Source organism: Thermoanaerobaculia bacterium (assembly GCA_018057705.1).
Lineage (GTDB): Bacteria > Acidobacteriota > Thermoanaerobaculia > Multivoradales > JAGPDF01 > JAGPDF01.
Map to the genome: position 1 here is coordinate 1 of JAGPDF010000034.1, position 45,666 is coordinate 45,666.

Annotated in this window: 41 protein-coding genes; 32 read left to right on the forward strand and 9 right to left on the reverse strand. The window is 67.6% G+C overall.

What is annotated here, in order from left to right; translation table 11 throughout:
- Positions 1-107: 107 nt before the first annotated feature.
- Positions 108-1,043, reverse strand: a complete 936-nt coding sequence (locus KBI44_12050) for a nucleotidyl transferase AbiEii/AbiGii toxin family protein (protein MBP9145208.1) — start codon at positions 1,041-1,043, stop codon at positions 108-110.
- Complete coding sequence (locus tag KBI44_12055; GenBank protein ID MBP9145209.1) at positions 1,040-1,645, reverse strand: type IV toxin-antitoxin system AbiEi family antitoxin domain-containing protein; 606 nt, start codon at positions 1,643-1,645, stop codon at positions 1,040-1,042. Before KBI44_12055 ends, KBI44_12050 begins: the two co-directional genes overlap by 4 nt.
- 199 nt (positions 1,646-1,844) lie before the next feature.
- Here KBI44_12055 and KBI44_12060 point away from each other — a divergent pair, with 199 nt between their 5' ends.
- Together KBI44_12060 and KBI44_12065 are read left to right on the forward strand one after the other, a co-directional pair.
- Complete coding sequence (locus KBI44_12060) at positions 1,845-2,792, forward strand: TIGR01777 family oxidoreductase (GenBank protein ID MBP9145210.1); 948 nt, start codon at positions 1,845-1,847, stop codon at positions 2,790-2,792.
- Positions 2,789-3,607 (forward strand): DUF1295 domain-containing protein, encoded by an 819-nt coding sequence (locus tag KBI44_12065; GenBank protein MBP9145211.1) that lies wholly within the window; start codon positions 2,789-2,791, stop codon positions 3,605-3,607. The genes KBI44_12060 and KBI44_12065 overlap by 4 nt, the downstream gene beginning before the upstream one ends.
- 30 nt (positions 3,608-3,637) lie before the next feature.
- Here KBI44_12065 and KBI44_12070 read toward each other — a convergent pair whose 3' ends face one another.
- From KBI44_12070 to KBI44_12085, 4 genes are all read right to left on the reverse strand, one after another.
- Positions 3,638-4,831, reverse strand: coding sequence for an HD domain-containing protein (locus tag KBI44_12070; GenBank protein MBP9145212.1), 1,194 nt, complete (start codon positions 4,829-4,831; stop codon positions 3,638-3,640).
- Positions 4,832-4,950: 119 nt separating this feature from the next.
- Positions 4,951-5,745: a hypothetical protein gene (locus KBI44_12075; protein MBP9145213.1), complete on the reverse strand. Its 795-nt coding sequence runs from the start codon at positions 5,743-5,745 to the stop codon at positions 4,951-4,953.
- A complete protein-coding gene (gene folK, locus KBI44_12080; GenBank protein MBP9145214.1) occupies positions 5,742-6,281 on the reverse strand; it encodes a 2-amino-4-hydroxy-6-hydroxymethyldihydropteridine diphosphokinase in 540 nt (179 codons plus the stop codon). Before folK ends, KBI44_12075 begins: the two co-directional genes overlap by 4 nt.
- Before the next feature lie 49 nt (positions 6,282-6,330).
- On the reverse strand, positions 6,331-6,630 hold the full coding sequence (locus KBI44_12085) for an FYDLN acid domain-containing protein (GenBank protein MBP9145215.1): 300 nt from the start codon (positions 6,628-6,630) through the stop codon (positions 6,331-6,333).
- A gap of 100 nt (positions 6,631-6,730) precedes the next feature.
- Here KBI44_12085 and KBI44_12090 point away from each other — a divergent pair, with 100 nt between their 5' ends.
- The 6 genes from KBI44_12090 to KBI44_12115 all read left to right on the forward strand — a co-directional run bounded on the left by KBI44_12090 (position 6,731) and on the right by KBI44_12115 (position 14,238).
- Positions 6,731-7,519: an outer membrane lipoprotein carrier protein LolA gene (locus KBI44_12090; GenBank protein MBP9145216.1), complete on the forward strand. Its 789-nt coding sequence runs from the start codon at positions 6,731-6,733 to the stop codon at positions 7,517-7,519.
- Between the two features lie 14 nt (positions 7,520-7,533).
- Positions 7,534-8,688: a tRNA guanosine(34) transglycosylase Tgt gene (gene tgt / locus KBI44_12095; protein MBP9145217.1), complete on the forward strand. Its 1,155-nt coding sequence runs from the start codon at positions 7,534-7,536 to the stop codon at positions 8,686-8,688.
- 70 nt (positions 8,689-8,758) lie between these two features.
- Positions 8,759-9,097, forward strand: a complete 339-nt coding sequence (yajC, locus tag KBI44_12100) for a preprotein translocase subunit YajC (protein ID MBP9145218.1) — start codon at positions 8,759-8,761, stop codon at positions 9,095-9,097.
- The gene (gene secD, locus KBI44_12105; protein MBP9145219.1) at positions 9,094-10,677 is read left to right on the forward strand and encodes a protein translocase subunit SecD; all 1,584 of its coding nucleotides are present in this window, start codon (positions 9,094-9,096) and stop codon (positions 10,675-10,677) included. The genes yajC and secD overlap by 4 nt, the downstream gene beginning before the upstream one ends.
- A 36-nt stretch (positions 10,678-10,713) precedes the next feature.
- Positions 10,714-11,913 (forward strand): protein translocase subunit SecF, encoded by a 1,200-nt coding sequence (gene secF, locus KBI44_12110; protein MBP9145220.1) that lies wholly within the window; start codon positions 10,714-10,716, stop codon positions 11,911-11,913.
- Positions 11,914-12,000: 87 nt separating this feature from the next.
- Entirely contained in the window at positions 12,001-14,238 is a 2,238-nt protein-coding gene (locus KBI44_12115; protein ID MBP9145221.1) for a bifunctional (p)ppGpp synthetase/guanosine-3',5'-bis(diphosphate) 3'-pyrophosphohydrolase, read from the forward strand.
- 118 nt (positions 14,239-14,356) lie between these two features.
- Here the strand turns inward: KBI44_12115 and KBI44_12120 are convergent, their stop codons facing one another.
- On the reverse strand, positions 14,357-14,608 hold the full coding sequence (locus KBI44_12120) for a 50S ribosomal protein L28 (GenBank protein MBP9145222.1): 252 nt from the start codon (positions 14,606-14,608) through the stop codon (positions 14,357-14,359).
- A gap of 312 nt (positions 14,609-14,920) precedes the next feature.
- Between KBI44_12120 and pilM the strand changes: the two genes are divergently transcribed.
- The 22 genes from pilM (at position 14,921) to KBI44_12230 (ending at position 38,827) form a co-directional block, all read left to right on the forward strand.
- Entirely contained in the window at positions 14,921-15,922 is a 1,002-nt protein-coding gene (gene pilM, locus KBI44_12125) for a type IV pilus assembly protein PilM (GenBank protein MBP9145223.1), read from the forward strand.
- A 5-nt stretch (positions 15,923-15,927) separates the two neighbouring features.
- On the forward strand, positions 15,928-16,617 hold the full coding sequence (locus tag KBI44_12130; protein MBP9145224.1) for a PilN domain-containing protein: 690 nt from the start codon (positions 15,928-15,930) through the stop codon (positions 16,615-16,617).
- Positions 16,618-16,623: 6 nt separating this feature from the next.
- The gene (gene pilO / locus KBI44_12135) at positions 16,624-17,256 is read left to right on the forward strand and encodes a type 4a pilus biogenesis protein PilO (GenBank protein ID MBP9145225.1); all 633 of its coding nucleotides are present in this window, start codon (positions 16,624-16,626) and stop codon (positions 17,254-17,256) included.
- Positions 17,257-17,384: 128 nt separating this feature from the next.
- Positions 17,385-17,861 (forward strand): hypothetical protein, encoded by a 477-nt coding sequence (locus KBI44_12140; GenBank protein MBP9145226.1) that lies wholly within the window; start codon positions 17,385-17,387, stop codon positions 17,859-17,861.
- A gap of 103 nt (positions 17,862-17,964) precedes the next feature.
- The gene (gene pilQ, locus KBI44_12145; GenBank protein ID MBP9145227.1) at positions 17,965-20,652 is read left to right on the forward strand and encodes a type IV pilus secretin PilQ; all 2,688 of its coding nucleotides are present in this window, start codon (positions 17,965-17,967) and stop codon (positions 20,650-20,652) included.
- 23 nt (positions 20,653-20,675) lie between these two features.
- Entirely contained in the window at positions 20,676-21,224 is a 549-nt protein-coding gene (locus KBI44_12150) for a hypothetical protein (protein ID MBP9145228.1), read from the forward strand.
- A 20-nt stretch (positions 21,225-21,244) separates the two neighbouring features.
- Entirely contained in the window at positions 21,245-22,957 is a 1,713-nt protein-coding gene (locus tag KBI44_12155) for an IPT/TIG domain-containing protein (protein MBP9145229.1), read from the forward strand.
- A gap of 212 nt (positions 22,958-23,169) precedes the next feature.
- Positions 23,170-24,225 carry a PKD domain-containing protein gene (locus KBI44_12160; protein MBP9145230.1) on the forward strand — a complete coding sequence of 352 codons (1,056 nt, stop codon included), beginning with the start codon at positions 23,170-23,172 and terminating at the stop codon, positions 24,223-24,225.
- Between the two features lie 200 nt (positions 24,226-24,425).
- Positions 24,426-25,679 carry a tetratricopeptide repeat protein gene (locus tag KBI44_12165; protein MBP9145231.1) on the forward strand — a complete coding sequence of 418 codons (1,254 nt, stop codon included), beginning with the start codon at positions 24,426-24,428 and terminating at the stop codon, positions 25,677-25,679.
- Entirely contained in the window at positions 25,669-26,025 is a 357-nt protein-coding gene (locus KBI44_12170) for a hypothetical protein (GenBank protein MBP9145232.1), read from the forward strand. The genes KBI44_12165 and KBI44_12170 overlap by 11 nt, the downstream gene beginning before the upstream one ends.
- 10 nt (positions 26,026-26,035) lie before the next feature.
- The gene (gene accB / locus KBI44_12175) at positions 26,036-26,524 is read left to right on the forward strand and encodes an acetyl-CoA carboxylase biotin carboxyl carrier protein (protein MBP9145233.1); all 489 of its coding nucleotides are present in this window, start codon (positions 26,036-26,038) and stop codon (positions 26,522-26,524) included.
- A 9-nt stretch (positions 26,525-26,533) separates the two neighbouring features.
- Complete coding sequence (gene accC, locus KBI44_12180; GenBank protein ID MBP9145234.1) at positions 26,534-27,898, forward strand: acetyl-CoA carboxylase biotin carboxylase subunit; 1,365 nt, start codon at positions 26,534-26,536, stop codon at positions 27,896-27,898.
- Positions 27,895-28,530: a thiamine phosphate synthase gene (gene thiE, locus KBI44_12185; protein MBP9145235.1), complete on the forward strand. Its 636-nt coding sequence runs from the start codon at positions 27,895-27,897 to the stop codon at positions 28,528-28,530. The genes accC and thiE overlap by 4 nt, the downstream gene beginning before the upstream one ends.
- Positions 28,527-29,042 (forward strand): shikimate kinase, encoded by a 516-nt coding sequence (locus KBI44_12190; protein MBP9145236.1) that lies wholly within the window; start codon positions 28,527-28,529, stop codon positions 29,040-29,042. The genes thiE and KBI44_12190 overlap by 4 nt, the downstream gene beginning before the upstream one ends.
- A complete protein-coding gene (locus KBI44_12195; GenBank protein MBP9145237.1) occupies positions 29,030-29,773 on the forward strand; it encodes a metallophosphoesterase family protein in 744 nt (247 codons plus the stop codon). The genes KBI44_12190 and KBI44_12195 overlap by 13 nt, the downstream gene beginning before the upstream one ends.
- A 61-nt stretch (positions 29,774-29,834) precedes the next feature.
- The gene (locus tag KBI44_12200; GenBank protein MBP9145238.1) at positions 29,835-31,967 is read left to right on the forward strand and encodes a peptidylprolyl isomerase; all 2,133 of its coding nucleotides are present in this window, start codon (positions 29,835-29,837) and stop codon (positions 31,965-31,967) included.
- Between the two features lie 84 nt (positions 31,968-32,051).
- The gene (locus KBI44_12205; GenBank protein MBP9145239.1) at positions 32,052-32,648 is read left to right on the forward strand and encodes a sigma-70 family RNA polymerase sigma factor; all 597 of its coding nucleotides are present in this window, start codon (positions 32,052-32,054) and stop codon (positions 32,646-32,648) included.
- A gap of 17 nt (positions 32,649-32,665) precedes the next feature.
- Positions 32,666-33,292 carry a zf-HC2 domain-containing protein gene (locus KBI44_12210; GenBank protein ID MBP9145240.1) on the forward strand — a complete coding sequence of 209 codons (627 nt, stop codon included), beginning with the start codon at positions 32,666-32,668 and terminating at the stop codon, positions 33,290-33,292.
- 10 nt (positions 33,293-33,302) lie between these two features.
- Positions 33,303-34,271: a polymer-forming cytoskeletal protein gene (locus KBI44_12215; GenBank protein ID MBP9145241.1), complete on the forward strand. Its 969-nt coding sequence runs from the start codon at positions 33,303-33,305 to the stop codon at positions 34,269-34,271.
- A gap of 45 nt (positions 34,272-34,316) precedes the next feature.
- Positions 34,317-35,168: a 3-hydroxybutyryl-CoA dehydrogenase gene (locus KBI44_12220; GenBank protein ID MBP9145242.1), complete on the forward strand. Its 852-nt coding sequence runs from the start codon at positions 34,317-34,319 to the stop codon at positions 35,166-35,168.
- Complete coding sequence (locus KBI44_12225) at positions 35,155-37,026, forward strand: tetratricopeptide repeat protein (protein MBP9145243.1); 1,872 nt, start codon at positions 35,155-35,157, stop codon at positions 37,024-37,026. Before KBI44_12220 ends, KBI44_12225 begins: the two co-directional genes overlap by 14 nt.
- A gap of 43 nt (positions 37,027-37,069) precedes the next feature.
- Positions 37,070-38,827 (forward strand): proline--tRNA ligase, encoded by a 1,758-nt coding sequence (locus KBI44_12230; protein ID MBP9145244.1) that lies wholly within the window; start codon positions 37,070-37,072, stop codon positions 38,825-38,827.
- Positions 38,828-39,348: 521 nt separating this feature from the next.
- Here the strand turns inward: KBI44_12230 and KBI44_12235 are convergent.
- Together KBI44_12235 and KBI44_12240 are read right to left on the reverse strand one after the other, a co-directional pair.
- Positions 39,349-42,357, reverse strand: a complete 3,009-nt coding sequence (locus KBI44_12235) for a TonB-dependent receptor (GenBank protein MBP9145245.1) — start codon at positions 42,355-42,357, stop codon at positions 39,349-39,351.
- A gap of 390 nt (positions 42,358-42,747) precedes the next feature.
- Positions 42,748-44,115, reverse strand: a complete 1,368-nt coding sequence (locus KBI44_12240; GenBank protein ID MBP9145246.1) for an HlyC/CorC family transporter — start codon at positions 44,113-44,115, stop codon at positions 42,748-42,750.
- Between the two features lie 118 nt (positions 44,116-44,233).
- Between KBI44_12240 and KBI44_12245 the strand changes: the two genes are divergently transcribed.
- Positions 44,234-45,226, forward strand: coding sequence for a tetratricopeptide repeat protein (locus KBI44_12245; protein ID MBP9145247.1), 993 nt, complete (start codon positions 44,234-44,236; stop codon positions 45,224-45,226).
- Positions 45,227-45,229: 3 nt separating this feature from the next.
- The coding region (locus tag KBI44_12250; GenBank protein ID MBP9145248.1) for a 23S rRNA (cytosine(1962)-C(5))-methyltransferase RlmI at positions 45,230-45,666 on the forward strand (437 nt) is incomplete at its 3' end.

Here is a 45,666-nt window from a genome sequence, read left to right on the forward strand (position 1 = left end):
GAAATGGTGGAGCGGAAGGGATTCGAACCCTCGACCCCCGCGATGCGAAGGTGGTGCTCTCCCAGCTGAAGAGCCACTCTGATGCGCCGTGGGCCTGCGGGCGGCGGTCAGGCGCTCGGTTCCGCGGCGGGCGGCCACGGTCCGCCTGGCGGCCAGGTTCCTTCGCGCCGGGTGGCCTCGCGCACGTCGCCGAGCACCGGGGACAGGAACGCGGAAAGCGCTTGCGCGAACTCGACTCCTGGATCGGTGGCCAGGGTGAGTCCCGCGCGTCGGGCAAAGGCCCTAACCTGGACAGGACGCGAGGGATTCTCCCAGTAGGCCGCCGTCAGTCCTAGCGGCTCCTCTTCCGGAATCGGCGTGTGCCGTCTATCGAACGTCCTGCGAATAGCCTCGGTGAGGGTCGCCCGATCGAATTCGAAGTGGCTCGCCAGATGGTGCAGATCGAAGAAGTCCTTGATGCGGCTGTTGCGGTCGCCGAGGACGACCATGGCCTCGAGCTTCTCTGCAACGACGGCCTCGCGCGGGTAGGCCAGAATCCGGGGTGGGGGAAAGTCGAGCAGGGCCGGATACAGAAACGACCGGGCCGCAGGCCAAACCGAGTCACCGAGTCCCATGTCGATCTGCAGGGTCAGCCGCGCGGTGCCGCAATGTGCCATGAGGGTCACTCTCGTGCCGGCGTACTCGTCCTCGGCGCGGATCGGCTCGATCCGAATGGCGCCAGCGTCGAAGACGATGCCGTCCGGTTCCGCCGCAACCCCGCAGATCGCCTCCACGTCGCGGCGGATGGCCGCCTGCGAGCCATCGCCCTGGCGCAGGAGATCGAGATCCCGCGTAGCTCGGTAGGGCTGATCCGACCAGAGGCGAAGGAGCATGGCGCCCTTGAGCACGAAGCGCTCGCGAGCTTCGGACTTTCCAAGTCGGTAGAGGAAACGCTCGAAACAGAAGCTCGTGAGGAGCGTCTGATAGACGTCGCCGCTCTCTCGCGCCCGATGGAGCAGGCGCGCGGCGACGGAGGCCGGGAGGTTGCTCCTGCCCCCGCTCATGCGATCGCGTCCATGTAGGGTTGCATGACACGCGACACCCGGCAGATCTTCGCGTAGCGTGCGAGCTCGGCCGCGCGGCCCCGGTGCAGCCGGCCGAAATCGCGCAGCGCCTCGACAGCGACATCCACACCGACCTTGTTGCGGTACTTGAAGCAGTCGGCGACTGTCTTGGCAGCCGAGTAGACGCGAACCTTGACGCCCTCCAGCCGATGGGTCTCGATGCCCTCGGTGAGCGCCGGACCCGAGAAGCGCGCGACCCGCAGGCGCGGGTAGTCGAGTTTCGGCCGGCGCGCCTTTTCGGGCAGCGCGATCCAGATCTCAGCCGGGGCCTGCGTCGTCAGCTCATGGAAGCGCAGCGCCGTGAGCAGGCAGAAGATCCCACCCGGCACGCGCTTGGCGACGTGGGCGAGGGTGTGTTCGGCGGTGATGGGGTGATTTCCGGCAACGTAGATCCCGCGTGCTTGGCGCTCGACCAGACCCTTGCGTACGAGGCGGTAGAGCTGACCGCGGGGGATGCCGTGCGACTCGAGCTCCGAGGCACGCACGATACCGAGTCGCCGGATCACCCGCATAGCCTGAGTCTCGATCGGAGTGGCCGTCATCGACTGGATGATACAAAACGTCGACCATTACATACAAGACCCGACGAATTGTAGCACCAGTGTCGCAGAGCAGGCCTTTGCAGCAGAGTGAGATCGATGGTGGGGCACCTCTGAGACTTCGAACACCCCCCGCGGGTCGTCGGTGACGCCTTCGACCATCCGCCGGGGCGGATCGGGCGTACGCTAGACAGAGAGAGACATGAGCGAACGCATCCTCATCGCCGGCGGAACAGGACTCATCGGACGCGCGCTCGCGGCTCGTCTCGCCGCTTCCGGCAGGGAGGTCGTGCTGCTGTCGCGCTCGGCGTCCGCGAAGGCAGGTGAGCGCGAGCTGCCTCCCGGTTGCCGGCTCGCGGCCTGGGACGGTCGCACGGCGAAGGGCTGGGGTGAGCTCGCTTCCGGCGCCGAGGCGATCGTCAATCTGGCCGGGGAGTCGATCGCGGGCGGGCGCTGGAGCGCGGGGCGCAAGGCGCGCATCGTGGATAGCCGGCTGCAGAGCACGGCCGCCGTCGTGGAGGCGATCGCGCAGGCGAAGCGGCCACCGCGGGTCCTGCTGCAGGGATCGGCGGTCGGTTTTTACGGCGACCGGGCCGACGAGCTCCTGCCCGAGGAGGCGGACGCGGGCGGTGGCTTCCTCGGCGAGACCGCCCGGGCCTGGGAGGCTGCGAGCGCCCCGGCGGAGAGCTTCGGCGTGCGCCGCGTGCTGGCGCGGACGGGGGTCGTCCTGGCGCGCGAGGGCGGTGCCTTCCCCAAGATGGCGCTGCCGTTCCGGCTCGGCGCCGGCGCCATTCTGGGATCGGGGAAGCAGTGGATGCCCTGGATCCATCTCGCCGACGAGATTGCGGCCCTCGAGTTCCTGATCGGGAACGAAGCGGCCCACGGCGCGGTCAATCTCGCCGCGCCGGCGCCGGAGACGCAGGCCGCCTTCTCGCGCCAGCTGGCGCGGGCGCTCCACCGGCCGCTCCTTGTCCGGGCGCCCGCCTGGACAATGCGTGCCGCGCTCGGCGAGATGGCCGACCTGGTGCTCGCCAGTCAGCGGGTGGTGCCGCAGCGGCTCCTCGACCTCGGTTTCCGGTTCCGCTATCCGGCCCTCGCAGCGGCGCTCGGCGATCTCTGCCGCCGGGATGAAGGCGAGGCGACGCGATGAGCTTCTGGGTCGTGCTCGGGCACGCCGCACCGGTTCTCGCCATCTACCTCACCCTCGGCTGGCTGGTGAGCGTGCGGCTTCGCGACGCGAGCATCGTCGACGTGATGTGGGGACCGGGCTTCGCTCTCGTGGCGGCGGTGGGCGCCTGGGGTGGAGCGGGCGATCCGGCCCGCAAGCTTCTCGTGCTGGCGATGGTGAGCGTCTGGAGTCTGCGGCTCGCCATCCACATCTTCCTGCGCAATCTCGGTAAGGGCGAGGACTACCGCTATCGGGCGATGCGAAAGAATCAGGGTCCGCACTTCGCCTGGCTCTCGCTGTTCACGGTCTTCGGCCTGCAGGGGGCGCTGCTGCTACTCGTCGCCATGCCGCTGGTCGCCGCGGCGAGCGTCGCCGGGCGCTCCGCCGGTGCGGGATTCGCAGGCGCAGGGCTCGGCCCCTTCGACTTCGCCGGCCTCGCGCTCTTCCTCGTCGGCTTCCTCTTCGAGGCGGTCGGCGACGCGCAGCTCGCGAACTTCAGGGCGAATCCGGCGAACCGCGGCAAGGTCTGCGATGTCGGTCTGTGGCGCTACAGCCGGCACCCGAACTACTTCGGCGACGCGACGCTCTGGTGGGGCTTCTATCTCGTGGCTTGCGGCGTGCCGGGAGGCGCGTGGACGATCGCCAGTCCGCTCGTGATGACCGTGCTGCTGCTCAAGGTCTCCGGCGTGGCGCTTCTCGAGCGCGGCCTCAGCTCGACCAAGCCCGGCTACGCCGCCTACATCGCCCGCACCAGCGCCTTCCTCCCCTGGTTTCCCAAGCGCCTGCGTTCGAGCTGACCTGTCGGCAGGGCGCCGAAGAGAGGACCGCTAGACGAGAAACTGCGCCCGCAGCTCGGCGGCGACCTCTTCGCAGATCTCGGGGCGGGTGTAGACCCGGTAGCGGTCGATCCGGGTCAGATGGCGGATGAAGTGGCTGGCACTCTCCATCGACTCGAGGTGGCCGTCGCGATAGCGGACCCAGACGGGGCTGCCGCCCAGGCGATGGGGATCCTTGGCGGAACGGGCGACGAGAATCTCACCCGGACCGTAGTGCGCCCGGAGCGCGGGGAGGAGAGATTCGAACGCCTCGCTCTCGGCCTCCGAAAGGTGCTCGCGGGTCTCGAAGGCGAGCGGGAAGTGGCGGCGATGGACCACCGCCTGGGCGTGCTGGTTGTCCGAGGCCCGCATCGCCTCGAGCGTCGAGAGGTCGTCCTGGCGCAGAAAGTGCTCCGGATCGGCCGGCCACTGGCGGTTCGCGGCCCGCATCCATTCAGAGAGGTGCTGCTCGAGCGCCTTGCCGGTGACGTTGAAGTAGACCTGCGTGAACATGTAATAACGCGCCAGGACGAGCGCCTCGATGGCATGCACGCCGCCCTCTTCGACGCCGACGCCGAGCGCGCCGGTCTCGGGGTCCGAGACGACGGCCAGCGTGTCGAGCAGGCGGTCGAGGTCGTAGACGCCGTAGCGCACGCCGCAGTAGAGGCTGTCGCGCAGCAGGTAGTCCATCTTGTCCACGTCGAGCTCGCCCGAGATGATCTGCGCCAGGAATCGTCTCTCGGGCGGCACTTTGCCGCCGAGAAGCGCCGCGACATCGGCCGGCGCGATGCCGTCGCCGAGGCGATCGAACAGCGCCTGAATCTCGTCGGAGGCGAGGAGGCGCGCCGTCATCGCCTCGTGGTCGATGCCGCCCTCGAAGAGCTCCTCGGCCGAATGGCTGAAGGGCGCGTGCCCGGCATCATGGAAGAGCGCTGCGAGCCGCACCAGGCGGCGCGCCCGGCGGCGCTCGTCGGCGCCCAGCAGGCCCGGGCTCTTCCTGAGCAGGGCGTCGAGCATCCGGCCGGCGAGCGACATGGCGCCGAGCACGTGCGAGAAGCGGCTGTGCTCGGCGCCGGGATAGACGAGGAAGGTCAATCCCAGTTGATGGATGAAGCGCAGACGCTGGAGCGGACGACTGTCGACCAGCGCTGCTTCGAGCGCATCGGTTTCGATGAAGCCGTGAATCGGATCGCGAAGGGTGAGCACGTTGCGCCTCGGGGAACAATAGCGCAGCGGGCCGTCTGGAGATGGCCGAAAATGGGCGGAGATCGGGCCCAGGTGCGCGGGAGCGACCTCCCCGAAGCAGGAGCCCGGCGTCCTGCCGGTCAGGGTTCGGGCAGGAAGAGGTCGGGGATCGTCGAGCCGGGCTCGATGGCGGCCGAGAGGTCGGCCGTGCGGTCGAGAAAGAGCGCGGCGAGGAGCACCCCGGCGAGCGCTGCCGGGCGCCGCAGGGAGAGCGGCACGAAGCGCGCCGCGAGCAGGAGGAAGGTCGCGGCCGCAAGGGTCGCGAGATCGGCGCCGAGCGTCGCGCGCACCGGTGTCGAGAAGCCGAGGAGCGAGAACGGCAGCGCGACGCCGGCGAGCGGCGTGAGCCAACGTACCGGCCCCGCGGCGGCCTCGCCGGCGGCTAGCGCCAGCGGCAGACGAGAGAGGGCGGCGACCAGGAGGCCGGCGAGGCCCGCCGCCGGTCCGCGGCCGAGGCGCAGCAGCTCGCCGGCGACGCTCGCTGCCGCGAGGAGCAGCAGCGCCAGGCCGGCGGCAATACGCCAGCCGGCCGGCTCGAGCCTGCGGTGGCCGGCGAGCAGCAGAAGATCGCACAGGGCGACGGCGACCGCGGAGAAGCCGACAGCGAGCGCCGGGATCGTGGCGGGCGGCCAGGAGAGTCCCCAGGTGAGCGCTGCGTCGATCCGTGCGCCCACGGTGAAGAGCGCCGCGAGGGCGGCGGCGAGGAGGAGTGGAGTCGCGACCAGCGCCCAGATCCGTTTGCTGTCGCCGACGCCCCGCGAAAGATCGCCCGGGAGGCTCCCGGAGGGGTCGTCGTCGGGTTTGGCGAGATGCCAGGGGACCACGACGTGCAGTCCCAGGACCAGCAACTGGAAGGCGAGCGCTAGCGCGGTCATCGGACGGAGCGATCGCTCTGCGACGCGACCTTCACGCAGCGCAGCGGCTCAGCAAGGCGCTCCACCCAGGGAGAGTCGGGAAGCCGGCCGAGCAGCTCGCACGCGGTCGCGCCGTCGGGAGGAAGCGGCCAATCGGGGGCGAGGTCGCAAAGCGGCGCCAGCACGAAGCGCCGCAGGCGCAGGCGGGGATGGGGAAGGAGCGGTGCCTCCCCGGAACGTTGCTCGTCGCCCAGCACGAGCAGGTCGATGTCGAGCGTTCGCGGCCCTTCGGGCAACTCGCCGGCGTTGCGCTCGCGGCCGAAATCGGCCTCGACCCGCTGGGTGAGCTCCAGGAGCTCACCGGCGGCGAGCCTCGTCGAACCGAGAACCACCGTGTTGAGGAACGGCGGCTGCGAGATTGCCGAGACCGGCTCCGTCCGATAGAGCGGCGCGACGTCGAGCGGTCCGAGCGTCGCTTCGAGCCGGACGAGCGCCTGTTCGAAGATCCGCCGGGAGTCGCCGAGATTGCTGCCCAGCGCGAGCGCGAACCGGCGCACAGGCTGCGCTGGTGGCGGTTGCAGCGCTCGCTGCGGTCGCCGCGGCGGGCTACTCCTCGTCGTCGTCGAAGTCGACCTCTTCCTCGACAACCCCTTCCGGCGCCTCGATCTCGTCGTCCGGGATGTCGTCGTCCGGCGTCACGACGAGATCGTCGTCCGCCTCGGGCACGGGCTTGGGCACGTCCTCCCGGCGCTTGCGCTTGGCTGCCGAGGACTCCGCCGCCAGCTCGGGCCGCTTGGCGTCCTTCTGGTTGGCGGCGCACTTCGGGCAGATGGGCGCGGGGCGCCCCATGTCGTAGAACTTCGCGCCACAGTTGTAGCACTCGTGTTTGGTACCCAGGTCGGCCATGCGTTCTCGAGCTCCTTGGGCCGGGTGACCCCGGCGAGTCCACGAACGTAGCAGCGCCCTAGCGGGCTGTCAACAATCCGGCGCGGGATAGTATGAACGGATGACGAGAAACCGCTCTGCGCGCCGCGCCACGCTCGCCGCCTGGGGTCTGGCCCTGGCTACGGCAATCGTGCCCGGACCGGCGCGGGGCGACGAAGCGGGGGTTCCAAACCCCGAAGCTCCGGGCTTGACGCTGGTTCAGCGCTCCGAGGCGCTGGTCGACCGGATCCGTTTCGAGCAGAAGCGCCTGCGCACCCTCGAGGCCGATTTCGTCCAGAACCGGGTCAGCGAGTTTCTCACCGTGCCGGAGGAGTCCCGGGGGTCGTTCGCCTATTCGGCCCCCGACCTGGTGCGCTGGGACTACCTCTCTCCCAAACCGGTGTCGCTGGTGATCCGCGAGGACGAGATGGTCACCTGGTTCAAGGACCTCGGCAAGGCCGAGAAGGTGAAGGTCGGCCGCGCCTCCTCGCAGGTGTTTCGCTATCTGAACGCCAGCGGCTCGCTCGACACCCTGATGAAGTACTTCGCGGTCACGTTCGCCTTCCCTCCTGCCGTCCAAGGGGCGCCAGGGGCGAGCCCCGGGGCCGGCGAGCCGTACCGCCTCGACCTGGCGCCGCGCTTCGGGCGCATCCGCAAGCGTCTGGCGGCGATGAGCCTGTGGATCGACCGCAAGCTCTTCCTGCCCGTTCGGGTGCGCTATGTCGAGGCCAACGGCGATACGACCGAGTACCGCTTCGACCACCTGCGGCTGAACGGAGAGATCCCCGAGGCGCGCTTCGAGCTGGCGATTCCGCGCGAGGTCGAGATCAAGGTCGTCGATCTCGATCGCGGCAGCGACGCCAAGCCCTGAGCGGGCGTCTCGGCATGAACTTCGACATTCTGGCCCGCGACGGCGGTGCCCGGCGCGGGCGGCTCGACACCGCCCGAGGTGCGATCGACACCCCGGGTTTCATGCCCGTAGGCACCCTCGGCGCGGTCAAAGGTCTGACGCCGCAGGAGTTGGAAGCCACCGGGGCGCAGGTGATGCTGGCGAACCTCTATCACCTCTCGCTGCGGCCAGGGATCGGGACCCTCGAGCGCGCCGGCGGCCTGCACCGCTTCACCGGCTGGAACCGGCCGATTCTGACCGACAGCGGAGGCTTCCAGGTGTTCTCCCTGGCCGCGTTGCGCAAAGTCGACGAGCACGGCGTGCGCTTCCGCAGTCACCTCGACGGTTCCCTCCTCGAGCTCACGCCCGAAGGCGTCGTCGCGGCGCAGGAGGCCATCGGCGTCGATATCGCGATGGTGCTCGACGAGTGCCCCCCCTGGCCGGTGACCGAGTCGGTCGCCGCCGCGGCCCTCGCCCGGACGCTGCGCTGGGCAGAGCGCTCGATTGCGGCGCGGACGACCGGCGCGACAGCACTCTTCGGGATCGTTCAGGGGAGCAGCTTTCGTCACCTGCGGGAAGCTTCGGCGGCGGCGCTCTCGCAGCTGCCCTTCGACGGCTACGCGATCGGCGGGGTCAGCGTGGGCGAGCCGCTCGGGCCCCGCCGGGCGGCGATCGAGTGGACGACGCCCGGCCTGCCGGAGGCCAAAGTGCGCTACCTCATGGGGGTCGGCACGATTCCCGACATGTTGCATGCCATCTCCCATGGCGTCGATCTCTTCGACTGCGTGCTGCCGGCGAGAAACGGCCGCCACGGCCTGCTCTACACCCGCGAGGGGGCGCTGCGGATCAAGAACGCCCGTTTCCGGGACGACGCCGCGCCGCTCGATCCCGAGTGCGGCTGCCCCGTCTGCAGCCGCCTCTCGCGGGCCTTCCTGCACCATCTTTTCCGCTCCGGTGAGCTGTCCGCGGCCGTCTACGGCACCATTCACAATCTGCGCGTATTCCTTGACTTCATGGGGGAAGCGAGAGAAGCTATTGCGGCTTTTCGGGTAGCGGACCTGGCCCGCAGATGGACCAGTCGCTCCGCCGACGAACACCGATCCGAGAATTCTGTGGCGGTGGAGAGCCAGGAGCCGCGCTCGCGGTCGTGAGTCGGCGCGCGCCTGGCGGGGGCAAGACGACATTCAGTAGCTGCACGGAATCGAACTCGGGAGTCGAGAAATGTTGCAGATCATTCAATGGCCGAGTGCAGGGACCCTGCTGGCCCAGGCGCAGACTCAGAATCCGCTCGTCTCTCTGGTGCCGATCTTCCTCGTCTTCGGCATCTTCTACTTTCTGCTGCTTGCGCCGATGCGCAAGCGCCAGAAGGCCCTGCAGAAGGTGGTCGAGGGCCTGAAGCGCGGCGACAAGGTGGTGACCAACGGCGGGCTGATCGGCGAGATCGCCGCAGTCGAGGATCGTGTCGTCCATCTCAAGCTCGGTGAGAACGTCAAGGTGCGGGTGTTGAAGTCCGCCATCGCAGGCCTCGAGGGCAGCGCCGAACCGGAGGTCACCAAGTGAACAGGGGACTGCTCATCAAGGGCGGCTTCATCGTGCTTCTCGCAGCGCTCTCGCTGCTCGCCTTCTATCCGCCGAAGGACAAGCTCAATCTCGGTCTCGACCTTCAGGGCGGCATCCATCTGGTGCTCAAGGTCGAAACCCAGGATGCCGTTCGCGCCGAGACCGACAAGGACATGGAGGTCCTGCGACGCGAGATCGCCGACGGCGGCGTCTCATCCGTGGCGACCTCGCGCGTCACCGACACCACCTTCGAAGTGACCGGAGTCCCGCCCGAGAAGGACGCCGTGCTCAACAAGGCCGCCAACGACTACCTCACGTCGCAGCGTTGGGACTGGAGCCGCCAGGGCAGCCGGACGGTCTTCACGATGACCTCGATCAACGAGCGCGCCGTGCGCAATCTCGCGGTCGAACAGGCCAAGCTCACGATCGACAACCGGGTCAACCAGTACGGCGTCGCCGAGCCGGTGATTGCGCGCCAGGGTCTCGAGGGCGACCGCATCGTCGTTCAGCTCCCTGGTGTCGACGATCCGGAGCGTGTCAAGCGACTGATCAAGAGCACCGCCTTCCTCGAATTCCGCCTGACCGAGTATCCGCCCGCGGGCGGCTCCGGCGTGGCGACGCGGGACGAGATCCTCGGCCGCTACGGTGGCAGCCTCCCGGCCGACATCGAGATCATGGCGCAGGATCAGCGAGACGATCAGGGCCGGATCCTCGGGCAGTCCTACTACGCCGTGCAGAAGCGCCAGGTGATCACCGGGCGCGAGTTGAAGTCGGCCAACGTCTCTTCGGGCCAGTTCAACCAGCCGGTGGTGGCCTTCCATCTCAACGCCGATGGCGCGCGCCGGTTCGGCGACGCGACCGGAGCGAACGTCGGTCGAGGGCTCGCGATCATCCTCGACAACCGCGTGGTGTCGGCGCCGGTGATCAACTCGCGCATCACCGACTCCGGCATCATCGAGGGCAACTTCAGCCAACAGGAGGTGCAGGACCTCGTGACGACGCTGCGCTCCGGCGCGCTGCCGGCCGGGATCACCTACCTCGAGGACCGGACGGTCGGACCGTCGCTCGGGCAGGACTCGATCGAGTCGAGCATGAAGGCGGGAATGCTCAGCATGCTGTGCGTCGTCCTGACCATGTTGATCGTCTACAGGTTGAGCGGCGTCAACGCCCTGGTCGCGCTGGCGCTCAACGTCCTGCTTCTCTTCGGCGCCCTGTCCTATTTCGGCGCTACGCTGACCCTTCCCGGCATCGCCGGAATCGTGCTCTCGATCGCCATGGCGGTCGACGCCAACGTCCTCATCTTCGAGCGCATCAAGGAGGAGATGAAGGTCGGCAAGACCGTTCGCGCGGCGATCGACGCCGGCTTCCACAACGCGCTGTCGTCGATCCTGGACTCGAACATCACGACTCTGATTGCCGCCCTCTTCCTCTTCCAGTTCGGCACCGGGCCGATCCGGGGTTTCGCGGTGACGCTCTCGGTCGGCATCCTCGGAACCCTCTTCTGCGCGATCTTCGTCAGCCGGTTCCTTTTCGACCTCGTGTACACGCCGGCCCGCAAGTCTCAGTCGATCTCGATCTAGGAACGCTCGCCCGGAACCGCAGACAGGAGCCAGGGAATGGATTTTCTTCGCAATACCAACATCGATTTCATGAAGTACCGGAAGTTCTTCATCGGATTTTCCCTCGCGGTCATGGTCGTGGGCGCCGTCGCGGTCTTTTTTCTCGGCAAGTTGAACATGGGGATCGACTTCGTCGGCGGAACGCAGCTGACGCTCAAGTTCGCGGCGGAGCCGGATGTCCCCGAGCTGCGGGACATCCTCGCCCGCGCCGGCCTCAAGGACAGCCAGATCCAGCGCTTCGGCAAGACCGGCGACCACGAGATCCTCGTCCGCAATCCGATTCTCGAAGGCACCGAAGAGGGCGCCGCGACGCAGATTCTCGAAGCACTCTCGCAGCACTACAATCAGGCGGCCTCGGGCGCCGACCTGAACCAGATCGGCACGGGCTCGATCTCGCAGCTGCTCGTGGCGGCGAACCCGGACGGAGTCACCGGTGAGCCCGAGGCCGTGGCCGCGCACTACACCGCGGTCGCAGAGTCGATCATGGCGGTGCGCAAGAAGGCGGCGATCTTCCGGTCGTGGGACGAGGTGGCGGCCATTCCCGGAGTCTCGGGCAAGTCCTTCGAGGCCCTGAAGTCCTCCGCTTCGATCGGCAAGTTCTCGCCGCTCGCGATCGAGAACGTCGGTCCCCAGGTCGGCTCGGAGCTTCGCCGGCGCGGCTTCCTCGCCGTCATCGGCGCCCTCATCGGCATGCTGATCTACATCTGGATCCGCTTCGAGCTGCGCTTCGCGATCGGTGCCACCATGGCGAGCATCCACGATGTGCTCATCACCCTCGGTCTCTACGCCTTCATGGGCTACGAGTTCAACCTGACCACGATCGCCGCCTTCCTGACGCTCATCGGCTACTCGGTGAACGACACCGTGGTGACCTTCGACCGCGTGCGCGAGAACATGCAGAAGCACCGCGGGCGCAACCTCCTCAAGGTGCTGAACAGCAGCCTGAACCAGATGCTCTCCCGGACCCTGCTCACCGGTGGAACGACCATCCTCGCCTCGCTGATGCTCTTCCTGTTCGGTGGCGACGTCATCAAGGGCTTCTCGTTCATCATGCTCTCGGGCATCATCATCGGCACCTATTCGTCGATCTACATCGCGAGCCCCTTCGCCCTGCTCTGGGAGCAGTGGTTCGGCAGCGGTGGCCGCGAGTCGAGCGCGACAGGCGAGCCGAAGCCCGCGCCGTCGAAGACACGTTGATCCCCGCCGTCCCGGCCGCCCCGGCGCCGCGGCGGCCAGACCCTATAATCGGCAGATAGGTCGCGCCCGCGCGACCTGTCCTCTCCGATGCCCGACCTCCGCAAGCGGCCACCCGCGCCGCCGGTTTCGCCGCCGAAGCCTCCGACTTCGGCGGATCTCGCACGCCGCCTCGAGGACAACGGCCGGTTCGTCGACCGCGCCTATCTCGACCGCGTCTTCGGCTACTCGGCCGAGATGCACAAGGACCAGGTGCGGCGCTCCGGCGAACCGTACATGACCCATCCGGCGAGCGTCGCCTGGCTGCTCGCTGACCTGCGGTTCGACCAGACCTGCGTCGCCGTGGGACTTCTGCACGACGTGCTCGAGGACACGCTGACCACGCTCGAGGTCCTCCAAGGCGAGTTCGGCCCCGAGATCGCCGAGCTCGTCGACGGCGTGACCAAGATCGGGCGCCACTCCTACGTGCGCAAGGACGAGGCGCAGGCGGAGACTTTCCGCAAGATGATCCTGGCCTCGGCCAAGGACGTGCGGGTCATTCTGGTCAAGCTCGCCGATCGCCTGCACAACATGATGACCCTGGACGCGATGGCGCCAGAGGCCCGGCGCCGGATCTCGCAGGAGACGCTCGAGATCTACGCGCCGCTCGCCAACCGGCTCGGCATGGCGAAGGTCAAGGGGGACCTCGAGGATCTCGCGTTCTACTACCTCTATCCGCTGCAGTTCGCCTCGCTCAAGACCAGCCTCGACGAGAAGCTGAAAGTCGGACGGGGCACGATCGAGAAGCTCCGGGAGCGCCTGGTGAGCAGCCTGGCCGAGGCCGGGGTCGAGGTCGAGATCAACTTCCGCGTCAAGCGGTACTACTCGATCTACCAGAAGCTGCGGCGGCAGGAGATCGACATTTCGGAGCTCTACGACTACCTGGCGTTCCGCATCGTGACGACCAATCTGCGCGACACCTATGCGGCGCTGGGCATCGTCCACCAGAACTGGCGGCCGATTCCAGGGCGGTTCAAGGACTACATCGCGATGCCCAAGCCGAACCTCTACCAGTCGTTGCACACGACGGTGCTGGGGCCGGCGGGACAGCCCTTCGAGGTGCAGATCCGGACACGGGAGATGGACCTCGTCGCCGAAGAGGGCATCGCCGCCCATTGGCGCTACAAGGAGGGCAAAATCAGCTCGGAAGGCGTCGACAAGAGTGTCCTCTGGCTGCGCCAACTGCTCGAGTTCCAGACCGACGTCAGTGATCCGCGTCACTTCCTCTCCGGCCTGAAGCTCGATCTCTACCAGGACGAGGTCTACGTCTTCTCCCCGAAAGGCGACGTGCTCGCCTTTCCGCGCGACGCGATGCCGCTCGACTTCGCCTACCGCATCCACACCGACCTGGGCCATCGCTGCACGGGCGCCCGGGTCAACGGCCGTCTCGTGCCGTTGCGCACGCCGCTCAAGACCGGCGACATCGTCGAGATCCTGACGAGTCCGAGCCGCGTACCCAGCCGCGACTGGCTCTCGCTGGTCGTCACCTCGCGCGCCAAGCACAAGATCCGCCACTGGCTCAACACCCAGCAGACCGCGCAGGCCACCGAGCTCGGTCAGCGGATGCTGGAACGGGAGCTGCGGCGCTATCGCCTGAGTCCCAAGAAGGTGATCGAGAGCGCGGAGTTCCGCAAGTTGATGGAGGCGGAGGGCCTCTCCCGCCCGGAGGATCTCTACGGGCGCCTCGGATACGGCAAAGCGACGGTCGGCCAGGTAATGGCCGCGCTGCTGCCGCAGGACAAGCTCCAGGAGCCACCGAAGCCGCCGGGGCCGATCCGCAAGGCGATCGATCGAGTGCTCGCCGGCGGCAGCCAGGGGCCGATCGCGGTGCGAGGCTACGGCGATCTGCTCGCGGTTCCCGCCAAGTGCTGCCGGCCGGTGCCCGGCGACGAGATCATCGGATACATCACGCGCGGCCGCGGAGTCTCCGTGCATTCCGTGGACTGCCCGAACGTGAAGAACCTGCTCTACAACGCCGAGCGCGAGATTGAGGTCGCGTGGGCGAGTCAGGACAAGGGGCTCTATCCGGTCTCGCTGCTCATCGAGACCGAGGACAGGCCGGGGATGCTCGCCCGCCTGACCGAGGCGATCGCCCGTTTCGAGGCCAACATCCGGCAGATCGAGGCCGACACGGCGCGTCCGGGGCGCGGCTCGATCGAGGTCGTGATCGAGGTCTCCAATCGCGCCCACTTCGAGCGCATACGCCAGGCGGTGCGCAATCTGCCGGGAGTGCTGGAAGTCACGCGCCGGATGGCGGGCGCGACGAAAGCCGGAGAAGACGCCTTCTGACACAGAACGGGCTCCCGACCCCCGTGAGGGGAAAGGGAGCCCGACGTCGGATCACTGCGCCACTGCAGCAGCGCATTGCCGCATCACCGGTTGGCCGGCGATGCAGCTCAGAATCTTCTCAGCTCTTGGAAGCCTTCGAAGCCGAAGCGGCCGGCTGCTCTGCGGCGACGTAGTTGCGGACCGGCGGGCGCTGCACCTTGCCGCTGCGGATGCAGCGCGCGCAGACCCGGACGCGCTTGACGGTACCGGCGATCAGCGCCTTGATGGAACGCAGGTTCGGCTCCCAGGTGCGGTTCGTGACGTTATGTGCGTGGCTGACCTTGCGGCCGTGAACCGTTCCTTTGCCGCAGATCTCGCATTGTTTGGCCATCGGATTCCTCTTGGTCTCGGGTATGGATCCAGCGAACGGTCATTCTAGGCGAAGTAGGGTGGGCTCTGCAAGGCGACGGAGGGTACCCTTCCACACCGGCCAGAAGGAGGCCTTCGGCCGGCTGTGAAGTGCTGCACATGCTTCTGTGCAGCCCTGTCGCCAACCCCTTGACAGCTCTTGAGGTTACTGTTACCTTGCCCTCAAGTTTTCGGAGTCAACGCGGTTGCTGCGCCAGCTGGCAAGGGGGTAGAAGACGCCGTGCTGTTCTCACGCTCGAAGGGACTCGTAGGGCTCGACATCGGCAGCTCGGCGATGAAGCTCGTCGAGCTCAAGGAGCGCAAAGGGGAGTACTCCCTGCAGCGGCTCGGCATCGAGCCCCTTTCGCCCGAAGCAATCGTCGACGGCTCGATCATGGACTCGTCCCTGGTCGTGGACGCCATCCACAAGTTGAATGACGCCACCGGCGCCACGCTCCCGAGCTATGCCACCTCGCTCTCGGGCCACTCGGTCATCATCAAGAAGATCCAGATGCCGGCGATGCCGGCCGAGGACCTGGCCGAGCAGATTCAGTGGGAGGCCGAGCAGTACATCCCATTCGACATCAACGACGTCCGGCTCGACTATGTCGTGCTCTCCGAGGGTGAGCCGGGTCGCGAGAACATGGAAGTCCTCCTCGTGGCGGTGAAGCGCGACAAGGTCAATGACTATGTCTCGGTCATCAGTCAGGCCGGCAAGGTGCCGGTTCTGGTCGATGTCGATGCCTTCGCGCTCCAGAACGCCTACGAGGCGAACTACGACCTCGACCCGCTCAAGGTGGTGGCGCTGGTCAATATGGGAGCGAGCGTCACCAACATCAACATCCTGGCGCGCGGCCAGACCGCTTTCTGGCGCGACATCTCGTTCGGCGGCAATCAGTTCACCGAGTCGCTGCAGCGCGAGTTCAACCTCTCCTTCGATCAGGCGGAGCGCCTGAAGCGCGGCCAGGCCGTGGACCGCTACGGTCCCTCGGATGCCCGCCCGGTGCTCGATCAGGTCTCCACGGAGATGGCGTCCGAGATCCAGAAGACGTTCGACTTCTTCGCCGCGACCTCTTCGGAAGGTCCGGTCGACGAGATCGTCCTCTCCGGCGGCTGCGCCCTGACGCCCAACCTGCAGCAGGTGCTGCGCGAACGCTTCGGCGTGCCGATCGAAGTCCTCGATCCGCTCCGGCGTGTCCACTTCCGCGAGGCCGATTTCGACCGCGACTGGTTGAAGTCGATCTCGCCCATGCTCGCCGTCGCCGTCGGCCTGGCGATCCGCAAGATGGGGGGCTAGACGAGATGATCAAGATCAATCTCCTTGCCGAAGGCAAGCGCCCCGTCGTCGCGCGCAAGGCCCGCTCCCCATTGGGTGTCGGCGGCGGCGCGGCGGACACCGGCAATCTCCTGCTCGCCGGTGGCCTCGTCATCGGCCTGCTCGCGGGTGGCGGCTGGTTCTTCTGGGCGCAGAGCCAGCTCACGAAGAAGGAAAAGGAAGTCGCCGCGGCGGAGCGCGAAGTCGAAGAGCTCAAGCAAGTGATCAAGGAAGTCGAGGACTACAAGATCAAGAAGGCCGACCTCGAACGCAAGATCGACGTCATCAACGGCCTGAAGGCGAACCAGCGCGGGCCGGTCCAGATCATGGACCAGGTCTCGCGGGCTCTGCCGGAGTTGCTCTGGCTCAACAATCTCGATGTGACGCCGACCACGATCAACCTCAAGGGTTCGGCGTTCAACATGTCGGCTGTCGCGAATTTCATCGACAATCTCGACAAGGTCGACGAGTTCGCCGAACCGATCCTTCAGGATGCCACCCAGAAGACGGCCAAAGGGGCGCGTTCGGAGGTCTACGACTTCAAGGTCAACCTCGGCTACTCGTTCAAGACGGCGAAGGCGCCGACCCTCACGACGGACGCGACTGCCGCGCCCGAGGGCGGGGTCGCCGCCGGTGCCGCGAAGCCGGCCACGGAACCAAAGAAGAGGGCGGAGTAAGAGACGATGGCGATCCAGACCGGTCTCGAAGGAAAGCCCTGGTATTTCGGCGCCGCTGCGGGCGCCCTCGTTGCGGCGGCGATCGTCGCCGGCTGCTGGTTCGGCCTGGTGGACCCGCGCAACAAGAAGTTCGAGGCGAAGAAGAAGCAGCTCGACGCGCTGCAGGTCCAGATCAGTGAGGGTCGCGCTGCCAAGCAGAAGCTGCCGCAGTTCCGCGAAGAAGTTCGGCGGCTCGAGCTCGAGCTCGAGAAGCTGCTCCGCATCCTGCCGGCGCGGCGAAACACGCCGGAGTTGCTGCGGCGGATCCGTCAGCTGACCGAACAGGGGAATTTCGACCTCCTGCGGTTCACTCCCGGCAACTTCACCGATCGCGACTTCTACAGCGAATGGCCGATCGCGATCCGGGTCAACGGCAGCTATCACAACCTCGCCCTGTTCTTCGATCGGGTGGGCCGTTTCTCGAGAATCGTCAACATCGAGAACCTCAAGATCGCGACCCTGCCGAGGAGCCTCAAGGGGCACTCGATCAGCGCAGCGTTCACCGCCAAGACGTTCGTCTATCGCGAGGCGCCGCCGCCGGAGCCGGTCACCACCACCAAGAAGGGCAAGAAGGGCGCGCCCAAGGCGGGGGGGAAGTGATGCCGACCCAGAACCACAGAGCACTGCAGCAGGCCGGAACCGGGCACGTCCAGGTGCGTTGCGCGGCCTCCTCGCCCCTCCCGCTCTTCGTCGTACTTTGTGCGCTCGTCGCGACCGGGACCCTCCTGTTGCCGGCGCTCGCCGCAGCGCAGACCTCCCCGGGCGCCGCGTCGGGCGGCGGGCCGGAAGCGGCTCCGGCCGCGCAGGAACCAGAGACCACGAGCGTCGACGCCATCCTCGCCGGAGAAGAGGACGTGCTCTCGGGCTCGACCTATTCCTACGATCCTGGCAGTCGGCGCGATCCGTTCCGCTCGCTGCTCATCGCTAAGGGCAAGGCGGAACGCAAGGGCGCGCTGCCCGAGGGGATTCCTGGGCTGCTGATCGAGGAGATCGACCTCACCGGCATCTTCCGGACTTCGCGCGGCTTCGTGGCGCAGGTCCTGGCCTCGAACAAGGAAAAGAGTTACCTCATTCGAGAAGGCGACCAGCTCTACGACGGTGACGTCGTGAGCATCACGCAGCAAGAGGTCGTTTTCAAGCAAATCGTCAGCGACCCGACGGTGATCAAGCCGTTTCGGGAAGTGATCAAGAAGCTCAGCCCGTAGTCCAACCTTTTTCTTCAGGCAGGACTACGCGATGGAGGCGAGCGACATGGGAGACGTGGTGAACAGCATGAAAAGGGCACTCAGGAACGGGAAGGCTTGGACCTTGGTTCTTGCGGCTGCGTCGATCTGGAGCGGCTGCGCTGCGGTCTCTCCCGAGAGCGTATCGCTATCCTCCGAGCCGGTGCCGCCAGCGGCGGCACCCGCAGCCCTGCCGGCCACGATTTCCCGGCTCGCCGTCGTGGAGGGCGCGCCCGGAACCCGAATCGAGCTGGTGGCCGACGGCGCGCTGGTCTGGACGACCTACCGCGACGCGGACGGGGCGCTGGTCATCGAGCTGCCCAATACCCGGCCACTGCCGGCGGTCCAGACGGAGAACCCGCCTTCCGGCCTGGTCTCGTCCGTCGCGGTCGCCGTCGACGAGACGAGCGGCCGGCCGCTGACGCGGCTTACCGTCGCGACGCGCCAGGAGGCCGAGCACATGCTGGTCGCGGGGCAGAACAGCCTGCGCATCGATATGTCGCCCGCCCCCGTCGGCACCGCGATCGCCCAGGCTCCAGTCGCTCCGATCGCTCCAGTCGCGGCGGTCGCTTCCACCCCTGAGGTCGCCGAGCTTCCCGAACCCGTCGCTGTCGCCGAGGTCGACCCGGCTCCGTCCGCTCCGTCCGCGGCTGCGCCCATGACATCTCCCGCGGTCGTCGCCGCGGCGCCGGTGAGCCTGGCATCTTTCGGCACTCCGGAAAGTCCGGTGGTGGCGCCGCCGCCCAGCGGGCCAGCGGCCTCGATCCTCGGTCGCGTCGAGGTCGTCGAAGAGGGCGCGAACACCGTCGTCGTCATCGCCGGCGACGGCGAGTTCGCCTACTCGACCTTCCAGCTGGCGAACCCGGATCGCTTCGTCATCGATCTCGATGGCGTCGTGAACCAGAGCGCGCGCAGCAGCGCGCCCCTCGCCGGAGAGATCCTCTCCCGCATCCGGGTCTCGCAGTTCAAGCAGAGTCCCGAAGCGGTTTCGCGCGTCGTCTTCGATCTGCGCCAGACCGTGCCGCCGACCATCGAGCGCGGTTCCGAAGGCCTCGTTGTCCGCTTCCGTACCTCGACCGGTCGGACCGAGCCGGCCGCCACCGCGGTGGTGGCGGCGAATCCTCCCGCTCCTGCCGTGACGCACGCGGTGGCTCCGGCTCAGATGGCTCCAGCGGCTCAGGCTGCTCCGATGGAGGTCGTCGCCTCCACCCTTCCCGAGACTCGCCCGGAGGTCGCGCCGAACGCTACCGACGAGGCGTTCGCCGCCAGCGACGTGCAGGCCTACGCCGCCGATTCCGCCAGCCTCCAGTCGACCGCGGAAGAGGTGTCCGCCGTCACTGCGGCGCCCGCTCCGCTCGCTCAGGTCGCCCCGATCACTCAGACGACCCCGACCACCCCGACGATCGCCTTCGCCGCCAAGCCGGCGACGCCGCGCGACAGCAGCCTCTTCGAGGCGGCGGATACGCAGACGATCCCCGCGCCGCGCCCCACCGCCGCACCGAGCCCCGTCTTCGCCCAGCAGAACGTCGGTGGAACGCACAAGGAGTACGTCGGCGAAACGATCTCGCTCAGCCTCAAGGATGGCGACATCAAGGATGTCCTGCGGTCGTTCGCGAAGATCAGCGGCTTGAACGTCGTGCTTCAGCCCGGAGTGCGGGGGACGGTCACGGTCGAGCTCGAAAGCGTGCCCTGGGACCAGGCGCTCGACCAGATCCTGAAGATCAACAATCTCGGTTACGAGCTCGACGGCAACATCATGCGCATCGCACCGCGCAACGTCCTCGAAGCCGAGGCCAAGGAGCAGCAGGCCCTGGCGCAGGCGCAGGCGCTCTCGATTCCGTTGCGGACCGTGATCAAGCGCATCAGCTACTCGAGCGCCAACGATCTGGCGCGGGTGCTCGCCACCGGCGGCGGACGCGCCTCGGGGATCCTCTCGCAGCGCGGATCGGTCACCGTCGACGCGCGCACCAATACGCTGATCATCAAAGAGCTGCCGACCTACATCGACACCGTGATTGCGGTCATCGAGACGCTCGACATACCCGAACCGCAGGTGATGATCGAGGCGCGCATCGTCGAGACCACCAAGCGCTTCAGCCGCACGCTCGGCATCCAGTGGGGCTTCGATGGTGTCGCCGACGCCGCCCACGGCAACACGACCGGCCTCCAGTTCCCGAACAACGGCAGCGTTCAGGGCGACGTGAACGTTCTCACCGGCGGCAGCAACGGCCTGCTGCGTCTCGCCATGGGGAACATTCTCGACACCTTCAGCCTCGACGCGACCCTGCAGGCTGCGGAGTCCGACGGCCTGATCAACATTCTGTCGGCGCCGAAGATCGCGACCCTGAACAACGAGTCGGCGAGCATCCAGTCCGGTCTCCAGATCCCCATCCAGACGGTGGCCAACAACACGGTGACCGTGCAGTTCGTGAACGCGACACTGCGTCTCGACGTCACGCCGCACGTCACCGCCGAAGGCACCGTCCTCATGGATGTCAACGTTCAGAAGCGCGAGCCGCAGCTGGCGTTCGCCGTCGCCGGCGCGACCAACGCTCCGATCTCGACCAAGGAAGCCCAGACCCGCGTCATCGTCCGCGATGGCGGGACGACGGTTATCGGCGGCATCTACAAGGTATCGACCGATCAGGGCCAGGACCGCGTTCCGGGATTGGCCAACATCCCGGTCCTCGGTCACCTCTTCAAGAACCGCCGTCGCGACGACAGCAACGAAGAACTCTTGATCTTCATCACCCCGCGGGTGATCAAGCTCTAGGAACCCAGGGGGAGGATACCCATATGAAACTCACAAACAGACTCCTGACTCTCGGAATCCTGGTGCTCGCGCTCGGCGCCTGCTCCTCGGGCGACATCAGCAAGACCGAGACGGGGGGCGTGCTGCTGTCGATCACCGACTTCGATGGCCTGCCGATCTCGATCAGCGCCAGCGCCTCCGGCGATCTCGCGCAGATCGAGAGCCTCACGGTGTCGAACGTCGCGAAGGATCCGAACGGCACGACGAGCGAGCTGATGAACGTCGAGATCCAGAGTTACGAGGTGACGTATACGCGCGCCGATACCGGCACGCGGGTGCCTCCGAAGCTGGTGAACTACATCTTCGGCATCGCGCCGGTGAACGGCACTTTCCAGCTCGACAACGGCCCCTTCATGCGCGCCGAGCAGTTCAACACCGTTCCGATTCTGGATCTGAAGAATCTCGGGATCGACTCCGAGACCGGCAGTCGGCAGGTTCGCCTGACCGTGGGCCTTCGATTCTTCGGTCGCACGCTGTCCGGCGACAGGGTCGAATCCACGACGGCATTCTTCACGCTCGAAGTAACGCCCTGATTCGCCAGGAGAGAGTGACTATGAGAGCTCTGACCCGATTCCGCTTTCCACTTCTGGCCTTGGGGCTGGCGTTCACCCTCGGGTGCAGCGCCGATAGCCCGTCGTCACCGACGGCACCGCCCTCGGTGCCGGTCCCACCCTCGGTGGGCATCAATGTGACCGTGACCTCTTCGACCTCGTCGCTCGAAGCCGGAAGCACCGAGTTCGCCACCCTGATCATCCGCGCCTTGCGCGCGGACAACGGCGCACCGGTCGCCAACCTGACCCCCGGAACGCTCACCACGACCCTCGGGTCGCTCGGCAGCGCCACCGGACCTCAGGAGATCGCGTTCGAGATCGTCAATGGCCAGGCGACGGTAGTGCTGTTTCCCGGCACGGCGATCGGCTCGGCGAGCGTCCGTGCGGCGGTTTCCACCGGCGTCGGCTTCGCCACCGTGGCCATCCGCGAGCCGGGCGTCCCCGACACCTTCTTCCTGTCGTCGATCAGCCCGAACACCGGCAGCCCGCAGGGCGGTGAGACGGTGACGATCAACGGCGGCGGCTTCAGCGATCCGATCCGCGTCACCTTCGACGGTGTCACGGCGGTCGTCCTGAGTGCCTCGGGCACCCAGATTCGCGTCACCACCCCGCCGCTCCTCGGAGGTCTTCCCCCCGGCGAGACTCGTGCCGTCAACGTGGCGGTGACGATCAATCTCAACGAGGAAGGCCAGCTGACCGACACTCTCGCGTCGGGCTTCGTCTACACCAATGGCGGTGGCGGCGGGACACTCCAGCCGACTGTCTTCTCGGTCACTCCGGCCTCCGGCCCGAACGAGGGCGGCACCCAGGTCATCATCAACGGTGACGGATTCGAGGCGCCGGTGCAGGTCAAGTTCGGCACCGGCACCAACGACGCGACCTTCAACGGCGCCGAGGCCCAGGTGGTCTCGGTCACCCGGACGCGAATCATCGTGCTCTCGCCGACGACGAGTTGCCCCGGTTGCGCGCCGCCGACGCCGAACCAACTGGTCAACATCCTGGTGAAGAACCAGAACTCCAGCCGGTTCACCGTGGTGCCGTCGGCTTTCCGCTACGGCTCCACCGTTCGGATCACCGCCATCTCGCCCGGGGAAGGTCCCGCGACGGGTGGCACGATCGTGACCATCTTCGGTCAGGGTTTCGACGAGCCGGTCGCGGTATCGCTCGGCGGCGTCGGCCAGCAGGTACTTTCGGTCTCCGGGAGCGAAGTGGTCGCGAGGACCGTTCCGATCGCGGTGACCAACTGCGCCGACGTCCCTGGAGCCGCGCGGGTCGTCAATATCGAGACCGGCGAATCCGCGGACGGACCGACCTTCACCTATCGGATTCCCCGCCCCTCGATCTTCGCAGTCTCGCCGTTCAGCGGTCCGCAAGCCGGCAACACGGTGGTCACGGTTACCGGTTCGAGCTTCGGTGTCCCGATGATCGTGGACTTCGTCGTCGGCGGAACGGCCTTCGCGGGGAACGTCCAGTCCTCGACGGGCAGCTCGATCACAGTGCGGTCTCCTTCCCTCCCGAATTCGGTCATGGAAACGGAGACCTGCGACGAGAACGGCAATCCGGTGCCGCCGGACCCGACGCCGGATCCGGACGGCGAGCGTTACCTGCCGGTTACGGCCAACGTGCGAGTGACGGACCCGGCTACCGGATGCACCGCGACCTTGAACGGAGTCTTCACCTTCAATCCGACGGACAGCTCCTGCCGCGGAGACTGAGTCGGTTCCAGCGTCTGACTTCGAGAGAGCCCGGTGGCGACACCGGGCTCTTTTGTTGTTTGGCGAAGATCTCGCGGGCCAGCGGGCGAGGCATGCGTCGCCCCTATGCTCCGAGGGGGGGCAAGGGGCCGGCCTGGGTCGAAGCGTTGGATGCGTTGAGCGTAGCGCAACGCATCGATCGCGTTCCGGTTACCGCCTTCGTCACGCGACCGATGCGGTGCGCTGCGCTTACCGCATCCTGCATTTCCACATTTCCAGTCGGCGGTGACCCCCAGCGGGCGCGCTGGACGCTGTGGCGTCGCGGTTCGTATACTCCTGTCGAGATGAATATTCTGCGGTCGGTCCGTCGATGGTCCCTGTTCGTCCTCGCCTCCCTGGCCGGCCTCTCGGCCGGCCTGTCCAGCTGCAGTGAAGGCACTCCGGTGGCTCCGGAGGGGGCGATCCTGCGGATCTCCGCCTTTCCGACCCAGATCGGCAAGGTCGGGCGGTCGACGGTCACCGTCAGCGCCTATCGCTCGACCGGGAATCCGGTGAACCCGGGCACCGAGGTCCGCTTCAGCTCGACCCTCGGTAGCATCGATCCGGTGGCCTACACCAGCGACAGCGGCCAGGCGACAGCCGTACTCCAGGGCACCGGCCGCGTCGGCACGGCGACGGTGACGGCTTTCTCCGGCGGCATCGAGCCGATAACCCTCGACATCGCCATCGGGGAGCTCGCCGCTTCGATGAGCCTCCAGGTTACGCCTTCGAGCATCGCAGAGACCGGCGGAACGCTGGATCTCCTGGCCCTCGTCCGCGACGCCGTATCGCAGCCGCTCGCCGGAGCGCAGGTCAACTTCCGCTCCGAGGTGGGAACGCTCGCGTCGGGCGGGAGGTTCATCACCACCGACGCCGACGGTGAGGCGCGGGACACCCTGACCGTCACCGCTGCGGACCTGCAGCTCATCGGCGACGACAACTTCGAGGTCACCGCCGAGGTCGGCGGCGCCGGCGGTTCGATCATTTCGCGCTCCTTCTCGGTCGGCATCCAGCGCCCGCCGCAGGCCGCCTTCACCTTCCAGAGGGCAGGGCTCGTCGTCACCTTCAACGACACCTCGACCGGCAGCCCGACGAGCTGGCTGTGGGACTTCGGCGACGGCACGCCGACCTCCAACCAGCAGAATCCGGTCCACGCCTACTCGGATGCCGGCACGTATGTCGTCACGCTGACGGCCAGGAACAGCATCGGCACCAGCTCCGCCAGCAATCTGGTTCAGATCACGAACTAGGAGAAGCTGCGTGCCGTCTCTTCCGGCTCGATCGTCCAGGGGCCTGCCGCGCCCCGGGGGCGATCGAGCGTTCCGGGCGGCGCCGATGGCCGCCCGGGTGCGCTCGGACAGCGGCAACGGGTGCGGTATACTTTCTGAAGTCATGCACTTGCGATGTTTCGAAGTGGCCGGCGAGGCACCCTCGATGAGAGGAACGGGCCTTGCCTGAGCCGTTCTCGACCGAGCAACTGAATCAGCTCCGGCAGCGCTGGGAGCGGGACCCCAAGTCGCGCGCCTTTCTCCAGCTCGCGGAAGAGTATCGCCGCGCCGGCCGCCTCGCCGACGCCATTCTCGTCCTCAGAGCCGGCCTGCGGGAGCACCCGGGCTACCTCGCCGCTCAGGTCGCTCTCGGGCGTTGCCTGGTGGAGACCGGCGACTCGGTGGCCGCCATCGAGATCCTCGAACGCGCCGTGGCGCGCGACCCGACGCAGCTCGTCGCAAACAAGCTGCTGGTCGAGGCCTATATCGCCACGGGACAGGCGAGCCGGGCACGCGAGCGGCTCGATCTCTACCGGCTCTTCAACGACCGCGACGCGGAGATCGAGCTCCTGGCCTCGCGCATCGTCGCTCTGGAAAGGCTCTCGCCGGAGCCGTCCGCAGCGACCCGGGCAACGACGGGAGCGACGCTTTCCGATCCCGGCGAGGCGCTCTTCGCCCTGCCCGCGATCGCGGCGCTGCCGGCGGTGAACCTCGAACCGATCGTTCCGCCCCCGGCTCGATCGGTCGACCGCGAAGGCGAACCGTTCGGCGTCCTCGCCCATCCGGGTGCGACGCGACGCATCGACGAGGCGTTCTTCGAACAGGGCATCTTCGTTCTGGCGCCGGCCGAGCCGGCGCCCGTCGAGCCCGTTGTGGCCGCGCCGCTCGACTGGGAATCGGCCTCCTGGCCGACAGGCTCCGCCCAGCTGGATTCGATCGATTCAATGGCGCCAGCGACTGCCCTCGCTCCGCTCGCCGCGGTCCCTGCGCTGAGCGAGCCCGAGGCGCTCCCCGCGGCGCCCGAGCCGATCGCCGAGCCGGTCTTCGAAGCCGCGCCCGAGCTTGTGCTCGAGCCCGAACCGGCTCCGATGCCTGCGATGCCTCCGATCGCTCCGATCGACCTGGCGTCGCCGCCCGAGACGCCGCAAACGGCCAGCTCCACGCTGGGCGAGCTCTATCTCTCGCAAGGGCATCTGGACGAGGCGGAGGAGAGTTTTCTGTCGGTTCTCGAGGCCCGACCCGGGGACAGCGCGGCTCTCGCTGGTCTCGAGTCCGTCCGGCAGCAGCGCGGCGACGAATCCGGTGCCTTCGCCGAAGAGGTGGCGAACACCGAAGAGTCCAATGTCATCGTCGGCGGCTTGACGGCGCGCAAGGCGGCGCTGCTCAGGGACTTCCTGGCGCGAATCCGGCGGGGAGCCGAGCGCCATGTTTCTTGAGCACCTGGGCACGATCAGCGGCAGGATCGAGGGCGCCATCGCGCTCTCTCTCGTCGATCGCGACGGCATGCCGGTGGAATCGGTCAGCGCCAGCCCCGAGCTCGACCTCGAGGCGATCGCAGCCGAGCTGATCTCGCAGGTGCGGGCGATCTCGCAGCAGCAGCAGGAGCTGTCGGTAGGCGAAGTTCAGCAGTTCACCGTGGTAGCCGAGAGAATGACCTTTCTGGTGAGCGCGGTCGCGGGCGGATACTACCTGCTGCTCGCGCTCGCTCCGACCGGAAGCGTCGGACGCGCCCGCTTCGAGCTCAGGCGCGCATCGTTGGTGCTCGAAGAGGAGCTTTCCTGAGTTCAACATGCTGACCTACGACCAGATCAAAGAGCTGATTCAGATCGTTTCGGAGCGCCACCTGCACGAGCTCGAGATCGAGCGCAGTGGCTTCCGGTTGAAGATCACCGGTGCGGCACCCGCTGGCGCGCCGGTCGAGTATCGCGTCACGGCGGCGCCGGCCGCGCCGTTGGCGATGGCGTATGCGCCGCCCGGCGGCGTGGAGGCGCCCGGCGCCGCCGGACCGGGCTCCGCCCCGACGGCGGCCGCCGAGGCCGCGCCGCATCTCATTGCCTCGCCGATCGTGGGGACGTTCTACAGCTCACCCAGCCCCACCGCGGATCCGTTCGTGCGGGTCGGCGACCGGGTTCGCAAGGGCCAGGTGTTGTGCATCGTCGAGGCGATGAAGCTGATGAACGAGATCGAGTGCGATGTCGACGGCATCGTCGTCGACATCCACCCGCGGAATGCGCAACCGGTGGAGTTCGGCGAGCCCTTGTTCGGAATCCGGCTCGAGTAGCCTTTCCCGATGTTCAAGAAGATCCTCATCGCCAATCGCGGCGAGATCGCGCTGCGAGTCATCCAGGCTTGCCGCGAGCTCGGCATCCCGACCGTGGCCGTCTATTCGACGGCGGACCGCGAGAGCCTGCACGTGACCTACGCCGACGAGGATGTCTGCATCGGGCCGCCACCTTCGTCGCAGAGTTATCTGAACATCTCGAGCATCGTCTCCGCGGCCGAGATCACAGGCGCCGATGCGATTCATCCCGGCTACGGCTTCCTGTCGGAGAACGCCCATTTCGCCGAGGTCCTGCGCGACTGCAAGATCGGCTGGATCGGTCCGCCACCGGAGGTCATTCGCCAGATGGGCGACAAAGCGAACGCCCGGCAGACCGCGGTCGCCGCGGGCGTCCCCGTCCTCCCGGGCAGCCAGGAACCGCTCGCGTCCGCCGAGGAGGCCCGGCAGCTCGCCGGCGAGATCGGTTACCCGGTGATTCTCAAGGCGGCGGCGGGCGGCGGTGGGCGCGGCATGCGGATCGTACGTACCGCCGACGAGATCGAAGGCCAGTTCGCGACCGCGTCCAACGAGGCGCTGACGGCTTTCGGAGACGGTTCGGTCTACCTCGAAAAGTACCTCGAAGAGCCGCGGCACATCGAGTTTCAGGTGTTCGGCGATGCCTACGGCAACGTCATTCACCTCGGCGAGCGCGAGTGCTCCATTCAGCGCCGCCACCAGAAGCTGATCGAGGAGTCCCCTTCGCCTGCGCTCACGCCCGAGCTCCGGGCGCGCATGGGAGAGGCCTCCGTGAAGCTGGCGCGCGCCGTCGGCTACCAGGGCGCCGGAACGATCGAGTATCTCCTCGACCTCGACGGCAGTTTCTATTTCATGGAGATGAACACCCGCATCCAGGTGGAGCATCCGGTCACCGAGATGGTCACCGGCGTCGATCTGGTCAAGCTCCAGATCGGGATCGCAGCCGGCGAACCGCTGACGATTCCCTCGGGGCTGAAGCCCCGCGGGCACGCCATCGAATGCCGGGTCAACGCCGAAGATCCGGTGACCTTCGTGCCGTCGCCCGGGAGGCTCACGACCTTCCACCTGCCCGGTGGCCCCGGAGTCCGCGTCGACACCCACGGCTACGAGGGCTATTTCATTCCGCCGACCTACGATTCTCTGGTGGCCAAGCTGATCGTGCATGCAGGCACGCGCGAAGAGGCCCTGGCGCGTATGAAGCGCGCCCTCGACTTCTTCGTCGTCGAGGGGATCAAGACTTCGATTCCGCTGCATCGCGAGATCCTCGAGGACGAAGAGTTCCGGGCCGGACGCTTCTCGACCAAGTTCATGGAGCGATTCGCCGAGCGTCGCAGACTGAAGGCGGCGGCCGTTTCATGACGGCGGGCGCAGCGCCTCGGCCGGGCAGAATCTACGCGATTGCCGATGCCGATGCGCTGGCGCCGCGAACTCTGTCGGCCAGCGCCGCCACCATGGCGGATGCCGGGATCCTGACCATTCAGCTGCGCGCCAAGTCCCTCCCCGACGATCTTCTCTTCGCCGAGGCCGAGCGCTGTCTGCGGCAACTCGAGGGCTGGCCGGGAACCCTCTGGATCGACGATCGGGTCGATCTGGCGATGCTGCTGCCGCTCGCCGGCGTCCACCTCGGCAGGAGAGATCTCGCGGCCGCGACGGCGCGCCGGCTGCTCGCCCCGACGGTCCGCATCGGAGTGTCGACACATGACGAGAATCAGCTCGCCGAGGCCGACCGCGATGCCGCCGCCGACTGGGTCGCCCTCGGACCGATCTACGCCACGCAGAGCAAGCGCGATCCGGACCCTGTGGTCGGGCTCGTGCGCCTGCGCGAGCTCCGCCGGCGCACGTCGAAGCCGTTGGTCGCCATCGGCGGCATCGAGCAGGCGAACATCGCGGCGGTGCTCGAGGCCGGCGCTGACTCGGTAGCTCTGATCCGGGCGGTCTGTTGCGGAGACATCGCGCGCAACTGCCGCGAGCTGCTCGCCATGGCGGCATGAGGATCTTTCTGACCGGGTTCATGGGTGCCGGCAAGACCTCCGTGGGCCGGCGCCTCGCCGCCCGGCTCGGCTGGCCGTTCATCGACCTCGACGACGAGATCGAGAAAGTCGCGGGTGAGTCGGTGCGCGAGATCTTCGACAAGGTCGGCGAAGGCGGATTCCGCGAGATCGAAGCCCGTGTCCTCGCCGAGTCGTTGCGCCAGGATCCGGCCGTCGTGGCGACCGGCGGCGGCACGCTCACCTTCCCGCGCAATCTTGCGGCTGCCCGCTCCGCGGGCCTCGTGGTCTGGCTGAACCCCGAGTTCGCGACTCTCACCCGTCGCATCGGCGGCAGGGGCAAGACGGACCGGCCGCTGTTTCGCGACGAGGCCACGGTCCTGGCGCTCTATCGCGAAAGGCTTCCCGCCTACGCGCTCGCCGACCTGAAGGTCGACGTCGCCCCAGGAGAGGCCGCGGAAGAGGTGGCGGCGCGGGTCGCCATGCTGGTCTCGGAGCGCAAATGCAGTATCTGATCCTCTCCGACATGCACGGCAACGCCGAGGCGCTGCAGGCGGTGCTGCGACGGCTGCGACGGAAGCGTTTCGACGTCGTACTCGTGCTCGGCGATCTGGTCGGCTATGGCGCGGGTCCGAATCAGGTGGTCGAGGCGGTGCGCGATCTCGCCGGCACGGTCTATCGCATCCGCGGCAACCACGACAAGGTCGTCGCGGGTCTCGAGGACGGGTCGAACTTCAATCACGCCGCGCTCGCTGCGGCGCGCTGGACGACCGATCACCTGACCGCGGCCAACCTGCGCTTCGTGCGCGAGCTGCCGCGCGGGCCGCTCGTGCTGCCCGAGGGCTTCTCGATCTGTCACGGCTCGCCGCTCGACGAAGACACCTACGTCTTCTCGATGTACGAGGCTGGAGAGATCTTCGAGAGCTATCCCGCCGACCTCGTCTTCTTCGGCCACACGCACGTGCCGTCGCTCTTCGTCCGCCAGGGCCGCGACATCCGCGTCGCGCTGCTGCGCGGCGAGAGCGGCTCGATCACGATCGAGGACGGTTGCCGCTACCTGATCAATCCCGGGTCGATCGGGCAACCCAGGGATCGCGATCCGCGCGCCGCCTACATGACCTACGACTCCGACAAGAAGGTCGTGCGCTGGCATCGGGTCGCCTACCCGATCGATCGCGCCCAGCAGCGGATCCTCAAGGCGGGGCTGCCGAAGCTCCTCGCCGACCGGTTGGCCGTCGGGACCTGAAGCGACGCCGGCCCGACCCGCCTTGCAACCGGGGGCTCGCGCTGCGTAGCATGATCTGCTCATGACTTCGGATCGCTCTTCCTGCCGGCTGGCGCTTCTCGCCCTGTTGCCGGTGCTCTCCTGTTCCCAGGCGCCGCCGGCGAGGTCGCCGGCGCGGCCTCCGACGGGTGCCGAGACCCGCTCGACGCGCGCCACGGACCTGCGCGACACGCAGGCGCTCCTCCTCCTGCTCGCCGACCAGAAGCGCTTCGAAGAGACCGTTTTCATCGCCCTCCTCGACAGCTCGAAGAGCGTCCGGTTCGACCTCGCCGTGACGCTGGGGCGGATCGGCGACGTCCGCGGCCGGGGCCTGCTGCAGGGACTGCTGATCGACGTCGAACCCGACGTGCGGCAGGCGGCGGCGTTCGCCCTGGGGGAGCTCGGCGCGCCGGAGGCCGTCCCGGCCCTGCTTCGGGCCGCGGTCGACGACGACGCCGCGACCGCAACGCTGGCTCTCGAGGCGCTCGGAAAGCTCCAGGCGCCGCTCGCAGAGGTGCGCCGGACCCTGACCGCCATCGCGCCCGGGGAGGCCGCCCGGAGGCTCGCGCCGGCGCTCTTCCGCTTCAAGGAGGATGCCCTGGTCGAGGTCGCGGCTGCAATGCTCGCCGAGCCGGACCCGGCGCCCGCTGGAACCGAAGCCGCGCTCGCCGTGCGCCTCGGAGCGGCCTACGCTCTCTCCCGCGACGCCCGCCCCGGGGCGTTGCCGTTCCTGCGCCCTCTCCTCGCGGACCCCGACCCGAGGATCCGGGCCTGGGCGGCGCGCGGACTGGGCGATGTCGGCGGGGTCGCGGACTTCGCCGCGCTGGAGCCGCTGCTCGCTGACACTGCGCCTTCGCCCCGCATCCAGGCGGTCCGGGCCGGGGCGCGCATCGCCGCCCGGACGGAGGCGGTGCCGCCACTCGCCTGGGGAAGGCGCCTCGCCGGCCTCGTCGACGACCCCCTGCCCGGAGTCCGGGCCATCGCTCTCGAATCTTCGGCGGCCTGGATCCCGCAAGCGGAAGTTCGCAAGGCTGTGCTCGGACGACTCGTGAATGGCGAGCCACGCGAGCGCGAGCTCGCCCTCCTGGCGTTCGCCGATGCGGGCGATCCGGAGGCGCCCGAATGGGTGGAACGCGCGGCGGCCGACCCGGCGCGGGCGCTGCGGGCGCGCGCTGCCGAGGCGGCGGGGAGACTCGGGCGTGACGATCTGGTGGAGAAGCTGGCGCTCGATCCGGAGCCGATGGTCCGGGTGGCAGCCGTCGAGGCCCTGCTCTCCGGCGTCGGTGACCGCGCGGCGGTCGCTGCGGTCGGCGACCCGGCCTCCGGGGGGGCAGCGGCGGGTGGGCCAGGAACGGCGATCGAAGCGGTGGCGCGGCTCGCCCGGCGGTTCCTGCGCGACCCGGACGCGACCGTGCGCACGACCGTGCTCGAAGCGGTCGCCGAGGCCCCCGGACTCTCTGCCGCGAGCCTTCAGCAGGCGCAGGTCGAGGCGAGGCTGGACCCGATCTCCGATGCCCGCCTCGCGGGAGTACGGGCGCTCGCGGCGCGGGGGCTCGCCGTGCCGGGCGACCACGAGAGTGCGGTCCAGTTCCTCGAAGGACTCGCCGAAGATGGCGACTTTCTCGTCCGCCGGGAAGCGGCGGGGGCGCTCGAGCGTCTCGGACGGCCGCGGCCGGAGCTCGGGCCGGCCACCACCGGCCGCACCGGTCCGGTCTATGCCCAGATCCTCTCCCAGACCGACCGCGCGCGCCTCGTCGAGGTCAAGACCGCCCGCGGCGCCTTCCGGATCCGTCTCGACTGTCCCCAGGCGCCGCTCACCTGTCTCTCGTTTCTCCAGCTCGCCGGGCAGGGCTATTTCGACGGTCTCGAATTTCATCGCGTGGTGCCGGATTTCGTCGTCCAGACCGGCGATCCCAGAGGCGACGGCTGGGGCGGGCCCGGCTTCGCCTTGCGCGACGAGATCAACCGGCTGCGGTTCGGCCGCGGCACGGTCGGCATGGCGCTCTCCGGGCCGGACACCGGCGGCAGCCAGTTTTTCATCGCCCTCTCGCCGCAGCCGCATCTCGACGGCGGCTACACGGTCCTCGGCCAGGTGATCGGGGACGACTCGGTGCTCGACCAGATCCGCCAGCAAGACGGGCTGGTCTCGATCCGGGAAATCGAGACAGGTGAGTAGTTTGCGACGGTCATCGAGGCCGGCGTGGCGGCTGCCCGTAAGGGCTGCCCTGCAACTTTTCCGCGCGCGGGCACGTAGGTAACCATGTCGGCCGATCTGCTCGATCCCACCGACGAGGCGCTCGTACGATCGGTCCTCTCCGGGGACCGCGACCGATTCGAGCTTCTGGTGGAGCGGTATCAGACGCGACTGGTGAACTATCTGTATCGCATGGTGCGCAATCTCGAAGAGGCGCACGATCTGTCTCAGGAGGTCTTCATCCGCGTGTATCAGGCTCTGGACCGTTACGATAGCCAGTACCGCTTCTCGACCTGGCTCTTCCGGGTAGCCCAGAACGCGGCGATCGACGTCATCCGCAAACGCCGGATCCAGCTGGTCCCCCTCACGCGGCGGGCCGACGAAGGCAGTGAAGCGACCGTCGACCTCGAGCTGCCGGACGGCAAGCCCTCGGCGCTCGAAGCGCTCCAGGGACGCGAGCTCGACGCCTCGATCCGGTCGGCGATCGACAGCCTGCCGTGGGAATACCGCGAGCTGATCCTGCTCCGCCACTACGGTGAGCTGGCCTATGAGGAGATCGCCGAGGTCAAGGCCATGCCACTCGGAACGGTGAAGAACAAATTGTTTCGCGCGCGTCAGATGCTGAAGCAGCAGCTGCTCGGCCCAGAGGGCCACGGGAACTGACGGGGAAGGAAGATCCGATGAACCACGACCAACTGCGTGAGCTGCTCGACCTCGACCTCGACCTCGAGGCCCTCGCCGGCGCCCCGGGCCCCGGTGCGCTCCCGGCGGTAGAGCCCGTCGAGAGTCTGTTGGCGCCGGCCGAGCGGGCCCGGCTGCACGAGCATCTTGCGGGGTGCGCCGATTGCCGCCAGGAACGCGAGAGCCTGCGCCGGGTGCACGCGCAGCTCGCGGCCACCGTCGTCCCGCCGCGCGAGGGCTTCAGCGGCGAAGTCATGCGGGCGCTCGTACCGGCGCCGTGGGAGGCCCGCGCTGTGGCGGTCTGGCGCTGGCCGTTCGCCATGCTGCTCGCTCTGGGCGGCCTCGCCGCCATTCTCCTGGGCGGCGCCGCTGCGGATCTCGAGCCGCGCGCCGGCTCGTTCGACGCCTTCGTCGCCCTGGCGCGCCTGCTCGAAAGCGCGGCTCTCGCCGGCGCCGGGCTCCTCGGCGCCTCGTGGCAGGGCCTGGGCTCCGGGCTCGCGCAGTGGCTGGCGGCGTCGAAGACCCATCTCGCGGGCGCCGGACTCCTCCTGCTGGCCTTGAACCTGCTCTTCCTGCGCCTGCTTCGCCCGTCTTCCCGGAACGCCGAAGCCCGCAAATCCCGATAGACTCTCGCCCATGTCTCTGTGGGTCGTCCGGCGCCTCGTCGGGGGCGCGGTGCTGTTTCTCTCTCTGCCGCTCGCTGCGGGTGCCGCAAATTCCGCCGGTGCCGCCAGTGCTTCCGATGCCGCGGACACCGCTGCCCTGCCCGGACTGCGTCTCGAGGCGGGGAGCGTCGCGCGCCAGCAGATCGTGGCGGTCGGGCGGGGTGTCGAGGTCGACGGCGAGGCACTGGCAGGGGTCACGGCGTTGAACGGCACAGTCACCGTCACGGGTACCGTACGCGGCGACGTGACGGTTCTCGGCGGCGATCTCATTCTGGCGCCGACGGCAGCCATCGAAGGGGATGCGCTGGTACTGGGCGGCCGCCTCGTGGCCGCCGGCGGGTCGCGCCTCTCGGGCCGCGCCGTCGCCTACCCGACGGTCTCGCGCGCCTGGCTGACGCTGCTCGAAGGGCCGAGCCTGGGTCTCGGAGCGACATCGCCACTCGTGCTCGGTGCCAAGCTCGGACTGGTCGCCGCATGGCTGGCACTCACCCTGCTCCTCTTCGCCTCCGCCGGGCGGCCGCTGGTACGCACCTCGGAGGAGGTCCAGCAGGAACCGCTGCGCTGCTTCGCGGCGGGGCTCGTGGGTCTTTCGGCGATCGTCCTCACGGCGCTCTTCCTGTCGGCGTTCCTGCCGACTTTGCTCGGGATTCCGCTGCTCGTCCTCGTCGCGCTCTTCGCGCTCGTGCTCAAGCTCTGGGGAATGGTGGCCATCTTTCACAGCCTCGGCCGATACTTCGTCACCCGGATCGCGCGGCGGCGTGCGGTGCAGCTGCACGCGGCCGTCCTCGGTCTGACGCTGCTCGGCCTGGTGAAGCTCGTCCCCATGGCGGGTGTCTGGGCCTGGACCGCGGCCACGCTCATTGGCATCGGCGCGACCCTGCGCTCGAAGTTCGGCCGCTTCGAACCCTGGTTCGACGGCGACAACAGTGCACTTGTCTGACCCCGCGAGAGCCTTGCTAGGCTCTCTGCGGAAGGAGCTCTCGGTATGGAAGTTCGGAAGATTGGCGTCGTGGGCGCCGGCACGATGGGCAGCGGAATCGCCCAGGTGGCCGCGCAGTCGGGTTTTGACGTCGTCCTGGTGGATATCGCGCCCAATGCGCTCGCGAAAGGGCTCGCCACGATCGACAAGAGCCTCGAGCGTCTGGTGGCGAAGGGGAAGCTCACCGTCTCCGAGCGCTCGGCGGCCAGGGAGAAGATTGCTTCGGCCGCCGAGCTCGCGGCGCTCGCCGGCTGCGACCTCGTGGTCGAAGCGGTCGTAGAGAAGTTCGAGATCAAGCGCCAGGTCCTGCAGGCGCTCGACGCAGTGCTCGGTCCGTCCGCGATCCTGGCGACCAATACGAGCTCGATTTCGATCACCCGGCTCGCCGCCGCGACGGCCCGTCCGGACAGGGTGATCGGCATGCACTTCATGAACCCCGTGCCGATCATGCAGCTGGTCGAGATCATCCGCGGCCTGCAGACCTCGCAGGAGACCTGCGATGCCGTCTTCGCGACGACGCGCGAGCTCCAGCGGACCCCGGTGGAGGTGAACGACGCGCCCGGCTTCGTCTCGAACCGCGTGCTCATGCCGATGATCAACGAGGCGATCTTCTGCCTGCACGAGCGAGTCGGCGAAGCGGCCGCGATCGACGAAGTGATGAAGCTCGGGATGAACCATCCGATGGGCCCGCTGGCGCTCGCGGACTTGATCGGCCTCGATGTCTGCCTCGACATCCTGCGCGTGCTCGAGGAGGGCTTCGGCGATCCGAAATACCGCCCCTGCCCCCTGCTGGTGAAGATGGTGGACGCCGGATACCTCGGGCGCAAGAGCGGGCGCGGATTCTATGCCTACGGCTGAAGGACTGCCCAGCGTCTTCTGCCAGGTCTGCGGTGCCGGGAATTCGAGCGACCGCGAGTTCTGCGCACGCTGCCATCAGAAGCTGATGGTGATCTCCGGCGCAGCGGGCGGCGAATCCGAGCAGTTCGACTCGGAGCGCGGCGCGGATTTCTCGCTCGACGAGCACCTGCTCGAGCGCATCTCGATTCTCGAGGAGGCGGTCAAGCGCACCGCGGAGACGGCGCAGAAGCTGGTCGCCGCGGTGCAGAAGCAGGAGAAGAACCTGCTCGTCTCGCAAACCGGCTTCGCGACCCTGCGCGAGCTCCTGGAGCGCCGCCGGCTCGTGGGGCGCGAAGAGTGGAGCGACCTCTGGGAGTCCAAGATGGACTACCAGCTGCGCGCCCTCGAGAAGCGCGAGCGCTTCATGGCGATCCGCGACCGGGTCGTCGCCCTCTATCAGGGCAACCGGCCGAAGCTCTTCGCGCAGCATCTGGACGACGCCGAGTACGCCCTCTTCGCCTTCGACGTCGAGCGTGCCAAACGCGCTCTCGAACAGGCCTGGAAGCTCGACCGGACGAACTACGAGCTGGCGCTCTTCCTGGGCGAGACCTGTTTCAACGAGGGCGACACCGAGGCGGCTCTCGCCTTCTTCCAGAAGGTGCTCGAAGTGAAGCCGGATCATTTCGAGGCGCTCGTCTTCTCCGGCGTCATTTTTCACGAGCAGGGCAACTTTCATCGCGCCGAGGGGCTGCTCAAGAAGGCGGTGGCCGAGTACCCCGACGCCTTCCTGCCGCACTTCAGCCTGGGTGCCGTCTACGCCGCTCACGGCGATCTCTCGCGCGCCGTCGCCTACCTCGAGCAGGCGAATCTGCTCGATCGCGTCCCGCAGGCTCTCTATCTGCTCGGCAACTGCCGCTACGAGATGGGCCAGGCGGCGCACGCCATCCGCAGCCTCCGCGAAGCGGTCCGGCTCGACCCAGCCTTCGAGGAGGCGCACTATCTCCTCGGGCTCGCCTATCTCGACCGGCACTGGAACAAGAAGGCGCTGGCGTCGTTCCGCGAAGCGCAACGGCTGAATCCCCGCCGCCTGCGCTATCAGGATCTCGTGCAGTTCCTGTCGGGCCGGACCGGCGCGCCGCTGCCGGAGGTGGGCACCGAAGCGGCGCGCTATATGGCGAAGGCGGAGGAGCATCGGGCGCGCGGCGAACGCGACCGCGCTCTCTCGAGCTACCAGAAGGCGCTCGACGCCGAGCCCGAGAATCCGACCCTGCTGATGTCGTTCGCGATGCTCTGCCTCTCCATGGATCGATGGGAGGAGCTCGAGTCCGCTACGCGACGGGTGCTCGAGCTGAACCCCGGCGAGATGCTGCGCGCGACGGCGTCGGCCGCCCTGATCGCCGCTCTCAGGAGCGGCGGCAAGTTCCGCGAAGGCAACCGCATCGGCAAGCTCCTCCTGCAGGAGGGGGCGAGCAACTTCACGCGCACCATCGCCTACTTCGAGATGGCCTACAACCTCGCCGAAATGGAGGAGGACCTCGACCAGGCGCTGGAGTATGCGCAGCAGGCGCTCGACCTCGCGCCGGACGAGCTCAAGCAGTTTCCCCTGGCGGCGATGGGCTGGGTTCATTACAAGCGCAAGGAGTACGATCAGGCGGTCGAGTGCCTGGCGAAGTCGAACGAGCTCGGCTCGTCGCCGACGACGCTCACCCACCTCGGGATGGCACACCTCGCCTCGGGAAACGAGGAGAAGGCGCGCGGAGCCTTCGGCCGGGCGCGGAGCCTCGAACCGCGCGTCGGCGCGCTGGAAGAGAAGATGATGGAATGCATGCGCGACTCGTCGCGTCTGCTCGAACGCGTGCAGCAGCGGCAGAAGCGATAGCGGCAGAAACGAAGCAGTTCCTTTCCGAAACCCCGGTGACCCTGTGACTCCCAAGACCGAAACCTCGCGCCCGACGACTCCCCCCACCCGCTGGTCCCAGACCTATCTCTTCACCACGCGCGAAGTGCCGAACGACGCCGAAGTGATCTCCCACCAGCTGATGGTGCGGGCCGGCATGATCCGCAAGCTCGCCGCCGGCATCTATACCTACCTCCCCTTCGGCTGGCGGAGCCTGCAGAAGCTCTCGGCCATCGTGCGCCGCGAGATGGCCGCCGCCGGGGCGGTGGAGCTCTCGATGCCCTCGATCCAGCCGGCGGAGCTCTGGACGGAATCGGGGCGCTGGCAGAAGTACGGCAAGGAGCTTCTGCGCATCCGCGACCGCCACGACCGCGAGTTCTGCTTCGGACCGACGCACGAGGAGGTCATCACCGACCTGGTGCGGCGCGACGTCAAGAGCTACCGCCAGCTGCCGTTCAACCTGTTCCAGATTCAGACCAAGTTCCGCGACGAGATCCGGCCGCGCTTCGGCCTGATGCGCGGCCGCGAGTTCCTGATGAAGGACGCCTACTCCTTCCACGCCACGCCCGAGAGCCTCGACGAGGCCTACGAAGCGATGCGCGCCGCGTACCGACGGATTTTCGAGGCCTGCAAGCTCGATTACACCGTCGTCGACGCCGACACCGGCACGATCGGCGGCTCCTCCTCGCACGAGTTCATGGTCACCGCGGCGACCGGAGAGAGCGCGGTCGCGCACTGCGACGCCTGTGGCTACGGCGCCAACACCGAGAAGGCAGCGCGGGGGCCGTGGGGGAACATCTCCGAAGCCGCCGCGGCGGAGCTGACGCGCCGCGACACGCCGGGCATGAAGACGGTCGCGGAGGTGGCGCAGTTCCTCGCCGTTCCCGAGACCCAGTTCGTGAAGACGCTGATCTACGAGACCGACAAGGGCTTCGTGGCGGTGGCGATCCGCGGCGACCGCGAGGTCAACGAGGTGAAGCTCCTGAACGCCTTGAACGTCGAGCACCTGCAGCTCGCGACCGAAGAGAAGGTCCTGGCCGCGACCGGCACGCCGGTGGGTTCACTGGGTCCGGTCGGCCTGCCCGCGGCGCTCCGCCTGCTCGTCGACCTCTCGGCTGCCGGACTGCGGAACTTCACCTGCGGCGCCAACCAGACCGACGTCCACCTCCTGAACGCCAACTGGGGCCGGGATGCCAGGCCGGGCGACGTCGTCGATCTCGTCACGGTGGTCGACGGCGATCCGTGCCCGCAGTGCGGCGCGGCGCTCGCGATCTCGCGCGGCATCGAGGTGGGGCACATCTTCAAGCTCGGCGACAAGTACTCGGTGGCCATGAAGTGCGAGTTCACCGACGAGGCGGGCGCCCAGAAGCCGATGATCATGGGCTGCTACGGCCTCGGCATCGGCCGCACGGTGGCCGCCGCGATCGAGCAGAACCACGACGCCGACGGCATCATCTGGCCGATGCCTCTGGCGCCCTTCGAGGTGCTGGTGATCGCCCTCAACCCCAACGAGGCCGAGTCGGCTCGCGCCGCCGAGGAGATGGCGAACGAGCTCGCGGCCCGCGGCCTCGACGTTCTCTACGACGATCGCGACGAACGGCCGGGGGTGAAGTTCAAGGACGCCGAGCTCATCGGAATTCCGCTCCGCGTCGTGGTCGGCGGCAAGTCGCTCGCCGCCGGGCAGATCGAGTTCGCCCTGCGCCGCGACCGCCAGAAGCTCCTGGTGCCCGTGGCCGACGCCGTCGCCAAGGCCCTCGAGCTCGTCGCCGCCGAACGCGGCTGAGGGCGCCAGCAGCGGCCTCCAAGAAAAGGGGACACAGAAAACAGGGACAGGCACCATTTAATTTAATGGTGCCTGTCCCTGTTTTCTCGGTAGGCGGGCGGTGGCGTGGACGCGGGATTCCCGGCGCGCAGTGGCGGGGGGCCCCGCCGACAAGAGAAGAAATCCGATCGACCGGGGTCCCGACCGAGCACCGGGGATCCCGCGTCCACGCCGCCGACCGCCGGCGCACTCGCATCAGCCTTGGACAGGTCGCGCTTGGTCGATCCGCCGGCCGCCGACAGGGATCTCGAAAGGATCCCAGTGCTCGGTCGGGACCCCGGGCATCGGATTTTCCGCCAAAGGGCGGGGCCCCCCGCCACTGCGCGCCGGGCTCCTTTCGAGCTCCCTGCCGTCGGCCTGTCCTGAGTGTTCTACGGGTCCGATTCCAAGACGCGTGAAGTCCAGACAAAAGAAAAAGGCGGGAGCGCCGAAGCACTCCCGCCTTCCCAAGGCTCGCGAACGAGCCTAGCCTGCGGCAGTTCTTACCAGAGGAACTTCAGACCGAGACGGACCGTCCGGGCCTGCTGGAAGGGGTTGCCGAAGGAGACGCCCGTGTTGGGCTTGAGGTAGAACGGATTCTCCGTACCGGCGACAACCGACGGATCCAGACCACCACCGAAGAAGTAGTCGTAGCTGCCGTCGCAGGCGTCGGTGTCGCAGAGGTCACCGTCGAACTGGTTGTTGTCGACGAGCAGAACCGCGTCCTCGTCGAACAGGTTCAGCACGTTGATGCTGGCCTCGAGCGTGAAGTTACCGATCTTGAAGGGGTGCGTCACGAGCAGATCGGTCTGCGTGAGGTCATCCGTCTCGCCCGCGTTGCCGCGGCCGAAGGGGAAGAACGGAACGCCGACGTAGTTCCACTGGGTGGAGATCGGCGTGCCGCTGCCGTAGTACTGGTTGACGCCGACCGTGGTGCCCCAGCCGAAGCGATAGATGAACTGCGCATCGATCTGGTGCGGACGCTCGGTGTTGAGCGAACCTTCGGTCAGGTTGCCGTTGAGATCGAACGCGTTGTGCAGCGCGTCGAACGCACGGCTGACGTTCGGGTCGGTACGGCCGAACTCGTCGGAGCTCGCGAGACCCGAATAGGTGCCCTCGAGCTTGCTGTAGGTGTAGCCGACACGGGCCGACCAGTTGCCGGCGAACCGGCGGTTCCAGGACAGCTCGATCGCTTCGTAGTCACGGATCGCTTCCGGCTGCGCCGGAATCGGGCCCGAGCCATCCGGGTCGCCAGCGACGAGACCCTTGCCGGGGTTGCCCGTGATGTAGACCTCGTTGCGGACGCCGGTGACCGGGTCGTTGACCAGGTAGCCGATGTCTTCGATGGTGTTGTTGAGGGTCTTGTTGACGTAGCGGATGCCGAGCACCGAGGTGTTCGTCCACTGCCAGTCAGCACCCAACTGGAACTCTTCCTGCTCCATCGGCTTCAGGTTCGGGTCGATGGCGTCCTGCGGGTTGGTGGGGTGACGGAGGTCGAGAATGACTTCCGGCGCGCCGAGACCCGGGCAGGGGTTGTTGCTGGCCTGGTTGGTGGACTGCGTGCAGTTGCCGCTCGCGAGGAGCGCCGGCCAGTCGAGCGTGTTCACCGGGAAGAGATACTCGAGCCACTTGTCCGCGCCGAACGAGCCGCGGGGCATCTCGAGCTTGGTGATGTCGTAGTAGATGCCCCACGAACCGTAGACCTTGATCTTCTGGTCGGAGAGGACATCCCAGGCGAATCCGACGCGCGGCGCGACCTTGTCGCCGTACTCGAACTCGATGGCGTTCTCGGGCAGCGTCGGATCGACCTTCGCGCCGTAGTTCGGAACGCGCTCCTGCTCGGTGCGGACACCGAGATTGACCGTCAGGTTCGGGAGAACGGACCAGCTGTCCTGCAGGTAGAAGCCGAGGTTCTTGCTGTCGGCAGCACCCTCGGTGCGGAAGCGGCGGACGCCGAGCGAACCGTAGGTGCCGATGACGCCAGCGCCGAAGCGATCCGGCAGGCCCCAACGGAAGGTGTAGAGGTTGACGGCTTCGCCGGAGGAGACTTCGTTGCTGATGTTCTCCATCTGGATTCCGGCCTTGAAGGCATGCGAACCGAGGCCATTGACGAACAGGTTGCCGTCGATGGAGGCCGATTCACGCTCCCAGAGGTCGGTCGTGGTGGAGTTGTTGCCGGGGAACGAGGTGAAGCCGGCCGGACGGAACAGGGGGCTGTTCGCGATCGGGTAGGCCGTGTTGCGGAAGAAGACCTGCGCCGTCGCATCCAGACCGCTGTCGCTCGTATCGTCCGACCAGAAGCCGATGCGGCCGGAGAGATAGAAGTTGTCGACGGGGATGTAGTCGGCGTAGGCCGAGTAGCTCTCGGTCTCGAACTCGGTGACGACCGAGAGATCGGCGAGCGGCGAGGTCGAGCCATCCTTGTTCGGGAGGTTGCCGTCGACGGTGCGCGGCGACAGGTTCGCCGAGACCTTGTACAGGAACTGCGAGCCGACGTTGCCCTTGATGTTGCCGGTCAGGTACTCGCTCTTGTCGTTGCGATTGGCCGTCGGGCTGTTGCCGTCCGGCGTGCGGTCGATGTCGACCTCAGTGTAGGTGTAACCGACGTAGAACCAGGCCGCATCCTGCGCGATCGGGCCGCCGATGGCGAAGCCGGGCTCGAGCGTCGTGGTGTCGTCCTTGTCGAACGTGCGATAGAGGGACGGATCCGAGCGATACGGGGTCGCGCGCTCGTCGCCGTTCATGGAGGAGTCGCCGTAGTACATGCCGACCCAGCCCTTGAACTCGTTCGTGCCGCTCTTGGTCACAGCGCTGATCACGCCGCCGACCGAACCGCCGTACTCCGCCGCATAACCGGCCGACTTGACCTGAACCTCTTCGACGAAATCGGTGACCATGTTCTGGCCGGAGATGCCGTCCTGGGGATGGGTCGTGTCGACGCCGTCGATGACGAAGCGGTTCTCGGAACCGGAAGCGCCGTCGATCGAGATACCGCCGAGGAAGCCCTCGTTCGCGGCGCCAGCAGCCTGCGTGGCGACGCCCGTGAAGTCGCGGCCCTTGGGCAGCAGCTCGATCTGCTCAGCGCTGATCGAGGCCGCGGTGGCCGAGCTCTTGACGTCGACCTGGCCGGCTTCGCCGACCACGCTGATCGTCTCGGAGACGGCGCCGACCGCGAGCGTGATGTTCGCGGTGACGGTCTCGCCGAGGCGGACGTTGACGTTCGTCACCTCAGCCGGGTTGAAGCCGTCGAGCTTCGCGACCACCACGTAGGTGCCCGGGGGCACGCGGGGGAACCGGAAAGCTCCGGACTCGTTCGTGGTGCCCGCGAGGCGGGTGCCACCGGCCGAGACCGCTTCGACGGTCGCGCCCGGCAGAACCGCGCCCGACTCGTCCGTCACGGACCCTTCGATGGCGCCCACCTGCTCCTGGGCGCCTGCCGGAGCGACCGCGAACATCGCCACCAGGGCGAGGGCCGCAACGACGCCGACATTCAGCCAATTTCTCTTGTTCAACATCATCAAACCTCCATCAGGTTGATAGGGACCGCCGGCGGAACGATTCCAACCAGCGCAACTTGGTTACAGCGGTGTGAAAAGCCTAACACAAGGATTTGGGGCCTTGTCACCCTTTCGAGGCACTCGAGCTCGAGCATCTCGGGCCTCGAACCCCCCCTCTCACCGCTGTCCCCTCGCGTACCCGAACCACCAGCCTTCCTTACCAAAAGCGTGCCAGAAGCGGGGGGGCGCAGCGGGCAAGGGTCAGCCTTGTAAAATTCCTGTAATCAATGGGTTGCGCGATCCATCCGGCCGTAGGGGAATACGGAAAACCGGTGCGCTCCGAAGAAATTCAGAGTGTTGAACCAATCTGCGGAATTTTGATTCGGCGGGCGGTTGAGGCGCGGTTCAGGGGGTCGCCGAGGGCTGCCCGGGGGCGAGCTCCAGGCCGAGCGAGCGGATCCGGTTCCCCTGCACCTCGAGAACCTCGAGCTGCGCCGGGCCGAGCACGACGCGGTCGCCGACGCGGGGCTTCCTGCCGAGCTCGGAGAGCACGACGCCGGCGATGGTGTCCTCGTCGCGAGTGGAGAGCTCGAGCCCGAGCTCGTCCTCGAGGTCGACCACCAGCATCGAGCCGGAGAGAGTGAACAGGCCGTCGCCACTGCGGGTGAGCTCCGGCCGGTCGGTGTCGAACTCGTCCTGGATTTCGCCGACGATCTCCTCGATGACGTTCTCGAGCGTGACGATGCCGGAGACGCCGCCGTACTCGTCGACCACCGCGACCATGTGCTGACGCTCGGCCTGCATCCGGCCGAGCAGGCGATCGAGCGGCGTGGTCTCGGGCACGAACTTCACCGGCCGCGCGAGGCTCGCGATGTCGGTGATCGGCGAGGTGGTGCGGAAGAGATCCTTGATGTGAATGAGGCCGATGACACTGTCGAGGTCGCGTTCGCAGAGCGGAAAGCGCGTGTGGCCACTCCGGCGCGCGATGGCGATGTTCTCGGTGATCGGAAGGGAGGTCGAAAGGTGGGTGACGTCGGCGCGCGGCACCATGACCTGCCGGGCGTTCCGGAGCGAGAGCTCGAAGACGTTGTCGAGGATCTCGCGTTTGAGCTGGGACTGGCTGCCCATCTCCGACGAAGAGAGCAGAATGCGCAGCTCCTCCTCGGAATGAGAGAGCTCCTCTTCTCCGGCCGACTTGAGGCCGACCAGGCGTAGCAGGCCGTTCGCGGCGTGGTTGAGCAGCCAGATCGCCGGGAAGATGACCCAGTAGAAGATGTAGAGCGGCATCGCGATCCACAGCGCGGTCGGCTGCGGTCGCCGGATCGCGAACGACTTGGGCGCCATCTCGCCGACCACGATGTGCAGCGCCGAGATGATGATGAAGGCGGTCGTGAGGCTCACCGAGTGCACCAGTGCCTCGGTGGCGCCCGGGATCATCCGCACGAGCGGGGCCATGATCCAGCTGAAGGCGGGCTCGCCGACCCATCCGAGCGCCAGGCTCGCGATGGTGATGCCGAGCTGACACGCCGAGAGGTAGGCGTCGAGGTGGGCCACCTGATGCCGCGCGAGCTTCGCCATCCGGCTCCCCGCGAGGGCCAGAGGATCGAGCTGGGTCGGACGCACCTTGACCAGCGCGAACTCGGCGGCGACGAAGAAGCCGTTGAGCGCCACGAGCAACAGGCCGAGGGCAAGTCCGAGCCAGGGGTTCATGGAGCCCGAGGCCGCTCCAGCGCCGCCGGCGCTCTCGGACAGGGCCAACACGAGGATCGTCATTCGGGGCAAGTATAGGCATGGGCGGGCGCCGGACGCAGTAGAATGCCCCCGACGTCGCGCCCGGCATGCGGCCAGCATGGTGACTGGACGGCGGGCAGCCACGCGCCGGAGGTTCGAAATGTCCAACACCCGCAGACTTTCGCGTAGGTCCAGCTCGCTCGTCGCCCTCGCTGCAGTCGCCATCCTCGTCGCCCTCGGCGGCTCGTCGGCCGCCCATGCCTTGAACCAGGCCCGTCTCTACGGCACGATCACCGACGAGAACGAAAAGCCGGTCGAAGGCGTCCTGCTCACCGTGACCACGCCGGAGCAGCCGTCGTTCAAGCTCGAGGTGAGGTCCGACGCCAAGGGCAACTGGGCGGTGACGCTCATCGACGCCACGAAGACCTACAACTACAAGTACGAGAAGGACGGGTACCAGATGATGCAGCAGGATCTGAGGATCCCCATCGGCTCGAACGAGCGCAAGGATTTCCAGATGCTGTCGAACGCCGAGGCGATCAAGCGCGGCTCGGCCGTGGCGGTGCCGCAGGAGCCGACCGCGGAGGACAAGGCGGTCCTCGCCTTCAACGCCGCCGCCGAGGCTTCGCAGATGGGCGACATGGCGACCGCCAAGGCGAAGATGCTCGAGGCCGTGACGCTCAATCCGCAACTCGGCGTCGCGCACTCGGCGCTCGCCGGATTCCTCTACGCCGAGAAGGACTATGCCGGCGCAGCGGCGGCGGCCGACAAGGCGCTCGCGCTCGATCCGAAGGACGCGCGCTCGCTGCGCGTCGCCGTCGAGGCCAACACCGCCCTCGGCAACAAGGCAAGAGCGAAGGAGGCCTCCGCGGCGCTCGCGGCGATCGATCCGAAGGCCGCGGCGATGGACCTTTTCAATCAGGGCGTGCGTGAGTACAACGCCGGGGCGATGCCGGCGGCCCTGAAGCTCTTCGAGCAATCGCTCGCCGCCGATCCGGACTACCCGAAGACCCACTACATGCTCGGCATGTGCTACGTCAGCCAGGGCGACAACGCCAAGGCGAAGCAGCACATGGAGAGCTTCATCGCCGTCGCGGCCGCGGACGACGCGGATCTCGCCACGGCGAAAGAGATGTTGAGCTATCTGAAATAGCGGATGCGGGTCACCCTCAGTCCGGGTCGCGAGCGCCCGATCCGCGACGGTCATCCCTGGGTCTTCTCGGGCGCGATTCAATCCGAGCACGGCGATCGCGAAGCGGCGGTCGCCTCCGTTTTCGATGCGCAGGGCGCCCGGCTCGGGTCCGGTCTCTATAGTCCGGGATCGCAGATCCGCGTGCGGATGCTGGGCGGCGATCCGTTGAGCGGCTCGCCGAGCCATGCGCCGGCGGGCGTCGACGCCGCCTACTTCGAGGCACGCCTGCGCGCCGCGGACAGCTGGCGGCAGCGCCTGCTGCCGGCCGGAACCACCGGCTACCGGCTGCTCAACGCGGAGGGCGACGGACTGCCGGGCTGGACCGTCGACCGTTTCGGTTCGGTCCTGGTCAGCCAGATCACCTCGGCCGGCCTCGAGAAGCTGCGCGGTCCGGCGTACGA

Excerpts from the sequence above, each read along its gene's own strand:
- KBI44_12090 (MBP9145216.1), top strand. The coding sequence starts at position 6,731 with ATGACGAGAAACCGCTCTGCGCGCCGCGCCACGCTCGCCGCCTGGGGT.
- KBI44_12055 (MBP9145209.1), bottom strand. The coding sequence starts at position 1,645 with ATGACGGCCACTCCGATCGAGACTCAGGCTATGCGGGTGATCCGGCGA.
- pilO (MBP9145225.1), top strand. The coding sequence starts at position 16,624 with ATGGCGATCCAGACCGGTCTCGAAGGAAAGCCCTGGTATTTCGGCGCC.
- KBI44_12190 (MBP9145236.1), top strand. The coding sequence starts at position 28,527 with ATGAGGATCTTTCTGACCGGGTTCATGGGTGCCGGCAAGACCTCCGTG.
- KBI44_12130 (MBP9145224.1), top strand. The coding sequence starts at position 15,928 with ATGATCAAGATCAATCTCCTTGCCGAAGGCAAGCGCCCCGTCGTCGCG.
- KBI44_12060 (MBP9145210.1), top strand. The coding sequence starts at position 1,845 with ATGAGCGAACGCATCCTCATCGCCGGCGGAACAGGACTCATCGGACGC.
- KBI44_12220 (MBP9145242.1), top strand. The coding sequence starts at position 34,317 with ATGGAAGTTCGGAAGATTGGCGTCGTGGGCGCCGGCACGATGGGCAGC.
- KBI44_12160 (MBP9145230.1), top strand. The coding sequence starts at position 23,170 with ATGCGGTGCGCTGCGCTTACCGCATCCTGCATTTCCACATTTCCAGTC.
- tgt (MBP9145217.1), top strand. The coding sequence starts at position 7,534 with ATGAACTTCGACATTCTGGCCCGCGACGGCGGTGCCCGGCGCGGGCGG.
- accC (MBP9145234.1), top strand. The coding sequence starts at position 26,534 with ATGTTCAAGAAGATCCTCATCGCCAATCGCGGCGAGATCGCGCTGCGA.
- KBI44_12210 (MBP9145240.1), top strand. The coding sequence starts at position 32,666 with ATGAACCACGACCAACTGCGTGAGCTGCTCGACCTCGACCTCGACCTC.
- KBI44_12065 (MBP9145211.1), top strand. The coding sequence starts at position 2,789 with ATGAGCTTCTGGGTCGTGCTCGGGCACGCCGCACCGGTTCTCGCCATC.
- KBI44_12240 (MBP9145246.1), bottom strand. The coding sequence starts at position 44,115 with ATGACGATCCTCGTGTTGGCCCTGTCCGAGAGCGCCGGCGGCGCTGGA.
- KBI44_12205 (MBP9145239.1), top strand. The coding sequence starts at position 32,052 with ATGTCGGCCGATCTGCTCGATCCCACCGACGAGGCGCTCGTACGATCG.
- KBI44_12195 (MBP9145237.1), top strand. The coding sequence starts at position 29,030 with ATGCAGTATCTGATCCTCTCCGACATGCACGGCAACGCCGAGGCGCTG.
- KBI44_12150 (MBP9145228.1), top strand. The coding sequence starts at position 20,676 with ATGAAACTCACAAACAGACTCCTGACTCTCGGAATCCTGGTGCTCGCG.
- KBI44_12085 (MBP9145215.1), bottom strand. The coding sequence starts at position 6,630 with ATGGCCGACCTGGGTACCAAACACGAGTGCTACAACTGTGGCGCGAAG.
- thiE (MBP9145235.1), top strand. The coding sequence starts at position 27,895 with ATGACGGCGGGCGCAGCGCCTCGGCCGGGCAGAATCTACGCGATTGCC.
- KBI44_12200 (MBP9145238.1), top strand. The coding sequence starts at position 29,835 with ATGACTTCGGATCGCTCTTCCTGCCGGCTGGCGCTTCTCGCCCTGTTG.
- KBI44_12115 (MBP9145221.1), top strand. The coding sequence starts at position 12,001 with ATGCCCGACCTCCGCAAGCGGCCACCCGCGCCGCCGGTTTCGCCGCCG.
- KBI44_12075 (MBP9145213.1), bottom strand. The coding sequence starts at position 5,745 with ATGACCGCGCTAGCGCTCGCCTTCCAGTTGCTGGTCCTGGGACTGCAC.
- secF (MBP9145220.1), top strand. The coding sequence starts at position 10,714 with ATGGATTTTCTTCGCAATACCAACATCGATTTCATGAAGTACCGGAAG.
- KBI44_12170 (MBP9145232.1), top strand. The coding sequence starts at position 25,669 with ATGTTTCTTGAGCACCTGGGCACGATCAGCGGCAGGATCGAGGGCGCC.
- KBI44_12120 (MBP9145222.1), bottom strand. The coding sequence starts at position 14,608 with ATGGCCAAACAATGCGAGATCTGCGGCAAAGGAACGGTTCACGGCCGC.
- KBI44_12050 (MBP9145208.1), bottom strand. The coding sequence starts at position 1,043 with ATGAGCGGGGGCAGGAGCAACCTCCCGGCCTCCGTCGCCGCGCGCCTG.
- KBI44_12215 (MBP9145241.1), top strand. The coding sequence starts at position 33,303 with ATGTCTCTGTGGGTCGTCCGGCGCCTCGTCGGGGGCGCGGTGCTGTTT.
- KBI44_12245 (MBP9145247.1), top strand. The coding sequence starts at position 44,234 with ATGTCCAACACCCGCAGACTTTCGCGTAGGTCCAGCTCGCTCGTCGCC.
- pilM (MBP9145223.1), top strand. The coding sequence starts at position 14,921 with ATGAAGCTCGTCGAGCTCAAGGAGCGCAAAGGGGAGTACTCCCTGCAG.
- yajC (MBP9145218.1), top strand. The coding sequence starts at position 8,759 with ATGTTGCAGATCATTCAATGGCCGAGTGCAGGGACCCTGCTGGCCCAG.
- KBI44_12155 (MBP9145229.1), top strand. The coding sequence starts at position 21,245 with ATGAGAGCTCTGACCCGATTCCGCTTTCCACTTCTGGCCTTGGGGCTG.
- KBI44_12225 (MBP9145243.1), top strand. The coding sequence starts at position 35,155 with ATGCCTACGGCTGAAGGACTGCCCAGCGTCTTCTGCCAGGTCTGCGGT.